Consider the following 57,671-nt stretch of genomic DNA (forward strand, 5'->3'; position numbering starts at 1 on the left):
AACTGCAGAGGCGAAGTCGGCCTGGCCTGGTCGAGGTTCAGCCGAATGACCAAGCATTGTGGCTAAGCGTTTTCGGGCAGCAGTAGGGTCAACAGGTTGGCTTCCCGGGTGAGGGCGCTGAGCTTTTTCTTCCCATTGAGGCAGACGTTTCCAAACTTTTAGGATGTCATAAGCGGTGCTTCTTTTGGGGGCTGCCGTTGCGAATGTGGATGATGTTTCATGTAAGAACTGTTCGAGAAAAGGAGCCCAACTCCATCCTGCTTGGCGCAAAGGGATAAGAAAAGCGTGCAAACGGGCTTTTATAGAAGGGGTCTGAGCGGCTTCCTGTAAATCTTGCACGAGCTTTTCACAAATTTGATAGAGTATATCAGCCGTTAAGATTGTTTCTTTAAGGGCTTCAGGTGTTAATAGACCGAGTTCTAGACCGATACCGCGTGCTGTAGGTGTCGCGCTCCGTGCAGGATGAACGAAGAGAAAAAGCTCCAACAAGTCGAACCAAGGGGCCGGTGGGGGTTCGGGGGGAAGACTTAAAATACGGAGTGTGGCGGGCCCGTGAATAAGAAGTGGAGGCGGCATCGTGCGAAGTTGTGCACGCAGCTCGTCCTTTCCGAGTTCCATGAGCTCTCCATCTGGAGTGAGCAGGGAAGAAAGCCCGTAAGATGCAATAAGAGCAGGCGCTTGGAAGGGAGAACGTATTGGGTCTGACATCACGTGATAGTGTATCGAGAAACGAGGTTTCTGCCGAGAGGTTTCTTAGATGTTTGAAGTGCTTGCTTGACCAAGAAGCTCAGGCTCCATAATTTCTCAATCCTTATGCAAAAAAAGACCTCTTCTATCTCATCTGATTCGTCATTCCCCAAATTGTGGCCGTTTGAGGAAGCTCGAAAAATTGTCGTACGTGTCGCCGATAGAGACCCGGCGAAGCCTGTATTGCTGGAAACAGGGTATGGCCCATCAGGTTTGCCCCATATTGGCACGTTTGGAGAGGTCGCTCGTACGAGCTGGGTGCGCCAAGCTTTTGAAGCCATGACCGGGCGTCCTACACGTTTGCTGACATTCTCTGATGATATGGATGCATTACGGAAAGTGCCCAGTAACGTGCCTCAGCAGGACATGCTGGAGAAGCATCTAGGCTTACCATTGTCACGTATTCCCGATCCATTTGGAGAATATGAGAGCTTTGCGGCGCATAATAATGCACGCTTGCGTCAATTTCTGGATAGTTTTGGTTTTCAATACGAATTTGCGTCCGCTACGGATTATTACACGCGGGGTGTATTTGACGCGGCTTTAAAGCGTGTTCTTGAAGAGCATGATAAAATTGTTGCGGTGATTGCTCCCACATTGGGCAAGGAGCGACGTGCAACCTATTCGCCCGTTCTGCCCATTCATCCAGAGACTGGGCGTGTCATGCAGGTGCCGATTGAGCAGGTAAACCCTGAGGTCGGCACTGTTGTTTGGAAAGATGAGGACGGGCGGCAGTTCGAGACATCTGTCTATGGTGGGCATGCCAAAATGCAGTGGAAGGCCGATTGGGCCATGCGTTGGTATGCTTTAGGTGTTGATTACGAAATGTCCGGTAAGGATTTGATTGATAGCGTTAAATTATCATCGAAAATCTGCCGTATTCTCGGGAAAACGCCACCTGTTGGGCTGACATATGAGCTCTTTTTAGATTCCCAAGGACAGAAGATCAGTAAATCTAAGGGGAATGGTCTCTCTGTTGAGGAGTGGCTTCGTTATGGGCCGGCGGAGAGCTTGGGGCATTATATGTTTCAGCAGCCGACACGGGCAAAGCGTCTTTATACGGACATGATTCCTCGGGCGACGGATGAATATTTGGCCCTCGTGCAAAAGGGAACAACACAAAATAAGGAAGAGTTTCTCGCTAACCCTGTATGGTTTATTCATGCGGGTCAGTTTCGCCCTCAGGATACAAGCCCCGTTTCTTTTACCGCATTGTTAAATCTTGCGAGCGTGGCGAATGCCAAAGAAGTGGCCACGTTGTGGAAGTTTTTACAGCGTTATGATGCTTCACTCTCTCCTGAGAGTCACCCTTATGTGGCGCGTTTGGTCGAGCATGCATTGGCTTATTTCAATGAGCGTGTTCGCCCCAATAAAGTATATCGCGCACCGAATGAGACGGAGCGTAAGGGGCTTGAAGATTTGGCCGAAGCTCTTAAGGCTGTTCCTGCAGGGGCCTCTCCGGATGATGTGCAAAATATCGTTTTTGAAGTTGGGAAACGATATTTTGAGAAATCCGAGTTACGTTCTTGGTTCGGATGCTTATATGAGGTCTTGTTAGGGCAAAGCGAAGGGCCACGATTTGGTATTTTTGCCTCTCTCTTTGGCTTGAAAGAAACGGTCGCCTTGATTGAAGAGGGGCTGAAGCGCTCTGACGTTTAAGAAACAGCGTCAAATATGGATGTTGTAAAATATTAAGCGCAGTAATGCATGCATCACGCTTATACCGGTTGATGTGCCAAGAAAGGAACGTTTTTTGCAGGTTTCAGCTCGTTATCAGCGCTTGATGATGAGAGCACCGGCCCTTTTTGGGGCGGTGCTTCTTGTGGTGGCTGTTGTCGTCATATGGCGTGAATTACGACATCTCTCCGTGCATGATATCGTTCTAGGATTGCATGCGATCCCCGTGCAGGCCTTGTGGAAAGGAGTTGGGGCGACATTTCTCGCTTATTTCATTCTTTCTTTTTATGATGGCTTGGCGTGCCGGCACGTTAATGCGGGCGTTTCTTGGGGGCGCTCTGCGTTCGTTGCCTTTTGCTCTTATGTGTTGTCGCACAACATTGGGTGTGCTGCTGTATCAGGCACAGCGGTAAGGTATCGTCTTTATCGCAGTTGGGGTGTGCCTAGCGGAAAAATTGCTTCCATCATTGCTTTTTGTTCGTTGACCTATTTGTTAGGGACAATTGGGTTGGTGGGGTTTGTCTTGCTGTGGCAACCTCAGGCTATTCCATTTTTGTCTCATGCGCCTTTATGGATTTCTCATTGTGCTGGAATAGGATGCTTTGGGGCGTTGCTCGCCTATGTTGGACTTTCGATATGGAAAAAGGAAATCAAGATCTATCGCTGGCGACTTGATCTGCCACGATGGGACATTAGCATTGCGCAGATTTTAATCAGTATGGCCGATATGTCGGTCACAGCATTGATTGCGTGGTGTGTGATCGGTCCACTACCCCCAGGGACGGGATTAAATTTTGGTGGGTTTCTTGCCATTTATATCGTGGCTTACACGGCTGGTCTTGTAGCAAGTGTTCCTGGAGGGTTAGGGGTTTTTGACAGCGCTATGTTGTTAGCATTGTCTCCTTGGCTTCCTCTCCCGCGTATTATGGGGGCTATCCTAGTTTTCCGTTTATTCTACTACATCATCCCGCTGATATTAGCGGGCGTGATGTTTGCTGGACATGAGCTATTATTGCGGGGAATGCCTTCTCTTTCTCAACGGCCAGGACAAGGTGGAATCCTGCATCCTAATCAGGTTGTGCGTGAGTCAGAGGCTGATTTTTCAGTCATTGTCGCGACAAGTGTTCAGGCTGTTTTAGGGATAGTGACGATCCTTTATGCGTTGCTTGCTCCCTTGCCAGTTTTTCATTCGGTCATTCATGCCACTATATTGCAGCTGTCAGCTTTTTTATTGTGGTTGTGTGGTGTCATCTTGTTTGGGCTGGCTGGAGGTCTGTCTCAACGTGTGGCCTTAGCATGGCGTTTATCTGTGTATGTGCTGTGTGCTACCTTGGTTGTATTAGGGTTAAGACAAGCTCATTGGGCCGTTTTCTTGTTTGTAGCAGCCGTCCTTGTGGTGCTTTTGCCTTTCAAAAAGGGATATTATCGGCAAGCCCATTGGCGTGTTGAACCTTTATCTCCGTCTATCTTAGCGCCTATCTCGTTGTGGGCGGTTGGCCTGGCCGGAGTAGGCTGGGTAGGGTTACAACGTCATCTTGGTCCTGTCTGGTGGCGGGCGATGATTTATGATGCGCATACCGCTATAGGCCGATGGTTCATGGGCATTTCTGCTCTGTGCTGTCTGTTTGCGTTGTGGCGGGCTGTTCGGCGGACGCGTCTTCATCCCTTGCCGTGGAATCTACAAAATGCTGCGAAATATGGATGTCTGGTGGATGCCGCAACGACGACACATATGTTGCGCGATGTGAAGATTATGCCTGATGGAATTATTCAGGATGAATCAGCAAAAGCAGCGCTAGCCTTTATCAAAAGGGATCCTTTTCTTGTATCGTTAGGGAGCCCTGTGGGGGTGAAAGCTTTCCATGCAGCGGCGATCTGGCGATTACGCGATTATGCTGTACAGGAAGGCTATGGGTTAGTGTTTCTTCAGGATGATACGACATTAAGAGATATATATGAGGATATAGGGCTGAACGGATTTGTTCTGAAAAAAGGTGGATATTGTTTTTGTAACATTAATCAATATCCCCTTGTGCAGTCTTATCTAGATCGGCTTGGCTTACGCTAAAATTCATCTGAAAAGAGAGATGGATCCATCCTTTGACCATAGCAGCTATAGGTTTCAAGGACCTGAAAGGGGAGAGTTTCATTGTAGCCAAATTGTTCAATGAGGCAGATATGATCCACTCTTATAGGTTGGCTGGAAAAAAGATTATGGCGTTGTATCCAGGGTATGACGTCATGATGGCGATCAGGCAACAGGTAGCCGAGCGTTAGTTCAGGCGAAAGCGTTTTGAGAGATGATGGCGGGCAATCAGCAGCTTTTAAGCGTGATGCGATGCGTTTTTGAAGGTGTGTTAAGTCGTCATTAGGCATGACTGGCGAGGTTAAGCGGTCTTTCTCATGCCCTTGGTGATGGAGAATTTGCTGTAGTTTTATAGTGAATGGAGACCATGTGATCGTCGATAACGCAAGACCGATATCCTCAATAAGGTGATAGCGATCCACCTGCCCGAGTGATTGCAGTAAGATGATTCCGTGCTTGTTGGATACCCAATGGACGTCATTAAGCGTGCCACGCAAAAGGGACAAGTCGTCATCAATGAGTGAGGCTGTTGGTAACCCAATAGCAAGTTTCATACAGATAACAATCCTAGAAGGGGGTGATTGTTTAATCTTGACTTAACCTAAAAACATTCCACATCCTAGGGTAGGAGCAGAGTGGGGGAGTAGTCTCCCGCTACTGTTAGTTTTTTTCTTTCGGAAAAAGGTATCATGGCTTTTAATTCCGACTTTCGTTCTGCGGAGTCTCAGCAGGGGCAGGTTGCTTTTGATGCAGGCTTGCGCGCTTATATGTTGCGTGTCTTCAATTGGATGGCTTTTGCGCTCGTTTTGACCGCTGTCTCTGCCTATGCGGTGGTGCATACGTCTTTAAGGGGGATTTTCTTCCGGGCACATGGGCTGGCTAACGGGCAAATAGTGATGGGCCCGAGCATCATAGGTATGGTGGCGATTTTTCTGCCACTGGTATTTGTGATGGTGTTGTCCTTTGGGGTTAACCGTCTGTCGCGAAGTGCCGCTCAGGGAATCTTCATCCTTTATAGTGTTGCGATGGGGATTAGTCTGTCCAGTATTCTTCTGGCCTATACAGGAGCTTCAGTTGTCAGAACCTTTTTGATTGCAGCGAGTCTGTATTCAGCAGTGGCATTGTGGGGGTATGTGACAAATCGTTCTCTGTCTGGCTTTGGAATGTTTCTCTTCATGGGGTTGGTTGGGCTCATGATTGCTGGATTAGTGAACATGTTCATCCCGACGTCTTTCATGACGACGGCAATTTCTTTCGTCGGTGTATTGTTGTTCTCAGGCTATACGGCTTACGATACACAGCGCATTAAGATGTCATATCTCCAATATATGGGAGCCTATTCGGCTGATGATATTGGAAAATTAAGCATCTATGATGCTCTTTCAATGTACTTGAACTTTGTGAACTTGTTTCAGTCTCTGCTTCAATTTGTCGGCGTTCGGAGCGACGATCGCGGATAATGGATTTTAGATGTGGCGTAGGAGAGGAGTCTCTTTTGCGTCACATTTTAATGTTTCGCGAAGCACACATGGCCTTAGAAATGAAGAATATCTTGTGTGCGGTGTAAATTTTATAAAAAACCTCTATCCCGCAGAGAAAAGCCATTTTTCCATAGTGGACTTAATTAGTTCGTTTATTTTATGTCAATTTTCTCTTGTATTACGCGCTATTCAGGCGGAATAGGGTGGGTGGCACCGGGAGCATCTTCCCGATTTTTGAGAACTCAGAAGGGGCATCCCCTTCTTTGTCAGGATACGAACGAGGAAAGGCATTGAAAAATGACAGCAACGTTCGGTGGCGTTGAGGCGATCCTGGCTTGTGTGTCACAAAGTGTTTTGGCCTTTGAGGGCCAGAGCGACAGATAGAGGCAGGACCCATGAAAAGACTCTGGCGACTTTTTCCTGCGTTGCCTGCGTTGATGCTGTCGGGCTGTACGGTTGATTTGCTTCAACCAGACGGTCCGATTGGCGAGGGCAATCGCGACATGATGGTGCTTGAGTTCGCCATTATGATGTGTGTTGTCGTACCAACGTGCATTGCGACGCTGTTCTTCGCCTGGAAGTATAGAGCATCAAATACCAAGGCAGAATATAGACCTAATTGGTCGCACTCGAATGCGGTTGAGGTTTTTATTTGGGGTATGCCAATAGCTATTATCGCTGTTTTGAGCGGCTTTAACTATTGGAGTACGCATTATTACGACCCATACCGATCTCTTCCGAAAGATATGTTGGTTCGTGAACATGCAGAAAATACAAAACCATTGACCATTGAAGTTGTTGCGATTGATTGGAAGTGGTTGTTTATCTACCCAGAGCAGGGGATTGCGACGATAAATGAGCTTGATGTTCCGACAAAAACACCGCTGAATCTCCATATTACGTCCGATAGTGTGATGACGTCGTTCTTTATTCCGCAGCTTGGATCACAGATCTACAGCATGGCGGGAATGGAGACACAGTTGCACCTTCTAGCACGTAACCCTGGTGTTCTTCGTGGTGAGGCTGCGCAGTATAGTGGTCCTGGTTTTTCCGACATGAAGTTCAAGACAATTGCGTTACCACAAGAGCAATTCCAGTCTTGGGTGGAGAATGTTCGCAATGGTAGCAGCCAGTTTGCGTCGCATGAGCCGCTGAATCTTCAGACTTATCCGAAATATGCGAAACCGCCCGTGGTTCGTGAGAGCGTTGCTCCAACGCCATCTCCTGTGATCTATTTCGGCGAAGCACAGTCTGATCTCTTCCAGCACATTATTGCTAAATACAATAATGGTATGGTTCGCAGTATCAATAATGGCAAAATCATGCGTATGGATATGCACGCTGCCTCCAACGGCGCAGCATCATCTTCCGACACCGGCATGTAAGGAATTACCTAAAGATGCTCGGAAAACTAACACTTTCATCCATACCATATGATGTGCCGATTTTGGTCGGTACATTCATTGGTGTGGCCGTTATTGGGATTGCTGTTCTCGCAGCAATTACCTATTTTCGTAAATGGGGCTATTTGTGGCGTGAATGGTTGACGACAGTCGATCATAAAAAGCTTGGCGTCATGTATATCGTATTGGCGATTGTCATGCTGTTGCGTGGCTTTGCTGATGCGTTCATGATGCGTACCCAGCTCGCATTGTCATATGCGGGTAATCCAGGTTATTTGCCCCCTCACCATTATGACCAAGTCTTCTCGGCTCATGGCACGATCATGATTTTCTTCATGGCCATGGCGTTTATGACAGGGTTGTTTAACTTCGTTATTCCGCTCCAGATCGGTGCGCGTGACGTGGCTTTCCCGTTCTTGAACTCCGTCAGTTTCTACATGACATTGGTCGGTGCTGTACTGATCAACGTGTCATTGTTTATTGGTGAGTTCTCGAACGTTGGTTGGTTGGGTTATCCTCCAATTTCGGAGCTGCAATTTAACCCAGGCGTAGGTGTTGATTACTACATTTGGGCTGTGCAGATTTCTGGTGTTGGGACCTTGCTGACCGGGGTGAACTTCTTCACGACTATTGTGAAGATGCGCGCACCGGGCATGAAGTGGATGCAGATGCCGGTTTTCACATGGACGTCTTTTTACGCCATTGTGATGATCCTGCTGACCTTCCCTGTTTTGACGGTTACGATTGCTCTGTTGAGCCTTGATCGTTATCTGGGAATGCACTTCTTTACCAATGATGGTGGCGGAAGCGTGATGCTTTACCTGAACCTGATTTGGTCTTGGGGACATCCGGAAGTTTACATTCTCATCCTCCCAGCATTTGGTGTTTTCTCCGAAATTGCAGCAACATTTTCAGGTAAGCCGCTCTTCGGTTACAAGACCATGGTCTATGCGAGTGGTGTGATCACCTTATTGGGGTGCCTTGTTTGGGTTCACCACTTCTTCACGATGGGTGCAGGTGCAGATGTTAATACCTTCTTCGGAATCATGACGATGTTTATCGCTGTTCCGACGGGTGTGAAAATCTTTAACTGGCTCTTCACGATGTATAAGGGGCGTGTGCGTTTTGAAGGTCCAATGAACTGGATTGTTGGCTTCATGATTACCTTCTCTATCGGTGGTATGACCGGTGTGATGATGGCGATGCCTGCAGCTGACTGGGTACTTCATAATTCTCTCTTCTTGGTCGCGCACTTTCATAACGTGATTATTGGCGGTGTGTTCTTCGGTTACATCGCTGGTATGAACTACTGGTTCCCCAAAGTGTTTGGTTACAAGCTGCGTGACAGCTGGGGTAAATGGGCTTTCCGTTGTTGGTTCGTCGGTTTCTACCTTTCCTTTATTCCGCTCTACATTGTCGGTTTAGAGGGTATGACACGTCGTTTGAACCACTATGACAATCCAAATTGGCATCCTTGGTTGCTGGTAGCCTGTGTTGGTGTGTTCGTCCTTGCTGTTGGTGTGGCATGTCAGGTTGGGCAGTTGATCTGCGCGATTATTGATGCTGTTCACCAGAAGCGCGATGCACTGGATGCGACAGGTGATAACTGGGGTTCAGGTCGTACGTTGGAATGGTCTATCCCTTCCCCTGTTCCGCACTACAACTTTGCGCGTCTTCCAACAGTACGTGGGCTCGATACATTCCATATCGAGAAAGAGTTGGGCCGTCCGACACCAGTGGAAAGCCTGAAACCAATTCATATGCCGAAATATTCGGTCTTGGGGCCAGTGATTGGTGTGTTCACCTTCCTGTTTGGCTTCGCGATGGTCTGGCACATTTGGTGGATGGCGATCATAGGTTTGCTTGGCGTATTTGCTGCTATGGTAATACGTAGTGCTGACCTTGATATTGACTTTTATGTCCCTGTGGAAGAAGTCCGCGCGGATGAAGAGGCCTTTGCTAAGCGGATTTCCGCTGCGCAGGCAGCAGAATAAGGGAGGCGATGATTACTATGTCTCACGACACAACTCACGCGCCCGAAGCTCAGCACGGAGAGCACGAGCATCACGAGACACCCGTGGTGTTCGGCTTCTGGGTCTATCTGATGACAGACTGCATCCTATTCGGGACGTTGTTCGTCGTTTTCGCTGTCATGTGTCACCAGTTTGCTGGTGGCCCAACAGGGAAAGAGCTATTCGATATCACCAATGTTGAGATCGAAACGGCAATCTTGCTCTTCTCTTCCATCACCTATGGGTTTGCGTCTATCGCAGCCCATGCACGGAAGAAGTCGGCGGTACTAGCGTGGCTATTAGTTACATTCGTATTAGGTGTTTCCTTCGTTGGGTTAGAGATACACGAGTTTGCTGATCTTGTTGAGCGGGGCGCAGGTCCTGATCGTTCAGCATTTTTGTCGTCTTTCTTCACCTTGGTGGGGACGCATGGTCTGCACGTGACTATTGGTCTTATTTGGATGTTCATTCTGTTCTTCCAAATTCTGGGCCGTCAGGGGCTCAGTGACCGGATGCAATCCAAGCTGACGTGCCTTAGCCTTTTTTGGCACTTCCTTGATATTGTGTGGATTTGCGTCTTTACCTTCGTTTACCTGGGGAGTGTGATGTAATGAGCCAGGCCCATACAACTTCACATGAAGGGGAGAGCCACGGTTCTGTTGGCTCTTATATCACTGGCTTCGTTCTAGCTGTGATTTTGACAGTGGCATCTTTTGCCACTGTTCTAACCCACGCGTTCTCCTTCTGGACGACGCTTGTGGTCATGAGTATTCTGGCCGTTGTGCAGATTTTTGTTCATTTGGTCTTTTTCTTACATATGAACACAAGTTCTAAACAACGTTGGAATTTGATGACCTTTGCCGTGACAGCGCTTACCGTGCTTATCCTGGTATGCGGGTCTCTGTTTGTTCTGTGGAACACACAGATGCATATGATGGCACGTTAAGTTTTAATGTGTTTTCAATAAAAAGAGCCGGAGGGGATTCTTCCGGCTCTTTTTTTATGCCTTTTTGGACAGGGTATAAAAAAACCCTGGGTTTAATCCCAGGGTTTTAGTTGGTGCTTTCGAGAGGAGGGCTATCTAGCCTTCGTGGGGTTTTTCGGAAAGCATCTCGCGCTTCCCAGGTTTCCCATTCCACTCTTCGCTATCGGCAGGTGGTGTGCCCTTCTGGCTCATATTGGGCCAGATAGCCGCATATTTAGCGTTGATTTCCATCCATGAGGCGGCACGCTCATCGCTGTCAGGGAAGATGGCTTCCGCAGGACATTCAGGTTCACATACGCCGCAATCAATGCATTCGTCTGGATTGATAACGAGGAAATTTTCACCAGCGTAGAAGCAGTCAACAGGGCAGACCTCTACACAATCCATAAACTTGCAACGAACGCAGTTTTCGGTGACCACATAGGTCATTATGGCTGTCTCCGGTTTTGATTTTATGACAGGCCTGCCAAACGGGCCTTATACGAGATTTCAGCACTGATATGCCGAAGATGAGGGGGGTGTGGCAAGTCTATTGTCATTTCTTTCCACGATTGTTTCATAAAGATAGGCTGCTTCTGAGGCGGGGCCGCGGCGTTCTCCCAATTTTTTTATGCGCCAAACATAGACTTCGTGAGGCTTGTGGGGTGGAACAAACGTGAGAATATCGCCAGTACGAATGCGTGCATGTGCTTTGTCTGTACGCTGTCCATTAATGCGGACATGCCCAAGTTGGATGAAGCGCGAGCAAAGACTCCGTGTCTTCGCAAGCCGTGCATAATAGAGCCATAGATCTAATCGCTGAGCATCAGGTGTAGGCATATAGAAGACGCAGCACTCTCTTTATGATGATGTCCATTTGGCTAAAGCGGCAAAGGGTGAGTTAAGCAGCCGCTCTGGTTTCTTTGCCGAGATCCTATTGTTTTTGCGGCGAGAAGATGCAGCGTGTTTTTTGCGTGAACGTGATTGTCCAAGAATAAGCAGAGGAGAAGGAGGGCCGTACTGGTTGTGAGGGAGAGATGAAGGGGGGCGGTGTGGAACTTTAAGATGTTTTAGAAGTTCTGCGAGCATAGATTTCTTGATGCCAAGCGAGGAGGCAAGATCTGCTGGTGCTGGATAACTTCTACGTGGGGGGTGACCATGAGGCATTAACCGGTTTAAGAAGCGTTCCATCATATCAATACGGATGATCATAGAGCCAGCAGGAGCCCAACCTGGTGGTGTTATGGTGTGTCGCTGGGGGAGGAGAAGCTCTCCGGCAGATGGCGCTGTACATGAGGCATTATGCCAGAGATTATACAGCAAAGTGAGTGTCGGAAGCGTATCGGGCTTGAGGAGAGAAGGGTAAAATATGAAACGCTGTCCTACAGTGATTCCTAATTTGTGAAGGCGCTTCTTCGTTACGTGCGGGAGAGCACTGTCATTAGCGAGTGTTGGGGTAATCCCACCATCTTCAATTAATCGATGAAAAAGGCCTCGCAGGTTTGGGTCTTCGCGCCATTTTTGGCGTGTCTCAAAGAGAATATGAAAGTGCTTTTTGATCTGAAGCGTTGTCATATGTGTGAGATGTTGGCTGACACGTTGGCTTTGCGTCATATCCTGAAATTCACCTGGGAGTAGACGAATAGACGGTTCGAAAAAGCTGTTTCCCTTCGTTAGTCGAGCGATTTCCGTGCCCTCCCATAGAATCTTTCCCGTTTCTTTGAGGACGAGCTTATCTTCTTTTTCCTTGAGAAAGTTCTGGATACGGTTTGGCATGGCGTGGCGAAGGGCGCGGCGTCCTGCACGGAGAAGAAGAGCTCCTTCCGAACTGTCTGTGGGGGCATCAATCTCTAAAGAAAAGCCCGCGATGCGTCCGATGTCATGCCCCTCCACAATAAGCCGATTATGGGATGTGATGGCGGAGAGATAGTCAGGGGCTTCTCCTGGGGATGAACGCCGTAATAAGGCAGTGGCACGTTTATTAATAAATCGTGCGGCAAGACGCTCATGGAGTGTATCGGAGAGACGATCTTCAACATCACGGCTTTTTTCTTGCCAGCGTGTGCTGTTACGTAGCCAGCCAGACCGAGCTGCAATATAAGCGCAGACACGAACCCCAGAGAGACGGTGCATAAGGGTATCAATATCACCATCCGTACGATCGAGCCCACGTAATTGCCCTTCGATCCAGTTAGGGGGAATATGCCCATGATGTAACCGGTCCAAAAAGAGGCGACCACATAAACGAGCGTGGCTTCCATCCCCGATTTTGCGGAAATCTGGAATTTGGCACGCTTCCCACAAAAGTTGGGTTGCTTTGTGCCCGCGGGCTGCTTGGCGAATTTCTGGAAGTGAGATGAGGGTCGTTAGGACATCTAAGTCTGAAGCAATACGCCCTGTGATAAGCCCAGGATGAGGCGGTTTGTTCATGAGGCTTGTGAGAAGAGCTTCTGGACTTTTGTAATCAAGCTTTGTTTGGCGCCAATAGAGTTGGCGAATAGGATCAAAGCGGTGCTCTTCAATAGCATTCACCATATCGACCGGCATAGGAGAGCATGTGCCAGTAGTTGTGCCGAAAGTGCCATCTTTCATGCCGCGTCCTGCGCGTCCAGCAATTTGGGCAACTTCTTGTGGTGTGAGGGGACGAGAGACCGTTCCATCAAATTTTTTCAAAGAGGCGAGGGCGACATGGTTAACGTCCATATTTAGCCCCATGCCAATAGCATCGGTCGCGACGAGATAATCAACTTCACGGTTCTGATAGAGTTCAATTTGAGCGTTCCGTGTGCGTGGGCTTAAACGCCCCATAATGACTGCACAGCCCCCACGTTTTTGGCGTATGGCTTCAGCAATGGCGTAAACCTCATTGGCAGAGAAAGCGACAATTGCTGAACGTGGCGGAAGACGCGTAAGATTAATGGAGCCTGTATAAGTCAGTTGTGAGAGGCGGTTGCGCGTTTCTATTTCGATCTCTGGGATCAATTTTTTCAATAAATTGCGTATCGTTTCGGCACCGAGAAAAAGGGTCTCATGTTCTCCTCGAGCATGGAGGAGGCGGTCAGTAAAGACATGTCCACGGTCAGGATCAGCGGCGAGTTGGATTTCATCAATGGCAATAAAATCAACCTTGCGGTCAAGCGGCATGGCTTCAACTGTGCATGAAAACCACCGTGCACGGGGCGGGATGATCTTTTCTTCTCCTGTAAGGAGAGCAACAGACTTTTCCCCTTTTAATTTGACGAGACGTTCATAATTCTCTCGTGCCAATAAACGGAGAGGAAAACCGATAATGCCACTCTGATGGGCGATCATACGGGATAGGGCATAATGCGTTTTTCCCGTATTAGTAGGGCCTAGCATAGCGTGAATTGTCGCTGGCATGGCCGAGAAGTGCTTTGAAGCTTTGTATGCATGTCCCATCATGATCAGAATGGTTGGGGAGAGTATGTGGCAAAAGCAAGATTGTTTTTAGGATGATGTGAAGGTTTTTTATAATGTCTGAAAATTCTCTACCTTTAGTGATTGCGAATGAGACGGTTCATTATACGCCACTTTATCTTGTAAAATCTCAGGATGAGGCTGTGTTGTCGGAGCTTTGTGGTGCTTATGGGGCTTTCCTCCGTAGCCAAGGGTTTAAAGGAAAAGAAGGCGATTTTACGCTTCTTCCTAATGATCAAGGGAGCGTCATCGGGGCTGTTTTTTGTGTGCCAGAAAAAAAAGGACCGCTGCCTTATGGAGCGTTAGCTACTCTTTTGCCGGAGGGGGTGTGGCGGCTAGAAAACAGAACCGGCAGTGAGCAATTCCTCAATGAGGCTGTGCTCGGGTTTTGTTTGGGACGCTATCACTATCGTTTAGGGCAAAAGGAAACGTCTCAATCGGTTAAGCTATGTGTGCCTGAGGCTGTTGATCCACAGGTCGTTAATCTTGCCAAGGCTGCGTGGTTGGGGCGTGACCTCATCAACACGCCCGCAAATCTTTTAGGGCCTCAGGAATTGGCTCATAGAGCACAACAGGAATTAGAAAGCCGTGGTGCTACTGTTGAGGTGATTAGAGGCGATAGCCTTACTCAGAATTATCCTTGTCTTGCTGCTGTTGGGGCTGGGTCAGACCGCTCTTCTGCCGTTGTTGTCGCCCGTTGGAAGGCACGGGAGGGCGCGCGCCGTCTGTCTTTAGTTGGGAAAGGGGTGTGTTTCGACACAGGAGGTTATGATCTCAAGCCGAGTGCTTCAATGTTGAAAATGAAGAAAGATATGGGTGGGGCAGCACTTATGTTGTCACTCACCTGTGCGTTGATTGATGCAAAAAGTGATGTGGATATTGAGTTACGCTTAGGGTGTGTCGAGAATAGTGTCTCTGGCCATGCGATGCGACCTGGTGATGTGTTGCCGACACGTAAAGGATTATATGTCGAAATAGGGAACACAGACGCAGAAGGACGTTTGGTGTTGTGTGACCTCTTGGCAGAAGCTTCAGAAAGTAAGCCAGATATTTTGCTTGATGCTGCGACGCTTACCGGTGCCGCACGTGTAGCGCTTGGTCCAGATCTTCCAGCTTTGTTTAGCAATGATGATGAGTTGGCCGATTCTCTTATTAAAGCGTCGGAAAAAGCACATGATCCTTTGTGGCGTTTACCACTCTGGCCTGACTATGATGCATGGCTTGAAAGCCCAATCGCGGATTGTAACAATGTTTCGTCTCGGCCTATGGCTGGTGCAATTACGGCTGCTTTATATCTCCAGCGGTTCATTCCAGAAAAGCAAAAATGGGCGCATATTGATACATATGGCTGGAATGACGTAGGTAAAATGGGGCGTCCAGCCGGTGGGGAGACATTAATGTTGAGGGGACTATTTGAGGCGTTTAAATAGAATTGTCTCGGTTTAGTCATAATCTCATGACATATCAGATTAGATCTGTTTGCAACGACGGGTCTTATTTGATTTTGACGATACTTGCGCATCCGTTCCAAAAGCCCCAGATAAGGTCGCATGGAGATGGAGCTTCATAAGCCGTCTAAAGGGAACAGAGTTTTGGTAGCGTTTTGTTAGAGAGAAAGAAGGAGATACCCCATGAACCGCAACACAGATGATCAAATGCTCGATTTATTGCGTGACACGATCGTTGCGACAGTTCGGGGTGAAGGTCCTGATCTGTCTGCACGTCAGCTTGCTGTGTTTTTAGTCTGTTACCTGGAAAAGGGGGCTCACACAGTGCGTGGTTTGGCCCAGCTTTTGAATGTTTCGAAGCCGGCTATTACGCGTGCGCTAGATCGTCTCAGTGAGTTAGATCTTGCACGTAGAAAGGTGGATCCTTTGGACCGTCGTTCTGTGCTTGTGCAGCGTACCCTGAAAGGGTCTGCTTATCTCAATGAGTTGCGTCGCGTGATGGATGATGCAGGACATGGCGAGAAGTTGGTTTCTACGCAGAAGCCACGTGCACAAGTTACATCATTCCGCTCGCGCCGCGTCGGCTAAGGGGCTCTCGTTACGGGTCTGCTCTCTTGTCACCATTTCTCTGTAAGGTGACGGCGGGCGCGGTGAGTGACGGTGAGAGTCCACATGATTTGTGGTAGGCTGAGTGCAATGAGGCATTCTGGCATAGAGGGGAGGCAGAAACTGATGCCTCCCCAAATTGTGAATCCCCAATGGATAAGAGTGACGGCAGGTGCTGGTATGTTCGTGCGAACAGCCAACTGGTAGAGATGGCCCCGGTGGGCTTGTGCTAAGGACTCTTTTGCGCGTGTTCGTCGGGCCAATGTAAAAAAAACGTCCCAAAGCATGCCATTTAAAAGACATGGAAGAAGCCAAAATTCCCCGGCTATATATGGAAAGTGGGGAATGGGCTGGAAAACTGTCATGCCAACACCACTCAAGATGAAAGCACAGGGTTGGCTTCCTGCATCTCCCATAAAAATACGCGCGTTAGGGAAGTTAAAAGGAAGAAAGCCGACGAGGCTGACTCCGAGTAGGAGGAGGTCGAATGGAACGATATTCATCCCTGCCATAAAGAATGATGTTAGAGCGATGACACCTGCTGCGAGCCCGTTAAGGCCATCCATGAAATTGATGGTGTTGGTAAGGATAATGGTTGTGGCGACCATAGGGATAAGAAACAGAGAAGATGAAGGGTGGCAGCCAAGAGCGATGATGATGCCGGCGAGGGCTTGAGCGCTCAGTTTGTAGCGCGCCGCAAAGGGGCGGATATCATCCAGCCATGAGACGACACAGAGTAGTAATGTGCCGATGACGAGACATAGTTGAAATAATGTGAATGGCGTATGCTGTAGAACCGAATGAAAAGCCATTCCCCCTAAAAAAGCGGTTATAATGGCGATACCCCCCCCTTTGGGGATAGGGGTATGGTGGGCGCTGCGTTGCACTGGGGTATCCATAATGCCCAGTCGGATCAGCGCAGGGATTATGAAGATGCAGAGCAAGAGGGCAACCAGGTCGCTGAGATCTAGCGTATGAAGAAGAGGACTATAAGAAAACACGTCAGCTACCTTAACTTGCTGTAAGACTCTCTAGTTTATGGGATAGGCGATTGTCGGTTCTTCAGCTAGAGACAGGAAAGCATGGTGGGGGGATAAAAATATTTCTGTGCAGTCCGGGATAAGGAGTTGGGTGCAGGCACGGAAACGCATCGCCGCGAATATCTTGTTGGATGGTGCTGTATCTGCGCTTATGACGCCGTTAGCGCGGTGGTTGGCTGACCCTAGTGGGGGGATTTTTCACCCATTATGGTTCGTAGCGGGTGGAGCGATTACTTTACTGGCAAGTGGGGTGTTATTCCGCGTTCCGCAGCAATATTGGCGTTATAGCGGGGTTGTTGACCTGCGTAATATTATTGCTGCGGCTGTTGTGAGCGCGACGCTTTTCTCTTGTTTATTGTGGGTTACGGGCTATGGCCTTCCTACACCGGCCTTTCCGTTTATTGATGCCTTAATGCTCATTATGGGGTTAGGAGGCATTCGTTTAGGTGCTCGCCTTGTTAAAATAAGACAAAAGAAGAGTGCACAACAGATACAAGGGGAGAAAGTCTTACTTGTCGGAACGGAAGAGCATTTAGATTTTTTAATTCGCCTCATACAAAAGGGAATATTACGCCGTCGGATATTAGGGTTGGTCGTGACTGAAGGTTTATCGCGAGGGCAACGTATCCATGGCTACAGCATATTAGGTGTTACAGACTCAATTAGAGCGTTAATAGCTCGGATGATAGAAGAAGGTAATCGCCCTTCTCAGGTTATTTTAGCCGACCCTGAGTTACGAGGGGCGGATTTGATGGCTTTATTATCAGCAATCGGTGATTACGATATTCCCGTTCTGCGTATGCCTTTTCTGGATCACTTTCATCCAGCAGAACATATTGAATTACAACCAGTTGTTTTAGAAGATTTATTAAATCGCGCACCTATTCGTGTTCCTGACTCGATGAGAACGCACATTACACAGCTCATTGAGGGGAAAGTTGTTCTCGTTACAGGGGCAGGGGGGAGTATTGGTACAGAATTAGTCCAGCAAATTGCGCATCACCGCCCTGCACATCTCGTTTTACTGGAACGTAGTGAATATGCCCTATGGAAGATAGGTCTCACATTATCGGAGCAGTTTTCAGATATTCAGTATGATTCCGTAATAGGAGATGTTCAAAATCGTGAAAAAATGGCGGAACTTTTCGCACGCTATCGTCCTGAACTCGTTTTTCATGCGGCTGCTCTAAAACATGTTCCTCTGGTTGAGCAGAATCCTTGTGAGGCTATTCTGACAAATGTTGTGGGAACACGGATTATTGCGGATTGTGCGCATACCTATAAAGCTCATGCCCTTGTTGTGATTTCAACGGATAAAGCGGTTCATCCCTCAAGTGTCATGGGGGTAACAAAGCGATGTGCAGAAATTTATACACAGGCGCTCGATTATGTGATGCACGAGCAGGGCAGTAGGACATCGTGTCTGACGGTTCGGTTTGGTAATGTTTTGGGGTCTACGGGGTCTGTGGTTCCGTTGTTCCAGCATCAATTAGCCAATGGTGGCCCACTGACCGTCACAGACCCAGAAATGACTCGTTATTTTATGACGATTTCTGAAGCGGTTGGGCTCGTGCTTCAGGCTATGCAGCGGCGCCTTACTGTCTCAACAGCAGGAAGTCTCTTTGTTCTGGATATGGGGAAACCTGTGCGAATTATGGAACTGGCGCGGCAGATGATTCGCTTGGCGGGCTTACAGCCGGATCGTGATATGGCCATTGCCATAACAGGAAGGCGAGAAGGCGAGAAATTGGAAGAGACGTTGTTTTATGAACAAGAATATTCTCAGAGAATAGATCGCAATGGTTTATGGGAAGTCGTGCCCTCTATGTCGTTACGCCTGAGTGAGGTGGCCGAGTATTTTGAACAGCTTGAGGCGGCTTGTCATGGTGGGGATACAGAGAAAGCCTTTGACATTCTCCATGAGATTGTTCCTGAATTTTTACCGGTAAAGATGGAAGAAAAACACGTCTATCACTCTGAGTATGTTTCTTAAAAAAGAGGGCGGTCCGATGGTTAAGCCTATTACCTTTCTTGATTTGCCAGCGCAGCAGAAACGTCTTGGGCAGCGTGTGCAAAAGCGTGTAGAACATGTTTTCCAGCATTGCCGTTTTGTAATGGGTCCAGAAGTCACCGAGCTGGAAGAGCGTTTGGCGTCATATGGCGGGGCGCGGCATGCCATCGGTGTGTCATCCGGCACAGATGCATTGTTGATGGTTCTGATGGCGGAGGGGATCGGGCCGGGAATGGCGGTGTTTTTGCCCGCTTTTACCTACACGGCGACCGCAGAGGTTGTTTTGCTCTTGGGGGCTTTTCCTGTTTTCGTCGATGTTGATGAAGGTAGTTTTCAAATTAGTATAGCGTCTTTGACGCAACGTTTGTCAGATGTTCAGCAACAAGGGCAGTATCAACCGCGTGCCATTATTGGGGTTGATCTTTTTGGGCAGCCTGCACCGTGGGAAGAGTTGAGAGCATTTGCACAAAAGCACGACCTCCTTTTATTTGCGGATTGTGCACAATCTTTTGGTGCGTCTTACCAAGGGCATAAGCTAGGTCATGAGGCGCTTGCCACAACGCTGTCTTTTTTCCCTTCTAAGCCTCTCGGTGCTTACGGTGATGGCGGAGCAGTTTTGACTGATGATGATGACCGAGCTGCCTTATATCGGTCGTTGCGTAGTCATGGTGAAGGTAAGCAGCGTTATGACGTACAGCGTATTGGGCTTAATGCCCGGTTGGATACGCTTCAAGCGGCTATTCTCTTAGCAAAAATGGAGATTTTTGAAGAAGAGTTGGTGCGTCGCGCAAAAATAGCGGATCTCTACGATGCGGGGTTACCAACAGGGATTAAGGTGCCTCAGCGTGTGCCAGATAGCCAGAGTGCGTGGGCTATATATTGCATTACCCTTCCTACGTCGCAACAGAGGGATTCATTGCAAAGCTATCTGCGTGAACATGCCGTGCCGACGGCGATTTATTATCCTAAACCACTTCATTATCAGCCTGCTTATCAGGCTCAACATGATGGAGTATCTCTGCCTGTTTCGGAATCTCTTGGTGAGTGCGTTCTCGCATTACCGATACATCCTGATATTTCAGATGAGCAGGGTGAGCAGCTGTTAGAAATTATTCAACAATGGGCAGAAAATAACCAATTATGACACGAAACAACCGTCTATTATTGAGCTTTGTTATCATCGTTCTCGTACCTGTGATCATCGTATGGTATACTGTGTGGCCTATTTTGAGAGGGATAGACTTTCCCAATATTGTGTCTGGCGAGGAATTATCTCCAGTCGAGCACGTGCTTACATCTTCTGAAGCAACGATGTGGGACACATGGCTGCATGCTCATCGTTCGGGATGGGGGGCAAAGGGAGAGACACCTCCTACCCAAACAGCGGGGCGTATTATGATGTTTAAGGGCCCTAAAGGTGAAGAAGTGATACTCTCCCTATGGCATTTTCGGCATCATGATGATGTTGCGGGGCTTCAATTCTTGCGAAATGGTCCTTACCGTATGCGGTCATTTGGTGAGGGAGGACTCTTGCCGCTGATACAAGGAAAATAAGTCAGGAAGATATTAGAAAGATCAGCACGTAATGGTTTGCGTGAGGCTGAACCATTACGTGCTTTCATTTATTGAGATTATTTATCGTTTTTAGGAGCTTCTGCTTCCGCTTCTTTCTTTTGGGCGGCGAGTTCTTCGTCGTTAAGTTCATCTACAGCAAGTTGTGTATGTTCGGCATTTTCCAATGGTGGCATAGCACGATCAAAAACGGCCAGTAGGGCTGCCGTAATGGGAGAGGCGAGTACGAGCCCAGGAGCCCCTAGGATAGAACCAAAGACGGTCTGGGATAGAATAGCCAGTGCCGGTGGCATGTGAACTGCACGACGCTGAATGAGCGGTGCGAGAATGTTCCCTTCACAGAATTGAATAACGCTATAGAGGATCGCAACAAATAAGGCCTCACGCGTGCCAAGGGAAAGGCTAATGAGCAAGGCAGGGATAGCGCCCAGAATGGCACCGATATAGGGAATAAAATTACAAAGCCCCGCGACGACCCCAAGTGCGAGTGCGAGTGGTACGCCAATGATGTACAGCCCAAGGCCGGAGAGAAGTCCAACAACGAGCATGTCAAGGGCCTGTCCAGCCGTCCATGCCCATAATGTATTGCCGGCAGCGAACAGAAGTGAGCGTGCGGTATCTCTATGAGGTGGCGGAATAAGGCGTAAGAAGCCGTTAATGTAAAGTGATGGTGAAACAGCAAAATAGAACGCGGCCATGAGGACAACAAAGATCGTGCCGAGGAGACCAAAGGCGCTTCCTAAAAGACCTGTGACCGATCCGGCCAATCCAAATCCTAAGCTACCGAGAGGGTTGGTTTTGTCATTCCCACCAACAGACGCCGGAAGATGATCAAGAATAATTTTCCCGAAGTTACTATGCGAAAGATGTTCCTTGATGTCTCCAGATTGGGTGACAAGGGCTGATTTCAGGCTTAAGAACTGCTCTCCGATAGCGGGGCCACTGCTCCAGATTAATGCTGTTAGAAGCCCCAAAATGGTAGCGGCGACGATGGCGACTGCAATCGTGTAGGGAATGAAACGAAGGCGCCGACGTATGATGCGTGCCAGGCCGTGTAAGACGATTGCCATGAGAGCCGCAGCAAAAACGACCGCTAAAACGTCCCCAATCAGCCATATGGCGATCATCATTAATGCAATGACAAAGGCTGCGCGGATGAGAACAAAGATGCGATTGATCGATGTCGTAGGCGTAGCCTGCGACTCCGGAGCTGGTGGGTGAGAGAAGAACAGAGCCATGAAAGGAAAAACCTAACAATAATAATGAAAACAAGAAAAGAAAACGTCAGGTAGTTAAGCTGTTTTCCAGTTTGTCTTGTAAGTCAAGCCAAAGTGTTTCTATCACCTGTTGTTCGTGCGTAATAGAAGCGAGCTGTGTGTTTAATGCCGCGATATCATCAGCTTTGTTTGCCTGATAAAGCAAGGGATCAGCCAATTTATCTTCTAAACGTTGCTTGGTGTGTGTGAGTTTCTCCAATTGTGTTTCCAGTTGGCGAATCTCGCGGCGAAGGGGAGCTAATTGTCGAGTTTGTTCCTTACGTTGGGCGCGTTGTTGGGCTTTTGCAGGGGCTTTCTCAGTGCGCGATGGCGCGCTTTGTTCAAGCTGAGCCTGTTTTGCGCGTTCATCAAGCCAATTTTTGTAGTCATTCATGTCACCATGGAAAGGGGAAATTGTGCCCTTTTCAGCAATCCAGAGGCGGTCTGCGACGGATTCAACGAGGTAGCTATCATGGCTGATGAGAATGACGGCTCCTTCGAAGTCGCATAAAGCGCGGATAAGGGCATCACGTGCATCAAGATCTAAGTGGTTGGTTGGTTCATCTAAAATGAGAAGATGGGGCGCATGACGTGTGGCGATTGCCATAAGCAGTCGTGCTTTTTCTCCACCTGAAAGATTTTTAACGGGAGTTTCTGCACGGTCAGCATCAAGGCCAAAGCGCGCTAATTGCGCGCGCACTTGAGGGGGGGTGGCCTGAGGGAGTGTACGCGCCATATGATCGACTGGGCTTTCATCAAGGACCAGTTCATCACTTTGGTGCTGAGCAAAATATCCAACGCGAAGTTTGTTCGCTGGGCTATAGTCGCCTGACATCGGTTCAAGCTGACCAGCCAAAAGTTTGGCAAAAGTAGATTTACCGTGCCCATTACGCCCTAAGAGGGCAATGCGGTCTTCCATATCAAAACGCAGTGAAAGATTTTGGAGCACGACGCGGTCGCCATAACCGAGAGAGACATCGTTCAGTTTGATCATGGGTGGGGGCAAAGCCCCAGGTTCAGGGAATGAAAAATGCGTCGCTGTTTCTTCAACGACGCTTTCAATTTGAGGAAGACGTTCTAGAGCTTTTAGGCGTGCTTGGGCTTGTCGTGCTTTCGTTGCTTTTGCGCGAAAGCGGGCAACGAAAGCTTCCATTTTTGCACGTTGGTCTGCGACGCGTTCTGCCGCTCTGTTTTGTTGCAGTGCTTGCTCTGTACGAATTTGAACAAAGCGATCATACCCACCTGGAGTGAGCGAAAGGCGGCCATTTTCTAAGTGAGCAATGGCTTGAACGGTATGATCAAGTAGGGAGCGGTCATGACTGACCACGAGGACAGCGCCAGAGAAGCGGGCGAGCCATCCTTCTAGCCACAATGTTGCTTCGATATCGAGATGGTTGGTAGGCTCGTCAAGTAAAAGAAGGTCGGGCGAGAGGAAAAGGGCGCTCGCTAAAGCGACACGCATCCGCCAGCCACCTGAAAAATCCCGCACGGGACGTTGTTGTGCCTCTTGGTCAAACCCCAATCCGGCCAGGATAGTGCTCGCACGTGCAGGAGCGCTGTGCGCATCAATGGCTAAAAGACGTTCATGAATATCGGAAATTTTGGCTGGGTCTTCGGTATGTTCAGCCTCATGGAGTAAACGAGCGCGTTCTTCATGGCTGGCTAGAACAGTGTCAATGAGTGACAAATCACCAGAAGGTGTTTCTTGTTTGACACGTCCCATCGTTGCGCGACGAGAAAAGGTGATTGTTCCACTATCGGGGGGAATATCGCCCGCAATGGCGGCAAGTAAGGTGGATTTGCCCGTACCGTTACGACCAATCAAACCGATACGACGTCCTGGCTCGATAGTCAGGGAGGCTCCATCTAAAATAGGGCGTCCGGCGATGCGCAGGGTTAAGTCAGTAATTGTGAGTAAACTCAAAGCCGAGCCCCTATTGCTGCGTAAAAATTCGAAAAGCTGCTATATGTCTTATCAGAGCGGTTTTCTTTCCTCTAGAGGAGCCGTATCATTGAGCACCGTACTTTTAAGGAGTGAGTTATGGCAGTAGAACGTACATTGTCCATTATTAAGCCAGATGCGACGCGTCGCAATTTGACAGGTAAAGTGAACACAGTTTTTGAAGATGCGGGGCTAAAAATTGTTGCTCAGAAGCGCATTTTCCTTACAGAACGCCAGGCTTCTGCCTTCTATATTGAACATAAAGACCGTCCATTTTACGGGGCGTTGGTCGAGTATATGACATCCGCTCCGGTTGTGGTTCAGGTGCTTGAAGGCGACAATGCGATTGCACGGAACCGTGAGCTTATGGGTAAAACAAACCCTGCAGAAGCGGCAGAAGGAACAATCCGGCGTCTCTATGCTCAGAGCCTGCAGGAGAACTCCGTACATGGATCAGACAGCGCTGAAAGTGCTGCACGTGAGGTTGCCTTTTTCTTCGCAGAAACAGAAATTCTTCCTTAATTAAGGAAGAGACGTTTCTTTTTGAGAAAAAGAGATGTCGGCGGAAGGGGAGGTCTTATAGTGGCCTCCCCTTCGTTCGTTTATGCGAGGTTTAATTTAGTGATATAGTCAGCGAGAACGCGTGGGTAGAGCTGGTGTTCTTGTTCCAGCACGCGGGCGGCGAGGCGCTCTGCTGTATCATCTGGGAGAACAGGCACGGAGGCCTGTGCGAGAATAGGGCCTTCATCAACACCATCAGTGACGAGATGGATCGTGCAACCATGTCGTTGGACGCCTGCTTTTAAGGCTGCTTCGTGTGTATGGAGCCCGGGGAAAGCTGGAAGAAGGCTTGGGTGGATATTCAGCATTTTCCCTTGCCATTGTTGGACAAGAAAAGGCGTTAAAACGCGCATATATCCCGCAAGGCATACAAGCTGTGCCCCAGATTGGCGAATGGCTTCATCAACAGCCTTCTCGTGAGATCTGCGATCTTTCCCATACTGCTTATGGTCGATACAGAGTGTCGGCAATCCGGCGTCATGCGCGGTCTTTAACCCAATGGCGTCAGGACGATTACTGAGAACGAGACTGATACGGGCTGGATAATCAGGGCGAGAACACGCCTCCATCAAGGCAGTCATGTTACTGCCTCGTCCGCTGATCAAAACAGCGATGGGGGTTTTCTGTGGCATAAGGCGCTCTCTGTTCATTAAAGAGTGAGAGGAGCTGTTAAGGTGAAAGGAACGTCACTGCGCACGACTTTCCCAATTGGAAGTGCTTCTTCATCCATAGCGGAAAGTTCGGCCAATACGTCTTCTGGTTTATCGGTGATAAGAACCATGCCGATACCACAATTGAACACTTTTAGCATTTCATCATGCTCAACGGGTCCTTGCTCGGCAAGCCATGAGAATACCCCTGGGATAGGCCAGCTTTGTCCATCAATTTGAACACCAAGTCCTTCTGGTAACACACGAGGTAAGTTTCCAGGCAAACCGCCGCCGGTAATATGGGCACATCCGTGGAGAAGATTCTTTTGGTGCAGCACCTGGACGGTGCGCACATAAAGCCGTGTAGGGGTTAAGAAGGCTTCAGCAAGCGTTTGTTTGGGAGAGAAAGGAGCCGGATCGTTCCATGAGAGCCCCGTATTCTCGACAATGCGTCGTACGAGGGAAAAACCGTTAGAATGGACGCCCGATGATGGAAGGGCAATGAGGCTATCACCTTCACGAATTCCCGCAGGGAGCAAGTGGGCACGCTCTGCTGCGCCGATGCTAAAGCCAGCAAGGTCGTAATGGCCTTTTCCATAAAGCCCGGGCATTTCTGCTGTTTCCCCACCAACAAGAGCGCAATCACTTTCCTTGCAGGCATGGGCAATACCGCGAATGATGCGCTCAGCGACAGGGACGGAGAGAGCCCCTGTTGCTAAATAGTCAAGGAAGAAAAGAGGGCGTGCGCCTTGGACAATGAGATCATTGACGCACATAGCTACAAGATCGATACCGATTTCGTCATGGAGCCCGCTCTCAATGGCTAAAAGAAGCTTCGTGCCAACGCCGTCTGTGCAACTGACCAAGACAGGATCCTGGAAGCCGGCAGCTTTGAGGTCGAAGAGAGCACCAAAGCCACCAATATTTCCCATAACACCAGGTTGATGTGTTTCTTTAGCGGCAGGTTTAATGGCTTCGACCAGGGCATCTCCTGCTGTAATATCAACACCTGACTCGGCGTAGCTTGTTCCTTTAGAGGAGGTGGATGTCTTGGTCATGAATGCGGGCCCCATTTCCTTCTAGTTGATGCTCGTACTATTCTAGAGCATCCTGTGTATGTACGGAATGGATAGCCTTAACGTAAATGCATATCTAGGGAGGGGCGAAGGAAAATATGGCAAAATACCAAGCCCAGTTGGCATTAGATTTGCAGAGGGAGAGCCGTTTCTCGGCATCACACTTTATCCCAGGGGGGTCCAACGCTGCGGCGCGTCATTGGTTGTCGCGTGATGCCTGGCCGGAGGGGCGTCTGTGGATTTGGGGGAGTGCAGGCACGGGGAAGACCCATTTATTACGGGCATGGGCAGCCCGGCATCAGGCGCTTGTCGTCGAGGCCGATACCTTATTGTGTGATGAGCAAGGAGAAATCTTCGCACAAGGGCTTCCTTTCCATCCGATAAAGGGAGCTGTGGTGCTCGATCATTTAGACCGTTTAAAAAATGAAGTGGCTTTGTTGCATATTTTAAATCGGTCACAAGCTGAAGGTGTGCGTGTGTTGATGGCAGCGCGTTTCCCACCAGCACGGCATCATTTTGCGTTACCAGATTTAGCATCACGTTTGAGAGCCACACTGACGGCAGTTATTGACGAACCTGAAGATGATTTGCGTGCAACATTGATCCTGTCCTTGCTTGCGGAGCGTCAATTGGTGGTGGCGCAACCAGTGACGGAATGGCTATGGCGCCATTTACCACGAACGGGGGAAGCTCTTGTGGAAGCGGTGAAACGATTAGATGCGGCTGCCTTAGAGCGAGGAGGGCCTATTACGCGGCAGTTGGCGCAAGAGGTGTTGAGCGATATGTTGAGTTCAGCAAGTATTTAAATCGACTAATATTTGACAGCGTGTTGGAAACTCAACATTCTGCAGTTTGCGACAGTCTGGCTCGGGGTATTATGGTGACTGAAAAACGTGATGTGTTTCCCTCTCCCGCTTTAGAAGAGTTGAGACATTCCCCTGCGCGTTTTATCAACCGTGAGTTGTCGTGGCTTGATTTTAATCGGCGGGTGATTGAGGAAGCAGAAAATCTGCGGAATCCTCTTTTAGAGCGTGTCAGATTCCTCTCAATTAGTGCCAGCAATCTGGATGAATTTTATTCTGTGCGTGTGGCTGGTTTAGTGGGGCAAGTGCGTGAGGGGACGTCTGTTCTGAGCCCAGATGGGGTGACCCCCTCTCAGCAATTGGATGCTGTGCGCCAAAAAGCGAGAAGCTTGAAACTTGATCAGCAGCGTGTTTGGCAAAAATTACGCCAAGAGCTTGTCAAACAAGGTATTACCATTTCATCAGGGGATGATTTTGGTCAAGAAGATCAAAAATGGCTATCTGACTTTTTTAATGAGCAAGTTTTCCCCGTTTTAACGCCATTAGCTGTCGACCCCTCCCATCCATTGCCGTTTATTCCCAATAAAGGTTTGGGACTGATCCTATGTTTGAATGATCCGGCAAGCGGACAGCGCGTGATGGATGGTATTGTTTTGCTGCCGGTCCAGATCCCGCGTTTTTTACGTCTGCCAGGGCGTGGGAAAAAGATTCGCTTTATCCTATTGGAAGATCTGATCACGCGTTTTGCGGAGCGTCTTTTCCCCAATTTAACGATAACGAGTGCGGGTGTTTTGCGTATTATTCGCGATACGGACGTGGAGTTTGAAGATGAGGCAGAAGATTTAGTTCGATCCTATGAAACCGCCTTAAAACGTCGCCGTCGAGGTGTGGGGATTCATCTCGAGCTTGAAGGCAGTCTTCCTGATCGATTAGGGCGTGAGATTGGGGAGGAGCTTGGCGTTAATCATGGGGACTCAATCATTCTACCAGAATTTGTTGGAATGGCTGACCTCAATCAGCTCGTCGTGAGTGATCGACCAGACCTTATCTTCCCTCCCTATACGCCGCGTTTCCCGCAACGTGTTTCTGATTATGATGGGGATTGCTTTGCGGCCATTCGGTCTAAGGATCTTGTCGTTCATCATCCGTTCGAGAGCTTTGATGTTGTTGTTCAATTTCTACAGCAAGCGGCGCGTGATCCGAATGTCTTAGCGATTAAACAGACATTGTACCGTACATCACGTGATAGCCCTATTGTGCAGGCTCTTATTAAAGCATCTGAAGCAGGGAAGTCTGTCACAGCTGTGGTTGAATTACGGGCACGTTTTGATGAAGAGGCCAATATTCATCTTTCTCGTGCTTTAGAGGCGGCTGGGGTTCAAGTCGTTTTTGGGCTTTCGCACTATAAAACGCATGCCAAGATGAGCCTTGTTGTCAGGCGAGAAGGGCGGAAGTTACGGTCTTATGCCCATTTCGGGACGGGGAATTATCACCCCGTGACGGCGAGGATTTATACCGATTTATCCTTCTTTACGTGTGATCCTGTTTTAGTGTCCGATGCCGCTAAGCTTTTTAATTATGTGACGGGTTGTGCGGTGCCGGATGTGAAAGAAGTGAGTTTTTCGCCTGTCACCATCCGAAAAAATCTAGAACAGCTCATTCAGAATGAGATTGCCCATGTCCAAGCGGGCAAGCCGGGGCATATCTGGATAAAGGTTAATAGCCTCATAGATCCAAAATTGATTGATTTGCTCTATGAAGCCTCTCAGGCTGGGGTAAAGATTGTGGCGATTGTACGTGGGATGTGTAGTTTACGCCCAGGTGTTCCAGGATTATCCGAGCGCATTCAGGTCAGATCGATCGTTGGCCGCTTTTTGGAACATTCGCGCATTTTCGTTTTTGGCAATGGCCGTCATCTTCCGTCACGCCAAGCAAAGGTGTTCATCTCCTCAGCAGATTGGATGCAGCGGAATATGGATCGGCGCGTTGAAGCTATGGTGCCGATCGTGAATCCAACAGTGCATGCGCAAATTTTAGGTCAGATCATGACGGCCAATTTGCGTGATACGTTACAGAGTTGGAAAATGATGCCGGATGGGAGTTGGCAAAGAGTAAAAGCACGGCAACGTCAGTTTTCGGCACATGAGTATTTTATGCATAACCCTTCACTTTCAGGAAGTGGTTCAGCACGGAAATTAAGTACGATGCTGGAGCCATATGCCGGAGTTGATACAGGTCGGGAGAATTAATGCTGTGACATCCCATGCTTTAACACCAGAAAGCCAACAACGGGCTGCTGTCGTGGATCTTGGTTCTAATTCAGTAAGAATGGTTGTTTTTGAGGGTGTAGCACGCAATCCCGTCCCGATTTTCAATGAAAAATCGACCTTGCGTTTGGGTAAGGGGCTTGAGGCGACAGGGCGGCTGAGTGAGGAAGGCATCAGCAAGGCCATGGAAGTACTGAGCCGGTATGGGACAATTGCTCAGGCTATGGGGGCGACGCCCTTTGATGTTCTGGCGACGGCCGCGGTGCGGGATGCCCATAATGGAATGGACTTTATCGAGGCCGCACAAAAGCGTGTACCGAATGCACATTTCCGTATTTTAAAAGGAACAGAAGAGGCTGATTACTCGGCTTGTGGTGTTCTTTGTGCAGTGCCTGATGCTGATGGTCTTGTTGCCGATATTGGGGGGGGCTCTCTTGAATTAATTCGGGTGCAAGATGGACATTATTCAGATGCGGACTCGACCCCGCTGGGCGTAATACGTTTGCGTGAACGTTCTGATGGGGATCTTGCTACAGCGCAAAATTTGGCAAAACATGCTTTTGCCAATGTTAAATGGTTACCGGAAGCGCGTAAGCGCCCGCTCTATCTTGTAGGGGGTGCTTTCCGTGCTTTGGCTCGGCTGCATATCGCACGGATGCAATATCCTCTCAACATGGTTCACCTGTATCATTTGTCCTATGAAGAGGCCTATGAGATGGCGTCTTGGACGGTTTCGGCGTCGCGTAAGCAGATCGAAAAAATTGGCAATGTGCCGCGTAAACGTTTGGTTGATGCGCCATTTGCCGCAGCTGCTTTACTGAGGCTTTTAAAACATGTTCAGCCCTCTGACGTGTGGTTTAGTGCAGAGGGGCTGCGTGAGGGGTGGTATATGGGGACGGTTGCTTCCTCTGTGAAGCAGCAAGACCCGATGGAAGCCTTAGCGAGTGAAATGGCAAGCCGATTGGGGCGAAATGCGTCTTTGCCTGAAGCTCTGATTAGTTGGACAGCTCCACTTTTTCTTGAGCATGAAGAATGGTCGAAAAGTGAAAATGAAGTTTCCTTACATCGTTTAGCCTGCATGGTGTCGGACATTGGGTCTTATGACCATCCTCAATATCGTGCAGAGCAAACATATCGTCGGCTTCTTTATTCTCACGGAGTAGGGTTTGACCATAAATCACGTGCCTTTTCAGCGTTAGTTATTGCGGTGCGTTATGAAATAGACCTTGAACATCCAGTCTTAGAGCCATCACGCGTTTTATTAAGCAAGTCATGGTTTTCAAAAGCGGTGCAGCTGGGGATGGCCTTGCGTCTTGCCTACACTTTATGTGCAGGGACGGACATTTTGTTGAAGTCATGTCAGTTACGTGTTGAGGGTGAAACACTCATTTTAGACATGGGGGCAGGGAGCCTTCGTGCTGCGGGGAGTGCGGTAAAACGGCGGTTTGAACGTTTGGCGGATGCTTTGAACATGACACCACATGTTAAAGGTGGATAGCTGTGGCACGACGGAGCAAACGTATAGGGATCATCACTCTAGGAACGTTTGCCATTATTGTGGGGGGAGGAGCTTTATGGTGGTATTATGTGCGTGATGCCGATGCTCTTTGGAAGATTGTGCATGAGCGATGTGCCTTAAGTCCTCACCATACTCCTTGTGCCATTTATTCTCCCAGTAGAGGGATGGTCCTGCTAAAGGACCAGCGTGGGCGTGGGCAATATCTTCTTATTCCTCTTCAGCGTGTTTCTGGGATTGAATCGGAAATTTTGCTAAAACCAGATACTCCCAATTATCTTGAAGATGCTTGGGAAGAGCGTCATTTTGTGTCGGATGCTTATGGCCGTTTTATTGCGGATGATCGGCTCTCCCTGGCGATTAATTCGGCTGATACGCGAAGCCAGAATCAGTTGCATATTCACATAGACTGTCTCCGCCAGGATGTCGCGCAAGCACTGGAAGCCTACGCACCTTCTACGAAGAGTGGAGACATATCCCTTCGTGGGATGACCTATCGGACGTTGTTTTTACCGAGTTTAGAACCATCGCCTTTTTATCAGTTGCGGCAGGAGCTTTTTGCTTCTGAGGATGAGAAAGAGCGTGGACAACACGGAATTCTCGTTGCATCTCTTAAAGTGGGTGGGTTTATTTTGCTTGAAGAGCAAGCGACGCATGGGTTTCGCTTTGGTGGGATTGAGCGATTGCAGGACCATCAATGTCGTATAACTCAGCCTTAACGGATCTAATGAGCAAGGATCACGCATGAAACGGTTTTTTCGTTTTTCGCTCACTCTATTCTTCTTAGAAGTTGGAACTCTCTCCCACGCTGTGGCTGAAGCCCCAGCCAATGTCGGGAAAGCCATTATTGCGGCTGAGGCGTATCACGATAGCGGTGACTATCAAAGAGATTTTGATGCTATCATTGCGCAGGCTCGTAGCGTTTTAGACAAAGAAGCACCTAGGTTGAAAAAGCCAGCAATTATTTTGGATATTGATGAAACAACTCTTTCTAATTGGCCAGCAATGCGGGCTGATCGTTTGGGTGATATTGATGGCCCATGTGATCAGTTACCTAAAGGGCCTTGTGGGATGAATGCGTGGATTCAGCGTGGAGAAGGGCCCGTTTTTGAGGCGACGCGTGCGCTCTATCAAGATGCCCAAGCACATCATCTAGCGGTGTTTTTTGTGACAGGGCGTTCAGAGGATGAGCGGGGGGTAACAGAACGGAATTTGACACGAGCCGGTCTCTCAAGTTGGAAGAGGCTCTATATGCGCCCAGTGGGGGACCATCGTCGTGCGGAAGATTACAAAACGCCGATACGGTCCGCGATCGAGAAGCAAGGATATACTATTCTTCTCAATATAGGGGATCAGGAAAGTGACTTAATGGGTGGGCATTCTTTGCACGCCTATCAAGTGCCTAATCCATTTTATTATATTCCATAAGGATTTTTGAGAGAAGAAAGGTTTCTGCCAAAGAGAAATCTTTCTTCTTTATAAATTAATAATGAACTAGAGTACGTTGGCTGAATTAATGATGGGGCCGTGTTATTTATTATTAATTATTCTCGCTATAAAATTTCTGATCAGTTGTGAAGTATCTTCTATTTTTTCGTCTAATGCAAAGTGACCTGTGTCGAGGATGTGTAGTTCTGCTGTTGGTACGTCACGTTTGTTTGTAGCCCTTGTGCTCTCGGAACGATGAATGAAGGGTCGTAGCGGCCTAACCTAACGGCCTGCAACAGGGCCGGTAAAGATTGGATGATGGTGTGAGGCTAATTAGATGCATAATTTCAAAGGGAGGTATTGAAAAAAAACCGGGGTTGTGCCGTTTAAAAGCTAATCCAAATTGGACAGTTATTATATCGTATTCTATGAAATTGATGATATTACTAAGACTCTAAATAATCTGTGCTGCTGGCGTACGATTGTGGGATCAACCTTAAATTTTGGAAGTTCCTCTATGAAAGATAGTGTTGAATTTCTTTTTTCTTATGGAACCCTTCAACTGGAAAGCGTGCAATTAGCTTCTTTTGGCAGGAAACTAAAAGGAGGAAGGGACGCCATGATTGGTTTCAAAAAAGATCTTATCGAAATAACGGATGAAGATGTTATAAAGAAGAGTGGAGAAAGATTTCATCCTGTAGTTTCAGAAACCAATATTCCTTCTGATGAAGTGGAAGGTGTTGTTTTTGACATTACAAAAAAGGAACTATTATCAGCGGATCAATACGAGGTGTCTGATTATAAAAGAGTAAGTACACGTTTGAAGTCAGGAAAAGTGTCTTGGGTATACGTTAAATCATCTTGAATACTGTGATTGTTTTATTGGAACACTAGAATGAGTGCGCTGTCATATCTGGCCTTTTTTTCTATCATACGTGATAGCCTTTGAGACTGAGTCTTTTTGGTGCTGCTCTTGCCTGCGTTTTACACAGATTCGGAGACATCGGCTTGAGACTATTGTTGGGTGATAGTGTGAAGTTGGTCAGATGAGTGATTGTTATCTGTTTTCGACCTGTATTATTATTGTCAAAGCGACTAAACGTTCCCTAGGTAAGGTGGGAATAGTCCGAAAGGCAGGGAAGATTAAGACAGATAGGCGGTGTGATAAGAGGGCTCAAACAGCCGACCAGACCAAGCAATTCTCAGGCTTAAGAAAGCTGCTTACGTTACCATAAAAAGTTTTGAGGTCATGTTGCCCCAAAAAGGGGCAAACAAAACTCCTTCGGTATCAGGACCGGGCATCGAGGGCGGAGAGTGTCCTGTCCGAAAGCAACTCGGGGCGTATATCGCTCACAAGGTCAACACACTTTGCAGCAGCACCAAATTTTTACGTTAACCTACGTTATTAGCGCTATCACCACCAGTTACGGAGAAGCACCCTCCACTGATCATACGTGCTGCATCAGAGGCAAGAAAGGCAACCATTGGTGCTACGTCTTCGGGTTCAATCCATGGGACGCCGAGTGGTGATTTGCCTGCCAGGCCAGCACGGGCCGTTGCTTCGTCTTTGGCCACTTGTCCGGTTGGTGTCTTCCCTGCGACTTCGATGGCTTGTGCATAACGCTGTTCATGGCGGGTGAGCGGTGTGTCGATCAGGCCGGGAATGAGTGCATTAACAGTGATATGATGTGGCCCCAGCTCGAGTGCGGCTGATTTCATCAGGCCGATGATACCCCATTTTGAGGCGGAATAGGCCGAACCATTGAGCGTTCCATGCTGCCCTTGCGTTGACGACGTTACGATAATCCGACCGCCGCCGCGAGCGACAATATGCGGCGCGAAAGCGCGGATGGCATTGGCAGTACCATTGAGATTAACGTCGATCTGGTCATGCCAGTCTGGGTCATTCATCTCTAAAAGTGATTTGAAGGCTTGAATACCCGCATTGGCAAAAAGGATATCAATGCCACCGAATGTGGCGACAGCGCGTTCAGCTGCCGTACGAAGCAGGTGAATTTTCCGTTGGTCCGCGACAATAGCTAACCAGCGACCACCTAGCGCTTCAATGCGTCGCCCTGTCTCGGCTAAGTCAGCAGGCGTAGCGGGGGTCACCTCCAGCGTGTTACTGACCGGCCCTGCAATATCAATGCCGACCACATTGGCGCCTTGGCGGGCGAGTTCAATAGCTGTTGCTCTTCCAATCCCTCGGGCTGCACCAGTCACGATAGCTGTTTTGCCTGCGAGGGTATTCGTCGTGGTTAGTTTATTTCGTTCTTGTGCGTATGCTTCTGTCATGTTCCATGCTCCAAAATGAGCTTGTGTAGCGGCTGCTAAAGCACAGGCGGGCACGCCTCCAAGAAGGAGGCGTCGGGAAATGTCTTTCATGGCCATCCCTCCAAGATATTAGCGTGTCAATGTTGGCCTCAACCTGCGAGACGTCAAGGTTTTGTTCTCATTTATCTGAGAGGTCGGAAGGCTTGTTGGTTTACTGATTGTCATGAAGTGGCGCGAGGAGGCGATTGAGATAATCGAGCTCACTTTGCGGACGTGTCCGGTCTGAGGCACGGCGTTGCAGTTCGCGTTCAATCGCGCGTCTTTGGTTATTATCCTGGCTAGGGATATGTGCATCAGATGTGGGGCCGTCATCAAGTTTCCGGCCTAGCGGGTCCTGTTGCTTTGGCGAACTATCATCGTCGTGGTTCTCATTTTGGTCGTCTGAATCTTCGTCTTGATCTGGGTCAGTTAAGTCACTGCCCAGATCATTTTGTTTTTGACCGGCACCGTTTTGCGGGCTTTGGCTTTGTTCACCTTGGGACGGAGGAGGGATAAAGCCGAGATGCCCTTTTTGTGATGATTTCTGGCTTTGTTGCATCTCTTTACGCGCTTGAGAGAGGTCATCAAGCACCTTTTGTTCCGAGATTACAGCATGATCGTCACGTTGTTGTGCGAGGTCATGCAGGGCCGTACTCATATCGTGGTCTGCTTTTTTAAGGCCTTTGAAATTTTGATGAATTTGTTCCTGGCTGCGGCGCAGAAGAATACGATCCAAGGTTTGTAGGGCTCGTTGAATGGCATGGTCATGCCGCCGTTCAGGCGATTGCTGCCAGAGGATTGTGTGATCCAACTCCTGGGAGGAGGTGCTGTCCTGTGTGTTGGCTGGAGGGTTCATCCCCAATTGGCGGAGGAGATCAGCCGTTGACATATGGCTGATATCTTCATGCTCAAGATTACCATTCTTTTGGGCAGCGGTGAGGCGCGCTTGGGTGCGATTCAGCAATTGAGTTTCTTGTTTGATGAGATCACGAAGGGCTCTTTTTTGAGCACGAATTTCTGCTTGAGCTTTCATTTGTTGCGCAAGCGATTGCATATCGCCCATCGTTGCTTGGCGCATACGTTCAGCCATATCAACGAGCTGCCGTAATGACGCGAGAGCCTGGTCTGTTTGATTATGCAGGGCGTCTCTCTGAATGGTTTGAGAAAGTTTATTCCATGGAGCACCTTTCCCATTAGGTAACGGCATGACGATGCCGCTTTGGTTGGCCTTTTGCACCATGAGCGTCATACGGGTATTGAGTGCTTTTTGAAGGCGATCAAGCCGTTGATGTAATTCCGTTTGCTGGGCTGTTGTTGGCGGGTGTGCTGCAGCCATGTGTTCAAGTTGTAAGGCAACATCCTGTTGTGCTGCGCGAAGTTCCGCCATGGAAGCCGCCATGACAAGACCATTTTGTTGGCGATCCTCAGCATATAAAGCAAGGAACCAGAGCTTTTCTTGCAAGGTATCAAGTGCGGTTGTGGAATGAAGTTGCGTGATGATCATCCAGAGAGGGGTGAGGATATCACGCGGGAGGGGAAGCTCTCCTAAAAGGGTGAGATCGCGCTTGGCTTCCGTTAAGTTCTCGTCGCCTAAAGCTAATTGTTGTCTTAGTGTAATAAGGGCTCGTGCCAAAGGATCTGTAAACGGGCGTGCGCCTAAGCGGAAATGAACGGAAGTGCTTGTGCTTTCCAGGCCAGATACCCCGCGTGCGTGAAGGCGTGCATTAACGATCATTCCCGCAAAAGGGTCATCTGAAAGATCAAGCGTCGTTTGTGCATGAGCGTCGCGAGGGTGTCCCGTGAGAGGAATGGGAATGTGTGCAACACGGTGGCGACGATTTTGATGGGGATGGGGCGGAAGGCTTAACTCAATCTCCAAAGACGCAATGCCGTGATTTTGTTGCGCTTTCCAGGGGAAGGTTGTGTGCCAATCATCGGGTTGAGTGCTTGGTTTCCCTGTCCATTGTACGACGGGTGGGAGATCCGGAGTAACGTTAAGGGGCCACGACGCTAGTGTACGTCCACGGACGCGTATTGTAATGGTCGCGCTTTCTGTTAACTGTCCCTCAACCTGCCAGCTTTTCTCGGATAATTGTCGATAGTGAAGGGAGTGGACGCCACTCAGAGAAGGAGCCGTGGCGCTCCCGGTGACGATGAGATGGAAAATAGCCCCCTGCGCTAAAGGCGTTGAAGAAGGGGGGGGATTGGCGTTTAAAAAAAGCGGTGGAGCTGGTGCATAAGAAGGGTTATCGATCCAAGCCTGAAATTGAGGGAGCGCAACACTATCATCATCAGTGCCGGGAAGAAGACCAGCGCGAATACGGGTCAATGTATAGGGATTGCTGATGTAAAAAGCACCTCCCATCCCAAGAATGACTAAGAGGGCAATGACTTTATCACGCGGCTTGGGGAAAAGCCTCGGCGCATGGACGCGAAGATTCTGGGCTCGTTCAAGAATACGGCTTTGGTGTTGAGCCCAGACGAACTGTATGCCGTCATCCGCTGATGAAACAGCGTCTGTGGTGATAGGACGAGCCGGCACATCGGACAGCACCATGAGCGGTTGAAAGGACGTGCGTGAATCACGTTCAATCCGCGTATCAATTTGTTGTGAGGTAAGGGGGGGAAGGCGTTTAAGAGCGTGGATAATACCCCATAAAACACCTCCGAAAAGAGGCACCTCAATCAGCCAATGGAGACTATCTGGGAGGGACTGAGGGAAATGGAAAAGCGAGCTTCCAACCCATAGAATAGGGACGACCAACCAAAGACGCAGGGCCCGCCAGAGTTGCTCTATGCGTAACACAAGGCGTGCTTTTTGGCGTGTCGTATCAATCCTGTGCGTGAAGCTCGCTTTCATAAGTGGGCCTTATGATTCCGTTTGAGAGAGCCATTGAGGCAATCGCTCATGAGCCATGAGCTCTTCTAGGCTTTGGCGTTGGCGGATGATCTCCCATTTCCCCTCATGAATCATAACCTGAGCTGCAAAAGGGCGCGAGTTATAGGTAGAACTCATGACGGAGCCATAAGCGCCAGCATCTAAAAAAGCGAGGATATCATGACGTTTGAGAGAGGGAAGGGCACGTTGGCGTGCGAATGTGTCACTGGATTCACAAACAGGCCCGACGACATCGACACGTTCTATCGGGGTTGAGGGGCTTGTGGGGCCGACAGGAAGAATACCGTGCCATGAATCATACATCGCTGGGCGCACGAGGTCATTCATACCGGCATCAACAATAGCGAATTTACGCACACCTTCTTTCGTATCAATGACCTGCGTTAAGAGCACACCAGCAGGTGCTGCGAGCCAACGTCCTGGCTCAATGCGAAGATGGACGTCCATATCACCAAAAATATCGTTGATGACATGGGCGAGCATGGAAGGTGGTGGGGCTATTTCATCGCGGTAAGTGATTCCCAAACCACCCCCACAGTCAATTTCTTCTACGGTGAGACCCTCATGCCGCAAAGAACGGATGAGCTCTGCGATTTTGGTATAACCTTGTCTGAAGGGAGCTTCAGTTGAGATCTGGCTTCCAAGATGGACAGCTAGCCCCACGAGATGAATACCGGACATTTCGCGTTGAGCATGACGATAAAGAGCGTGGATCTCATTATAAGCGATACCGAATTTGTCTTCAGCGCGGCCCGTTGTGATTTTATCATGCGTTTGCGCATCGACATCAGGATTAACGCGAAGGGAAATGCGCGCGCGTTTTTTCATAGTGCTGGCAAGAGCATTAAGACGGTAGAGCTCTTCACGGCTTTCAACATTTATTTGAGCAATATCATGTGTAATAGCGAGCTTGAGCTCATCATCTGTTTTGCCGATTCCAGAGAAGACAATACGCTCTGCGGGGATATTGGCGGCAAGAGCACGTTGTAATTCCCCACCGCTGACAACATCAGCTCCCCAACCTTGCTGGGCAAGAAGTGACAGACAAGCACGGTGGTCTTGTGACTTAACGGCGAAATGGTAGTCAATGGGTAAGCTATATGCTTCGAAAGCAGTTTGCATGTCCTGGGCGCGTTGGCGGAGTGTTCCGGCATCAATGATCCAGCATGGCGTGCCGACAGCCTGTGCAATATCGCGCAGAGCAACCCCGCCCATAACCAACCCGCGTTGTAGATCCTTCTTAAGGGTCGGATGGTTGTGTAGTAGGGTGTCTAAGGTGGGGTCAGGATGTGAAGTAGTCATTCCCTTAGGTTACCGTTCCTCGTGCAGGTTGGAAAGGCTCACTGCGTGGAATGAAGGCAGAGAAATGCCTAACTAAGGAGAAGAAAAATAAATACAATTTTTGGTAAGGGATACATGGTGCACCCGAGAGGACTCGAACCTCTAACCCCCAGATTCGTAGTCTGGTGCTCTATCCAGTTGAGCTACGGGTGCATGCGAGAACGCATTATGTATTATGGTGCACTCGAGAGGACTCGAACCTCTAACCCCCAGATTCGTAGTCTGGTGCTCTATCCAGTTGAGCTACGAGTGCGCTGTGGGGCGGTTTCTATCGGTTCCTGCTGTGGGGCGCAACCCCCCAGCAGGCGTTTTTTTTATTTTTCTTACAAAGTCGCGACGGGGCTTAACGTCTTACCAAAGTAACGTGAGCGCGGCAGCGTGGGCTGCGATAGGTCCCCCCGATTGCGCGTCCAACAGGATAGCCATCAAATGTCTGGCGGTAGGGGGTATTGTTCATCCCTTTATCGACCAATTCAGCGTGATAATTTTGTTGGCCCTCATGATAGGAGCCGTGCAAAACGGAAGAATTCAGCCCTGGATTAAAAACGAGACTGTTCCCACGTAAGCGAAGGGCTGAGAGCTCTTCTGTTGGGCATTGGCCTTCGTCTGTAATGAGTTTGCCAACCCAGGTGCCATAGGGATCAGAGTCAGCATTAGGGGAGCTGCATGAAGCCAAAAGTGCCAGGCTTATGAGAGGGAAAAACAGAGTTAGGCGCATGATTGTCCCTGAGTGAAGGCGGGTGAAGACAAAAAGAAGTGTAGAACTCATTCGTTAAGGATGACGTCGCTGGTCTGTCGTCCTATAGAGACTATCACGATATATAGTATGTTACATAGTTAGAGGCGAGGTCAGAGTCTTGACGCAGCATAATGCGAATTCCCTTCAGAATCTTGAAGCCACCCTTCATGAGGATAAAATTCTTATCCTCGATTTCGGGAGCCAAGTAACGCAGCTTATCGCTCGTCGCGTGCGCGAGAGTGGTGTTTACTGCGAAATCTGGCCATTTACTGCAACAAGTGAGCAAATCAAGAAGTTTAGTCCACGAGGGATTATTCTTTCTGGAAGCCCAGCCAGTGTTCATGACACTAATGCCCCTAAAGTGCCAGAGGGTGTCTTTACAATGGGGCTGCCCGTGTTGGGGATTTGTTACGGTCAGCAGGCCATGTGCCATAATTTGGGCGGGCGTGTCGAAACACACAATCATCGTGAATTTGGCCGTGCCTATATTGATATTGCTGAGGAATGCTCACTTTTTCATGGCGTATGGGCGCAGGGAGGGCGTGAACAGGTGTGGATGAGCCATGGCGACCGTGTCACAGCTCTTCCGCCAGGCTTTAAAGCGGTAGCCTATTCTGAAGGGGCGCCTTTTGCGATTATCGCGAATGAGGAACGTCACCTTTATGGTGTTCAGTTCCATCCTGAGGTTGTGCATACACCTCATGGTGCAGCTTTGTTGCGTAATTTTACCCATGATGTTGCAGGTTGCAGCGGCAGCTGGACGATGGCGGGTTTCCGTGACCTAGAAATTGAACGTATTCGCCACCAGGTTGGTGATGGTAAGGTCATTTGCGGTTTGTCTGGTGGGGTGGATAGCTCTGTTGCCGCTAAACTGATCCATGATGCGATTGGAGACCAACTGACCTGTATCTTTGTTGATCCGGGAATTCTGCGCGCTGGAGAAGCGGATGAAGTGGTCACCACATTTCGGGATCGCTTCAACATTAAGCTGGTCCATCGTGACGCCTCAGACCTTTTCCTTGGCGCGCTGGAAGGGGTTAGCGACCCAGAAGTAAAGCGTAAAACCATTGGCCGCCTTTTTATTGAAGTGTTTGAGCAAGAAGCTGAAAAATTGGGTGGCGCGCAGTTCCTCGCTCAGGGGACGCTTTACCCTGATGTGATTGAAAGTGTGAGCTTTAACGGCGGCCCCTCTGTGACGATCAAGTCACACCATAATGTGGGTGGTTTGCCAGAGCGGATGAATATGGAGCTGGTTGAGCCATTGCGTGAGCTCTTCAAGGATGAAGTACGCGCTTTAGGGCGTGAGCTGGGCGTGCCAGAACATATTGTGGGGCGGCATCCTTTCCCAGGGCCAGGATTAGCGATTCGTATTCCTGGCGCGATTGACCGCGAGAAGCTTGATCTTTTGCGTAAGGTCGATGCGATCTATTTGGAAGAAATTCGTAAAGCTGGGTTGTATGATGAGATTTGGCAGGCTTTTGCGGTCCTGCTTCCAGTTAAGACGGTGGGTGTCATGGGTGATGGCCGCACCTATGACCAAGCCTGTGCCCTTCGCGCTGTCACCAGCCGAGATGGCATGACGGCTGAGGTCTATCCGTTCTCGTTCGAGTTCCTTGGCCGTGTCTCTGGGCGCATTGTAAATGAGGTTCGCGGCGTTAACCGCGTAACCTATGACATTACGTCCAAGCCACCAGGAACGATTGAATGGGAATAATCCCGCGTCTAATATAAGTAGATATCAGACAGCATGAGAATGCCATTAAGCCCGCGGAGATGCGGGCTTTTTGCGCTAGCGTGGAATTTCTTGTTATCAGACTGTCAATGTCATAGCAAACAGAATGCATACTAAAATTAAAGTTTGTTCTTGCGGATAGAAAGGTGAACTGTATTTGAGTTTATGGTTCTTATTTACATACAAGAGGTCAACATCTAAGGGGCGACGAAATCCGACTAAATACTACAGTCCTAGAGTGCCGATAGATATTGGAAGAAGGTTGGTGTAGTAATTTGGTGCGAACCGAGAGGCGGTATGTATGACGATGGAAGCGGAGGCCTTAGCCAATATTCTGAAGTGGTCCGTTGATAGTCCTGGTTGGCAACGTGATGCGTTGCGTAGACTTGTGGAACAAGAAATTCTGGATCAAACGAAGATTGATGAATTGGTTTCCATTTGTAAGGGTGATAGCCTAGCTGTTCCACTGAACGAGGGACATCTTCGTAACCCGAATCTCGACCCGCGAGCAGTTAACCTGCGACAGGTGAGTGGTGTTCGGCATGTTAATGCTCTGGCTCAGGATCAACGGTTGACGTTTTCCCGTGATGGTTTGACCGTCATATATGGTGATAATGGATCAGGGAAATCTGGCTACGCGCGTATTCTCAAGAAGGTGTGCCGCGCACGAATGGCTGGGAGGATCGAGGAAATTGTCCCTGATGTGTATGAGGTTGAACCAGGAGGTGTGCCAAGCGCTACAATCGAATATGTAATTGGTGGTCAGAAACGTAATTGTGTTTGGGAGCTTGGACACACTGCTGATACAGCGCTTTCAAGCATCAGTGTGTTTGATTCCCGTACCGCTAATGTCCATGTCGATGCTGAGAATGATGTGGCCTATACGCCGTTTCCACTCAAGTTGTTAGGTGAACTTTCGCAGTTGTGTGCGTCGGTCAAAAACAAATTGGCAGAGGAAATTGCGCATATAAAGAAGCAAACACCTGAAGCGATCAAGGTGCCGGCATTTAGTAGAGACACAGCGGTTAGTAGGCTTATGAATCAACTTGCTGCTGATACTGAACCGGAGACGGTTGAGGCATTGGCTGCGTTGACGCAATTAGAGCAAGACAGGCTGTTACAGCTTACAGAAGATTTAGCTGGTGATCCAGTCCGCAAGATGCGTCAACTTGATGGGGTAAAAGCCAAAGTTGAAAAATATATTATACGTCTCGATCAATTGTTTTCTTCGATCAGTGATGAGAACACTAAGAAGCTACATTGTTATGCTATTGATAGTGATGTTGCTCGTCGAGCTGCAGAAGCTGCTTCTAGTAAGCTTTTCCGTATCGAACCTTTACCGCATATCGGGTCAGAGATTTGGAGGGCGTTGTGGGAAAGTGCCCGAGCATTCTCGGATACTGAGGCTTATCCCAAACGGTGCTTTCCCGTCACAGACTCCGGTAGCGTATGTGTGCTTTGCCAACAAGAATTAACGCCCGTTGCTGTTGATCGTCTGAATCGTTTTGAGGCTTTCATACGCAATGATAGTCAAGCGCGTGCTGAGGCTGCACGGCTTGCATATGATCGGGAGCTCGCAACGTTCAAGGAGAAGGCTATCTCGTTGGGTGAGCTGACGGATATAATAGAGACTATTCGTAATGAACTTGGTCTGGATGGCTTGGCACTAGAGTTTAGATCTGCGATTGTAAGTGCTTTGTGGCGTCATCGTCAAGTTCGACTACGCCATGTAAATCAAATCGTTTCTATTGATGTCACGGTTGCTAAATATCCTCGTCAGGCATTGGTCGAGCAAGTAAAGGATATTCAGAAGCGGATGGACGCTCTTGTGGTGGATGCTAGCTCTCCAGTTCGTAATGCCTTGATAGCTGAGAAGGCTGAGCTTGCGGACAGACAATTTCTTGGTGGTATTAAGGCGGATGTCCTTAAAGAAATTGAACGCCGGAAACAGATTGCGTTGCTAGAGGTCGCTCAACGGGACACAGCGACCAATCGTATTACTCTCAAGAGTACGGAGCTTGCTCGAACTTTAGTGACTGATACGCTGCGTGCTCGGTTTGCCCATGAAGTAGCAAGTTTTGGAATTGCTGACCTTGCTGTAGAGCTTCGTCAGGGCAGAAGCTCGCATGGTAGTCCTCGCTTCAAGGTATCACTTATACGGAAGCCAGACGCTTCGGTTGGGCAGGTGTTGAGTGAGGGAGAGTATCGATGTGTTGCCTTAGCAGCATTTATGGCTGAACTGGCCACTGCAGAAAATAAGTCCGGCATCGTTTTTGATGATCCTGTTTCCTCACTTGATCACATGCATAGGGAGGCCGTAGCCAAGCGCTTGGTGGCAGAGGCTGCGCATCGCCAAGTTATAGTTTTCACTCATGATCTTGCGTTTTTGTTTGAGTTGAATCAAGCCGCGGGCAAGCAGTCGGTATTAATTGGCTCTATCAGCCGAGGGGCCGACAAGGTCGGTTTTTGTCGCAATGAGTCGCCATTCAAAGCGCGTCGAGTGAATGAAATCGTGGTTAAGTTAAAAAAACAAGTTGAAAATAAAAGGTATCATTTTGAGACGGGTAATTTGGATGAATGGCGTAAGTCCGTTAAATATATTGCTGCGACGTTACGTGATACTTGGGAAATTGCAGTTGAAGAAGTTGTCAGTTATGTCATCCAACGATTATCTAACAAAGTGAAGACGCCTGGCCTGGTCAAGTTGACTGTAATTACAGTTGCTGATTGCAAAGTTATGCGGAGCGGGTTCGATTGCTGTTCTGAGTTGCTGCATAGTGCAGCTCCTGAATTGAATCGTCCTCTGCCGAAGCCAGAAATACTGATCGCTGAGATTGATAAGTTAGGAAGGTGGGTGGCGATCTTCAACAGCGTCAGAATGCTGCGAAGTTATCATAAGTGTTCAATGTGTTATCTAAATACCCTGTAGTTTGGAGGGATAACCGCACGGTGTTTACAGCTCAGCCATTCTATTACGTCATTCCGTGAAACAACACCTCCATGTAAGAGAAGCTCTCTTTTTCCGCCAACATGGTGCGGCATGATCATGAGAGGGGTGTTTTCGTCCATGAAATGAACACGGAGTTGTTCCCAGCGGGGAGCGATGAATTTTTGAAAGGCTTGGACGAGAGCGCATTGGTCAATGCACCAATTAGTTACGTTTTGGGGGCTATAGGCTCGTTGGATGTAGTTGTGTAAAAAGGTAGCGATGGACGGAAGAAGAGATTTTTCCCCAAAATAGGAAATTCCAGCGCCAAATCCCCAAGGTTCACCATGAGTCTGCTTGCCGGTTTTGTCATAGGCATAAAGCCGGAATCCATAATCGGACGATTCACGTAGATTTTCCCATAATTCTATAAAGTTGGTGGGGAAATATCCATCGCAGTCTGCAGTAATGATGGGGCACGAGTAAGTGTTTGCGATGCGTGGCAATATTAAATAGCGAATGGCGGTAAAGGCCGCGCCATCGGCGTGCGCTAAGGTGCCTGTAAGGAAAGTTATATCGATTCCAAAATCAGTTTCTGAAAGGGCTTTTTGAATGTGATGAAGAAACGTGACGTGCTTTGGTGTGGGGTCATGAATGCCTAGGCATAAGCGAATTCGACCGCATTGCTTTCCTTGTTTTGCTTTAAGAAGATTTAACAGTAATTTGGGAATGAAGTCGAAATACCCAGAATTACAACCAAAAACGATACCTAATTCGGGCTCTTTATGAGCTTGGCCGGAGGGGTAATGGCTTTCATGCCAGGACCAAGAAGAGATGCCGAATATGTCGTCTATGTGTTGTGTATCGAGGTCATGTGATGTTTTTTCACTAAGCCAGGAGAAGATACCGCTATTATAGTGCACCGGAGAGATCGCGTCGCGTAGAGCAAAGTTTTTTGCGTTTTCATAATGTATGTCCGCAGCTGCCCTATGGCCTGATAGCCAGGCGTTATGTCCTTTGTTGATTTCAGTCCAATAAGAGGCACCGTTATAGAGCACGTCACGATTTACATAATCTTCCTTTTGAGAGGGAAGAAGATTTTTTATTACATATTCGAAATAATTACTATAAAGGGCACGGTCTTTCTGAGGGATCTCAGCAGGAAGTGGCATCGGGACTAAAAATTCATCAAAAAAATTGCCGAAATACGGTTTATGTGCAGCGTCGCAGAGGTGACGTAATTCAAAATAAGCAGGTTGGCCTTTTTGTATTTTTTCACACATATCAGAAATAGTTTCGGTAAGGAATTCATCTGATCGATCAAAGGCTTTTTTGAGGAAGTGAGCAGCCTGGGAGAAGTGTTTTTGTTTAAAAGAACAAATCGATAGATAATAAAAGCAATCTAACCGTGGCTCTCTTGTCGTGCAATAGAGCAGGAGCTCTTGCGCGAGGTCCCACATCTCACAGAGCGCACAGGCATGCGCTAGTTCAATATGATGTGCTATGTCGTAGGGCTGAAGGCGAACGCGCAGAAGGGATAGATTGACCCTTCTTTCCCTATCAGGAAATTTCACACTAGCGGATGATAGTCGCTTTTGGGCGGTATTTATAAGATCATAAATGATCGCCGGGGGCGATATTGATAATGTTGTAATGGCATGTTGATGAGGAGAGGAAAGAAACAGCGTGTCTCCAGTATGTTGTATCTGGAGGCCATTAATTTTCCAGCGATGCGCGTGTAAGGAAATTTGATGCTCTGCGATGTTGAAGAATGCAGGGGCTTCATGGCCGATGCGTAACGCGTATGACCGAGCCTTATGCACCATAAGGAGTTGATTGAAGCTTATAGGGAGAAAATATTCCCATTCTTTAGCATTGGGCACGAGCTGCAGTTCAGCTTCATTACGGCTTGAGAGAAAAAATCCATCAATGGAGAGGGTACAAACGGTGCCGCTTGAAGGAAATTCCAGAAAATTTTGTGTGATATGATACGCCACTGATGTGTGAAGTTCTTCAGATAAGAGCGGCTGTGATGATCCAGATATAATATTTTCGATGGGGGCTTGGGTAAGAAAAGGGCCATCAATGGTAAGGATTGAACCATGCCATGAAAGAAAGAGTGTTTTCATGTCATCACGTTAAGAAGAGAAGGGTCGTATGGCAAGGTTGCTCATTTTTCGATGAGGTTCGTTAATCAATAACGATTGATAGAATAATGTATTTTCTTATGCGTCTATTGGCGAGTTTATTTAAAAATTTCTTTATTAAAAGATGTTAGTTAATGAATAAAAATCATGTTTTTGAGGTAAGGTAACGATGCTTATCGTTGTAAGAGGTCAGCGCTTGAGAAGATCAAGGGCATAGTGGGTTCTTTGTCAATGATGTGCATTTAAAGACAAGTGGGATAATTGCCATGAAAAAAGAACCTTCAACCGGACAAGATAGATCCTCCTCTTCATATACAAAAAAGTTATTTTCCCCTCATTTGAAGAAACGAGGCCATCAACGCAGCATGACCATGGAGGAGTATAGAGCGCTCTGTGCCCATGCTCAGGATCATGCGGTAGAATTCTGGGGTGAATTAGCGCAGCGTAACCTTGAATGGGAACGTCCTTTCACACGTGTTTTCAATGATCAGCGCCCCCCGTTTTACCGCTGGTTTGAGGATGGTGTGTTGAATGCCAGCGTCAATTGCTTGGACTGTCATATAGGGACGGACATTGAGCATAAAGTGGCCTTTCATTTTGAAGCAGAGGATGGGGCGCCGGGCCAAGTAACCTATCGAGAGTTGTTGGATCGTGTCTGCCGTGTTGCTAATGCGCTGAAGGCCTTGGGCGTTAAAAAGGGTGACAGGGTCGTTATTTATCTTCCCATGGGGGTAGAAGGTGTGGTGGCGATGCTGGCTTGTGCCCGTATTGGTGCCATTCATGTTGTTGTTTTCGCTGGTTTTTCTGCTAAGGCGTTGCATGAACGTATAAGGGATACAGAAGCTGTTATGGTCATAACAGCGAATGTACAATGCCGAGCCGGGCGGCAGCTCCCGCTTAAGGCAATCGTTGATGGTGCGCTCGACATGGGCGGGTGTGATCATGTGGCGCATGTTTTAGTCCATGAACGGACATCAGAGCCTTGGAACTCTGTTGATGGGCGTGATGGCTCCTATAAGGAGTATGTTGATGGGCAGTCTTCATTCTGTGCACCAGAAATGGTGGAGGCAGAGCATCCACTTTTTATTCTGTATACTTCGGGCTCAACTGGGCAGCCGAAGGGTTTGGTACACGCGACAGCAGGGTACTTATTGTGGGCGAAACAGACCATGCAATGGTCGTATGACATTCATCCTGATGATGTCTTTTGGTGTACGGCGGATATTGGTTGGGTCACAGGGCACACCTATGTGACCTATGGGCCCTTAGCGGCTGGCGCAACACAGGTCATCTTGGAGGGAACACCGCTCTATCCCAATGCTGGGCGTGTTTGGCAGGTAATACAAAAATATGCCGTAAGCATTTTCTATACGGCACCAACATTGATCAGAGCCCTGATTAAAGCAGCAGGGCAGGATAAAGATTATGCGCCCGAGGGATATGACCTGTCATCGCTTCGGATATTAAGCAGCGTTGGAGAGCCCATTGATCCGACGTCATGGATGTGGTTCTACCAAAAAGTCGGCCATGAGAACTGTCCCTATATTGATACGTTTTTTCAATCGGAGACGGGGGGTCATATGATCGCGCCCATCCCTGGTGTAACGCCGTTACTTCCTGGTTCGTGCACCTTACCTCTTCCTGGGATTGCCGCGGCTATTGTAGATGAAAGCGCTGAAGAGCTCCCCAATGGGAAAGGCGGGATGTTGGTTATTAAACGACCCTGGCCCGCATTAGCTCGGACTATTTGGGGCGATGACCAAAGATATCGGGAAAGTTATTTTCCAGAAGAACTGGGTGGGACGCTCTATTTAGCGGGTGATGGGGCCATCCGTGATGAGGAAACCGGGTATTTTCATATCACAGGGCGTATTGATGATGTTCTGAATGTTTCGGGACATCGCTTGGGAACAGTGGAAATTGAAACAGCGTTGATAGGTTGGGAGGAGATGGTTGCTGAGGCCGCTGTTATCGGCCGACCTGATGAAAACACGGGGGAGGCGGTGTGTGCGTTTGTCGTGTTAAAGCACCCTATCCCGACACGAGAAGAGGCTGAGAAAATCGCTCATGTTTTGAGACAGCGCGTTGCACGTGACATTAGCCCAATTGCGAAACCAAAAGATATTCGTTTTGGGCAAGGCCTTCCGAAGACGCGCAGTGGTAAGGTGATGCGTCGCCTGTTACGTTCGATTGTGCGGGGGGAGGCTCTTACTCAAGATATGAGCACGTTGGAGGACCCTTCGATTCTTGAACAATTCATGACGACTCTTTAGCGGGTTATCGAGAAGAGGTTGGTAAAAATTGTCGAAACTGTCCTATCAAGGCATTATTTGGGGCTTCTGAAGTTTTTTTTATATTCACCGGAGTTGAGCTTTCTTAATGCGAGTTAATCAACAAGACACGCTTTGTTACGCTTTTCCTGAAGGGCAGGGTTGCTCTCTTTTGGTGGAGTTTTCCACTGATAATGCAGAAGGGTGGCTTGCCCAAAACGTCATCCCTTGGCAGGGATAAGGACATGAGACCGCCTGTTTCCTTTTGCCGTCTTGCATCAGTGGGTATTCCGCTGCTGCTCGCAGCTGATCTATTGATTGATGCTTCTCCTGCTAAGGGGGAAGAGCAGGTGGCGCCTCATAAATCTGCGCATCATAGTCATCATCACAAGAAAGCAAGTTCAGCGCATCACCATGAAGATGGGGGTGATACTGCGCTGGAGGAGCGGCATGCTCATCGGCATCATGGAGCACACAAAGGTGAGCATCATGGTGAGAGTGGGCATCACGCTGAGACACCACAGAAGGATGCGACTGCGGGATCAACAGCACCCGTGACAGCGCCGACGCCGGTACCGGCACAACAAGCAGCCGATAAAGGATCAGAGACGGGATTACCGTTGCCCCGTTTTGCCGCTTTGCGTGCTGACCGCGTTTATATGCGGCGTGGTCCTGGGGAACGTTACCCGATTGAATGGGTTTATCGTCGTCGCAATTATCCTGTGATGATTGAACGAGAGTTTGGTCTCTGGCGTCTTGTTGAAGACGTAGACGGCCAGAAAGGTTGGGTACATCAGGTGACACTACGTGGTGGTCGATCCTTTGTTATACCTGGTCCTTCAGCATCAAATGGAGATGCTACAAAGCTTCCGACTACGCAACATGCGGATCCGCGTATTATCGCTTATGTGCGCGCGCAGGATCCCTCGGTGCTTGGTCAGAATCGTGATGTACCGTTGATGAGTTCAGAGGGGGCAGATCGTAAGGTCATTGCTGTGCTGCAACCCGGCACAGTGGGCACGATCAAAGCCTGCCCTCAGGGGTCATCATGGTGTCATGTCACAGTCAGGGGCTACGATGGGTGGCTTGAGCGCCAACTATTGTGGGGGGTACAACCCGGTGAAATCATTCAGCCTGACTGAAACAGAAAGTCGAGGAATGTTATGACAGCCAACATCCATAATCGCCGCACACGGATTGTTGCGACCCTAGGGCCTGCTTCATCAACACCGGAGCAGGTTCTTAATCTAGCTGAGACGGGTGTAAACGTTTTTCGTTTGAATTTCTCTCATGGTTCACACGAGGAGCATGCTGCGCGTCACAAAGCCGTTCGTGCGGCAGAGGCTAAGCTTGGTCGTCCACTTGCTGTTCTAGCTGATTTCCAGGGACCTAAATTGCGTGTTGGCGTGTTTAAAAACGGGCCAATTATGCTTAAAGTAGGGGCACATTTCCGCCTAGACCTTGATAAGGCTCCAGGTGATGAGAAACGTGTTAACCTTCCACATCCAGAAATCATTTCAGTCATTGACGTTGGTCATCGTCTGTTGCTTGATGATGGTAAGCTTGCTCTTAAAGTAATCTCTAAGACAAAAGATGCCCTTGAGACAGAAGTTTTGGTTGGCGGAAAATTGTCTGAGCGTAAAGGGGTGAACGTCCCTGATGTGGCTCTGCCAATCCCAGCTTTGACGGAAAAAGATCGTAAAGATTTTGATTTCGCTCTGTCTCTTGGTGTTGATATCGTTGCCCTTTCCTTCGTGCAGAAGCCAGAGGATGTTCAGGAAGCACGCGATATCGCTAAAGGTCGTGCTTGGATTGTTACGAAGCTTGAGAAGCCACAGGCTGTTGATAAGCTTGAGGAAATCATTCGTCTTTCTGATGCATTGATGGTTGCTCGTGGTGACCTCGGTGTTGAATTGCCAGCGGAAGAAGTTCCTGTTGTGCAAAAGCGCGCAATTAAAGAGGCACGCCGTCAGGGACGTCCAGTTATTGTGGCAACACAGATGCTGGAAAGCATGATCGAAAGTCCAGCACCAACACGTGCTGAAGTTTCCGATGTTGCGAACGCTGTTTATGACGGTGCAGATGCCGTCATGCTTTCTGCTGAAAGTGCCGCTGGTAGCTTCGGCCTAGAAGCGGTGAGTGTTATGGTTCGCACGGTGTCTCGTGTCGAACGTGATGCTGACTGGCGTGCTCGTATGGACAATATGCGTCCAGCCGCTGAGTCTACCATTCAGGGAGCTCAGGCAAAATCAGCTGGTGATGTTGCCCGTGCAGCAAAGGCTGAGGCTCTCGCTGTCCAGACAGAAGATGGCCGCACCGCTGTTCTTATCTCTCGTGAGCGCCCACATCAGCCGATCGTTGCGCTGACAAATGAGACAACAGCACGTCGTCTCTGTGTGGCATGGGGTGTTTTCCCGAAAGCTGTAAGCGATAAAAATGATATCGCAGGGGCTGCTGGATCCTTGGTGAAAAAGGGTGACCATGTTGTATTGCTCGATAGCTCTAAGGCATTGAGTGTTGTAAAGGTTTAATAACTTTTACGGATTCCCCACCGTTTTTATAGACGGTGGGTATAAAAACCGCCTGGAGCTTGTTCTCCAGGCGGTTTTTTGTATCTGATGTAGAAACGTCTATTAGTTTTGCTGATTAGCGATAAGACCTTGCCGGATATGGCGGCCTCGCTTGATACGATCAATAATTTCCTCGGTATTATTCGTACGAATGGCTTCAGCCATTTTATTGGTTTCGTTTTGGAAACGTTCTAGTGTCTGTAAGAGAATATCTTGGTTAGCGAGGAAGATATCACGCCACATGATGGGGTCGGATGCCGCTATACGGGTAAAGTCACGAAACCCAGAAGCGGCATATTCGAGGACATCAGAACGCAAGTCAGAAGATAAACGGTCTGCCGTGTCACAAATAGTGAAGGCAAGAAGGTGGGGTAGGTGACTGACCATCGCGCAAATTTGGTCATGATACTGCTCATCAACTTGTCGTGTTTTGGCGCCGCATTGCTGCCAAAACTGTTCTACCCGTGTGATGGCTGCTGGTTGTGTCCCTTCTGGTGGAATAAGCAAGCACCAGCGATTTTCGAATAATGTACTGAAACCCGCGTCAGGACCAGAATATTCTGTGCCCGCCATAGGGTGAGCGGGCACGAAAGAAATATCTCGGGAAAGGTGCGGGACAATCTGTTGCGCGAGCGAATGGCGGACTGAAGCAACATCGCTTAGTATACTGCTAGCTTTCATATGGGGAATAATATGTTTGGCAACAGAAGCGACAGCCCCTGTGGGAATGCATAAAATAACGAAATCAGCTTCTTTAACCCCATTGATAAGAGATGAGGTTGCATGGTCTGCGATGCCTAAGTGACGTACGCGTTCGATGACATTGGGAGAGTGATCAATGGCGATGAGGCGGCGGGCTAATGTTTGTGTTTGCTGGGCTCTCCGTAGAATAGAGGAGCCAATGAGCCCAGGGCCTATGACCGCCAACGTATTAAAAAGAGGGGCATCATGCATGATCAAACGCTCGCTCATAGGAGTCATGAAGAAGAGTGGGAGTTGCTATGACGTAGGCGGCGAAGCTCATAGAACTGCCACAGAAGAAGGACAGGCACGCCAATAATAATGTCACGTCCACGACGGAGTAAGGAAATACTGAGAGAAATATCTGCAGGCAGACCAAAAATAAGACCTAAGGTAACATAGGCCCCCTCTTGAATGCCAAGCGCCCCAGGAACAAGGAATCCTACAGACATAATGGCGCATACGACACCTTCAATCGCAACGGCATTGAGAAAAAAGAGCGTTGTGGCTCCTAATAGATGAGCAGAAAACCATGTTATGCCAGCGCTTGCGAGCCAGCAAATGAAATGAAGGAATGCACCACAGAGCATACGGAGTGGGCGATTCCATGAAGCTTCCATATAAGCCTGGAAATCATCAGAGCCGCCCGTGAGGGAAGCATGTCGTTCCGCGCTGAGCTGTCCAGCCATAAATTGGATGATTCGCTTGAGGATATTACCGCCACGTTGTTGGGTCCAAATGAAGCCAATAGCAGCGATAGTAAGCACGATGATCCCGATTATGACGGGCCAAATAAAACGATCAGCGTCCTGGTAGCCGATGAGGCACAGAAGGGACAGGAAAATAAAGGCGACTTGCCCGAGAAGCTCCGTCGTTACATCAATAACGTTCGCAGCAACGCCTTCTGGCCACCCCAGAGGAGAGCCATTTGTTGTGCGCCGTGGGTGACCAGCGACAAGAGACCGGATCCCAATAAAGATCCCTCCAAGTTGAGAGAAGGGTAAGCAGCTATTCGCAGCATCACGGACGGCGCGTGATGCTGTAAGGCGAGAGAGGCTGATATCGGCAATACTGGCTTTCCAAGCGAGGCCGAGTACTAAATTGACAATAAGTTGGCACAGGATCAGCGCGACAAAACCGCCAATTCCCACTTTGGCGAGGGAAAGGAGAATCGAATGAAGGCCCGTCCGTAATGTTAGAAAACAAAAAAGAACAATACCGATAAATGTTAAGATGAAGGGAATGGTTTTCTTCAAGAGTGACCGCCATATGCAGCAAAAAAGAGAGTGGGTCCTTTTAGGCTACTCCCAGCGTGTCGTCCAATAGGGGTACTTTCCCATTCGAAAGAGGCTCATTATACCGTTAGCAGAGTTTGGATCTATGGAAGGAAATAACGTTGTGGCAGCAGAGATAACCCTGATTACGGGTGCTACGGGTTTCGTTGGATCTTCTGTGGCCCGTGTACTGCTGGCACGTGGGCATCGTTTGCGCGTACTTGTGCGTCCAACATCTGATCGAAGTAATTTGGAGGGGCTTCCTGTCGAATTTGTCGAAGGAGATCTTTCAGACCCGCAGACACTCAAAAATATTTTTGAAAATGTGAAGTATCTTTTTCATGTCGCGGCGGATTATCGTTTGTGGGTGCCAGACCCTGAGACCATGATGCAAGCCAATGTTGAAGGAACACGCCATCTGATGGTGTCAGCCCAACAGGCTGGGGTTGAGAAGATTGTTTATTGCTCATCCGTAGCCGCACTGGCCACGGCGCATCATGGTGTGCCTGCAACAGAAGATGATCCTATTACGGAAGATCAAATTGTTGGGGTGTATAAACGGTCGAAATATCGAGCTGAACAAGAGGTGCTGCGTCTTGTAAGGGAGAACCAACTTCCAGCCGTTATTGTGAATCCCTCAACGCCGATTGGGCCCCGTGATATTAAGCCAACGCCAACAGGGCAAGTTATTCTTGATTGCGTTAAGGGGCGTATGCCAGCCTATGTTGATACAGGGCTCAATCTTGTTCATGTTGATGATGTCGCAGAGGGGCATGCTTTAGCTCTCGAGAAAGGCGTGATTGGAGAGAAATATATTCTTGGTGGTGAGAATATGATGCTTGAGGATATGTTTAGGCTTGTCGCGCATATTTCAGGCAGGAAGGCTCCGACAATCAAATTAAAGCAGTCATGGCTCTATCCTGTTGCGGTTATCTCTGAGCTTTTAGCTCAGAGATGGGGGATCGAACCGCGCGTTACGCGTGAAATGCTTGCTATGTCTAAAAAGCTTATGTTTTTCTCTTCGGCTAAGGCTGAGAGGGAGTTGGGATACACCCCGCGTCCAGCGGTGCAGGCTTTAGAAGACGCTGTGATGTGGTTCAAATACAATAAACGCTTTGCATGATGTGACGGGAGATCGGCATAAGGCATGCTTAGCGGGTTGGAGATAGTACTCTGACTTTTATGGATATGAATCTATGTCATGGCCAGCTGGGATGATTCCTCGTGATGGTGGGCATGCAGACGTTATATTGAGGGCAAAGAATGGCATCGGAGAAACAGGTCATACATGATGACAGCGTATGGGGCGTGACGGACGTTACGTCTTCCAAAGGTAAAGACAATGAAAATTTTCCAGTTGGTTCTTTGCTAATCGCACAATCTCTGCGGCCTGTTGTCCATGCCTATTACCAGTTTGCGCGCACGGCAGATGATATGGTGGATAACCCATTTCTTTCATCTGAGCAGAAAATTGCACGATTACAGGCATTGCGCGAAGTACTACACGGAGAGCGGAAAGCCCCTAATCGTGAAGATGCTCAAACGGCGGTTCGTTTACGTGCGCTTTTGCTCGAGCGTGAGATCCCGCTGGAAACAGCGTCTGATTTGATTGTCGCTTTTTGTTGGGATGCAGAGAAAAATCGTTATCAAAGCTGGGAAGAGTTGCTTAAATACTGCCGTTATTCCGCTAATCCAGTAGGACGATTTTTGTTAGCATTGCATCATGAGACAGAGGAAAGCTGGAAAGCGTCTGATGCATTATGTACTGCGTTGCAGGTTGTTAATCATCTGCAAGATGTCAGCGCTGATCTAAGAACGTTAGACCGTTGCTACGTGCCGATGCCTTGGTTGGAAGAGGCGGGTGTTCGCATTGAGGATTTGGCACTTGGTCGGAGTAAGCCAGGCGTGAGGCGTGTCTTTGATCGTATATTAACCGAAGTGGAAAAACTGAACGATCAGGCAGCGCTTTTACCGTCTTTCATTCGTGATCGTCGGATGCGGTTGGAAGCGGTCGTCATTGTTCAGCTGTGCCACCGATTAACGGAACGGCTGCGCTATCAAGATCCTATCGCTGAGCGTGTTGCATTGAGCAAGGCTGATGGTATGAGAGCTCTTCTCCATGCATCACGTTTTGTTTTTTAAGGGATTTTCCTGAGATCATTTTGTCATAAAACATGCAGCCCTAGCAGGGCAGGCTTTTAATCTATAGGGCTTAGCCGGTAAGAGAGGTATATTATGGGATTGAATAACAAGTCGCTGGGGTTGGTATGTGCTCCGTCAGATCTTCGTTATGTTGAAGAGATTGTAGCACGTTCTGGGACATCATTTGGACGTGGAATGAAGATTTTGCCGCAGGCCCGTCGTGAAGGGATGTATGCGGTCTATGCTTTTTGCCGTGTCGTTGATGATATTGCTGACGGCGATACATCGCATGCTGATCCGTTGAAAGCCCTTAAGGAATGGCGGGAGCGTGTAGCGGGCCTTTATGAAGGAAAGACATCAGACGCATTAGACCGTGCCCTTTTGGCGACGATTGAGCGCTATCACCTTCGGCGTGATGACTTCTATGCTATTATTGATGGGATGGCTATGGATTGTGAAGCGCCGATTGTGGCTCCAGATGAAAATACGCTTGATATTTATTGTGATCGAGTAGCCTCGGCGGTTGGTCGTTTATCTGCCCGTATTTTTGGTATGCCCTTAGATAAGGGGGATAGGCTCGCTTACCATTTAGGACGGGCTCTACAGTTGACGAATATTTTGCGTGATGTTGCTGAAGATGCCCATCGTGGGCGGATCTATTTGCCTAAAGAGTTACTTGAGCGCTTTTCGGTTCCTGAAGACCCTAAAGAGATCCTTTATGCGCGTGGACTAGATGGGCTTGGGCGTGTTTTGGCGGCGAGAGCACAAGACCATTTTCGGCGTGCGGAAAAGATTATGAAGCAATGTCCGAAAGAAACCGTACGGCCTGCGCGTATTATGGCGGCGGCTTATAAGGTGACGTTAGCGGCTTTGCAAAAGCGTGGCTGGCAGCATCCAGAGACGCCTCTTCGTGTGTGTCAAGTTCGCAAAAAGGGGAAAATGCTTCTGGCTAGTCTTGGGGTATCTCTGTGAGTCGTGTCCATGTAATTGGTGGTGGATTGGCGGGTCTGTCTGCGGCTGTTGAATTAGCTCCGCAGGCTTCTGTGACGCTTTATGAAGCAGGGCCAGTATGTGGCGGACGGGCACGCTCTTTCTACGACAAAGCATTGGATACAGAAATTGATAATGGCAACCATATGCTGTTATCCGCCAATCCTTATACGTTTCGCTATTTAGACCTTCTGGGGGCACGCTCTACGCTAAAAGGGCCGGGTGGGCCGCTTTTCCCTTGGTTTGACTTGGTCGACAATAAGGCATGGAGCTTACGGCTTTCTCCTGGCCGTATTCCTTTTTGGCTGTTGAACACGCAGCGACGCGTCCCAGGGATGACCTTAAAAGAGGTGTGGGCACTGCAACGCCTTATGAAAGCAGATGATGATGCTACCGTGGCAGAGTGTTTGTCTGGTGGGGCATTCTCTCGGCGTCTTTTAGAGCCTCTGGCCGTGTCAGCGCTTAATACAGATGTCGCACATGGCAGTGCTCATCTTTTGGGTAATGTGGTACGGCGTACATTGGCTCAAGGTGGGCGTGCATGCTGCCCTTGGATGGCAGCCCACGGTCTTTCAGAAAGTTTTGTGGCACCGGCGCTGCGTTTTCTGGAGATGTATCATGCGTCTATTCGAACGGGGACACGTGTCTCAGCTTTGAAGCAAGAGGCAGGACGCGTGGTTGGAATTGAGACATCCTCCGGCGCTGTTGAATTAGGGCGTGAGGATTTTGTTATTCTTGCCGTTCCCGCTCCGGTAGCGGCCTCTCTTTTGCCAGGCCTTGAGACGCCAGACCAATTTGAGAGCATTGCTAATGCTCATTATCGTGTAACATCCGGCATCAAGCCTCGTGGTGTAGTGGCCGAAGCGGGATTTGTTGGTCTTGTTGGTGGTGTGGCGGAGTGGGTTTTTCTCCATGATACAGTGTTATCGGTTACCGTGAGTGCGGCTAATCGCTATAACGAGCGATCACAAGAGGAGATGCTGGCAACAATTTGGGGTGAGGTCCGCCGTGCTTTGGACCCTATTTTAGAGGTTCCATTGCCGAAAGAAATGCCCCCGGCACGTTTGATTAGAGAAAAAAGAGCCACATTTGCGGCAACACCTGAACAAAATCGTAAGCGCCCGGGGGCTGCGACATCGTGTATTAATCTTGCACTTTCAGGAGATTGGACAGATACAGGATTGCCTGCAACGATTGAGGGCGCCATTCAGTCCGGTTTGACGGCTGTGTCAGCGTTAGGGTTTCGTTCTGCTGTTGCAGAGAGCGTATAAGCACCAACAGTTATTCCTCTTATGTAAAGAGGCTTATTGGTAAAGCATGACAGGGAAAAGGAGAGTCTAGTGAGTGAGACAACGTTTCATCAAAGAAAGATGATGGGGGCTGCCGTTGTCGAGCAGGCGATCACAGGGGCTCACGCTGCACTTGACAAGTTACAAAAGGACGATGGGCATTGGGTTTTCGAATTAGAAGCTGATGCAACCATCCCGGCAGAATATATTATCCTCGAACATTTCCTTGACCGGATTAACCCAACCGTCCAGCAGAAAATGGCGGTATATCTAAGACGTATCCAAGGGGATCATGGTGGGTGGCCGCTCTACCA

The 57,671-nt window shown here is 48.8% G+C and carries 47 protein-coding genes and 2 tRNA genes (2 of these 49 cut by a window edge); 30 read left to right on the forward strand and 19 right to left on the reverse strand.

The window, feature by feature from the left end:
- A protein-coding gene (locus GS501_RS03730) for an ATP-dependent DNA helicase (protein WP_160830498.1) crosses the window boundary here: on the reverse strand, window positions 1–708 show its 5' end (the start). Its footprint begins 2,244 nt before the window's first position; the window shows 708 of its 2,952 coding nt (coding positions 1–708); the start codon lies at window positions 706–708; its stop codon lies off the left edge, out of view.
- A 105-nt stretch (window positions 709–813) separates the two neighbouring features.
- On the opposite strand from GS501_RS03730, the gene GS501_RS03735 reads away from it, so the two are divergent.
- Both GS501_RS03735 and GS501_RS03740 read left to right on the forward strand, forming a co-directional pair.
- Window positions 814–2,406 carry a lysine--tRNA ligase gene (locus GS501_RS03735; RefSeq protein WP_160830499.1) on the forward strand — a complete coding sequence of 531 codons (1,593 nt, stop codon included), beginning with the start codon at window positions 814–816 and terminating at the stop codon, window positions 2,404–2,406.
- A gap of 94 nt (window positions 2,407–2,500) precedes the next feature.
- Window positions 2,501–4,492, forward strand: coding sequence for a lysylphosphatidylglycerol synthase domain-containing protein (locus tag GS501_RS03740; protein WP_237442382.1), 1,992 nt, complete (start codon window positions 2,501–2,503; stop codon window positions 4,490–4,492).
- Here the strand turns inward: GS501_RS03740 and GS501_RS03745 are convergent.
- Entirely contained in the window at window positions 4,489–5,064 is a 576-nt protein-coding gene (locus GS501_RS03745; RefSeq protein WP_160830500.1) for a 2'-5' RNA ligase family protein, read from the reverse strand. The genes GS501_RS03740 and GS501_RS03745 overlap by 4 nt on opposite strands.
- Window positions 5,065–5,199: 135 nt before the next feature.
- Here GS501_RS03745 and GS501_RS03750 point away from each other — a divergent pair, with 135 nt between their 5' ends.
- From GS501_RS03750 to cyoD, 5 genes are all read left to right on the forward strand, one after another.
- On the forward strand, window positions 5,200–5,970 hold the full coding sequence (locus GS501_RS03750; protein WP_160830501.1) for a Bax inhibitor-1/YccA family protein: 771 nt from the start codon (window positions 5,200–5,202) through the stop codon (window positions 5,968–5,970).
- 416 nt (window positions 5,971–6,386) lie between these two features.
- A complete protein-coding gene (cyoA, locus tag GS501_RS03755; protein WP_237442383.1) occupies window positions 6,387–7,376 on the forward strand; it encodes a ubiquinol oxidase subunit II in 990 nt (329 codons plus the stop codon).
- Window positions 7,377–7,390: 14 nt separating this feature from the next.
- Window positions 7,391–9,388 (forward strand): cytochrome o ubiquinol oxidase subunit I, encoded by a 1,998-nt coding sequence (gene cyoB, locus GS501_RS03760; RefSeq protein WP_160830502.1) that lies wholly within the window; start codon window positions 7,391–7,393, stop codon window positions 9,386–9,388.
- 17 nt (window positions 9,389–9,405) lie between these two features.
- A complete protein-coding gene (gene cyoC, locus GS501_RS03765) occupies window positions 9,406–10,017 on the forward strand; it encodes a cytochrome o ubiquinol oxidase subunit III (RefSeq protein ID WP_160830503.1) in 612 nt (203 codons plus the stop codon).
- Window positions 10,017–10,352, forward strand: coding sequence for a cytochrome o ubiquinol oxidase subunit IV (cyoD, locus tag GS501_RS03770; RefSeq protein WP_160830504.1), 336 nt, complete (start codon window positions 10,017–10,019; stop codon window positions 10,350–10,352). The genes cyoC and cyoD overlap by 1 nt, the downstream gene beginning before the upstream one ends.
- 135 nt (window positions 10,353–10,487) lie before the next feature.
- Here the strand turns inward: cyoD and fdxA are convergent, their stop codons facing one another.
- Genes fdxA through GS501_RS03785 form a run of 3 tightly spaced genes read right to left on the reverse strand, consistent with a single transcriptional unit; the run spans window position 10,488 to window position 13,751 of the window.
- Entirely contained in the window at window positions 10,488–10,820 is a 333-nt protein-coding gene (fdxA, locus tag GS501_RS03775) for a ferredoxin FdxA (protein ID WP_160830505.1), read from the reverse strand.
- Between the two features lie 60 nt (window positions 10,821–10,880).
- Window positions 10,881–11,210, reverse strand: a complete 330-nt coding sequence (locus GS501_RS03780; RefSeq protein WP_160830506.1) for an RNA-binding S4 domain-containing protein — start codon at window positions 11,208–11,210, stop codon at window positions 10,881–10,883.
- 21 nt (window positions 11,211–11,231) lie between these two features.
- Window positions 11,232–13,751 carry a helicase-related protein gene (locus GS501_RS03785; protein ID WP_237442384.1) on the reverse strand — a complete coding sequence of 840 codons (2,520 nt, stop codon included), beginning with the start codon at window positions 13,749–13,751 and terminating at the stop codon, window positions 11,232–11,234.
- Window positions 13,752–13,864: 113 nt separating this feature from the next.
- On the opposite strand from GS501_RS03785, the gene GS501_RS03790 reads away from it, so the two are divergent.
- Together GS501_RS03790 and GS501_RS03795 are read left to right on the forward strand one after the other, a co-directional pair.
- Window positions 13,865–15,238, forward strand: coding sequence for a M17 family metallopeptidase (locus GS501_RS03790; protein ID WP_160830507.1), 1,374 nt, complete (start codon window positions 13,865–13,867; stop codon window positions 15,236–15,238).
- A gap of 201 nt (window positions 15,239–15,439) precedes the next feature.
- Window positions 15,440–15,844, forward strand: a complete 405-nt coding sequence (locus GS501_RS03795; RefSeq protein ID WP_160830508.1) for a MarR family transcriptional regulator — start codon at window positions 15,440–15,442, stop codon at window positions 15,842–15,844.
- Between the two features lie 29 nt (window positions 15,845–15,873).
- Here the strand turns inward: GS501_RS03795 and GS501_RS03800 are convergent, their stop codons facing one another.
- Window positions 15,874–16,863 (reverse strand): glycosyltransferase family 4 protein, encoded by a 990-nt coding sequence (locus tag GS501_RS03800; RefSeq protein WP_370517926.1) that lies wholly within the window; start codon window positions 16,861–16,863, stop codon window positions 15,874–15,876.
- A gap of 130 nt (window positions 16,864–16,993) precedes the next feature.
- Between GS501_RS03800 and GS501_RS03805 the strand changes: the two genes are divergently transcribed.
- Genes GS501_RS03805 through GS501_RS03815 form a run of 3 tightly spaced genes read left to right on the forward strand, consistent with a single transcriptional unit; the run spans window position 16,994 to window position 20,467 of the window.
- A complete protein-coding gene (locus GS501_RS03805; RefSeq protein WP_370517927.1) occupies window positions 16,994–18,895 on the forward strand; it encodes a polysaccharide biosynthesis protein in 1,902 nt (633 codons plus the stop codon).
- A 16-nt stretch (window positions 18,896–18,911) separates the two neighbouring features.
- Window positions 18,912–20,057 carry a DegT/DnrJ/EryC1/StrS aminotransferase family protein gene (locus GS501_RS03810; protein WP_160830697.1) on the forward strand — a complete coding sequence of 382 codons (1,146 nt, stop codon included), beginning with the start codon at window positions 18,912–18,914 and terminating at the stop codon, window positions 20,055–20,057.
- Entirely contained in the window at window positions 20,054–20,467 is a 414-nt protein-coding gene (locus tag GS501_RS03815; RefSeq protein WP_160830509.1) for a hypothetical protein, read from the forward strand. The genes GS501_RS03810 and GS501_RS03815 overlap by 4 nt, the downstream gene beginning before the upstream one ends.
- 77 nt (window positions 20,468–20,544) lie before the next feature.
- Here the strand turns inward: GS501_RS03815 and GS501_RS03820 are convergent, their stop codons facing one another.
- Window positions 20,545–21,723 (reverse strand): AI-2E family transporter, encoded by a 1,179-nt coding sequence (locus tag GS501_RS03820; RefSeq protein WP_160830510.1) that lies wholly within the window; start codon window positions 21,721–21,723, stop codon window positions 20,545–20,547.
- 46 nt (window positions 21,724–21,769) lie between these two features.
- The gene (locus GS501_RS03825) at window positions 21,770–23,665 is read right to left on the reverse strand and encodes an ABC-F family ATP-binding cassette domain-containing protein (protein ID WP_160830511.1); all 1,896 of its coding nucleotides are present in this window, start codon (window positions 23,663–23,665) and stop codon (window positions 21,770–21,772) included.
- 117 nt (window positions 23,666–23,782) lie between these two features.
- Here GS501_RS03825 and ndk point away from each other — a divergent pair, with 117 nt between their 5' ends.
- A complete protein-coding gene (gene ndk / locus GS501_RS03830; protein WP_160830512.1) occupies window positions 23,783–24,205 on the forward strand; it encodes a nucleoside-diphosphate kinase in 423 nt (140 codons plus the stop codon).
- A gap of 80 nt (window positions 24,206–24,285) precedes the next feature.
- Here the strand turns inward: ndk and purN are convergent, their stop codons facing one another.
- Window positions 24,286–24,876 (reverse strand): phosphoribosylglycinamide formyltransferase, encoded by a 591-nt coding sequence (gene purN / locus GS501_RS03835; protein WP_160830513.1) that lies wholly within the window; start codon window positions 24,874–24,876, stop codon window positions 24,286–24,288.
- A 17-nt stretch (window positions 24,877–24,893) separates the two neighbouring features.
- Window positions 24,894–25,952: a phosphoribosylformylglycinamidine cyclo-ligase gene (purM, locus tag GS501_RS03840; protein WP_160830514.1), complete on the reverse strand. Its 1,059-nt coding sequence runs from the start codon at window positions 25,950–25,952 to the stop codon at window positions 24,894–24,896.
- 116 nt (window positions 25,953–26,068) lie between these two features.
- On the opposite strand from purM, the gene GS501_RS03845 reads away from it, so the two are divergent.
- From GS501_RS03845 to GS501_RS03870, 6 genes are all read left to right on the forward strand, one after another.
- Entirely contained in the window at window positions 26,069–26,776 is a 708-nt protein-coding gene (locus tag GS501_RS03845; protein WP_237442385.1) for a chromosomal replication initiator DnaA, read from the forward strand.
- Between the two features lie 71 nt (window positions 26,777–26,847).
- Window positions 26,848–29,022, forward strand: a complete 2,175-nt coding sequence (locus tag GS501_RS03850) for an RNA degradosome polyphosphate kinase (RefSeq protein ID WP_160830515.1) — start codon at window positions 26,848–26,850, stop codon at window positions 29,020–29,022.
- 79 nt (window positions 29,023–29,101) lie between these two features.
- On the forward strand, window positions 29,102–30,538 hold the full coding sequence (locus tag GS501_RS03855; protein WP_237442430.1) for a Ppx/GppA family phosphatase: 1,437 nt from the start codon (window positions 29,102–29,104) through the stop codon (window positions 30,536–30,538).
- A 2-nt stretch (window positions 30,539–30,540) separates the two neighbouring features.
- Complete coding sequence (locus GS501_RS03860) at window positions 30,541–31,275, forward strand: CDP-diacylglycerol diphosphatase (protein WP_160830517.1); 735 nt, start codon at window positions 30,541–30,543, stop codon at window positions 31,273–31,275.
- Window positions 31,276–31,300: 25 nt separating this feature from the next.
- Complete coding sequence (locus GS501_RS03865; protein WP_160830518.1) at window positions 31,301–31,984, forward strand: HAD family acid phosphatase; 684 nt, start codon at window positions 31,301–31,303, stop codon at window positions 31,982–31,984.
- Window positions 31,985–32,501: 517 nt separating this feature from the next.
- On the forward strand, window positions 32,502–32,849 hold the full coding sequence (locus GS501_RS03870; RefSeq protein ID WP_160830519.1) for a gamma-glutamylcyclotransferase family protein: 348 nt from the start codon (window positions 32,502–32,504) through the stop codon (window positions 32,847–32,849).
- Between the two features lie 527 nt (window positions 32,850–33,376).
- Here the strand turns inward: GS501_RS03870 and GS501_RS03875 are convergent.
- The 6 genes from GS501_RS03875 to GS501_RS03900 all read right to left on the reverse strand — a co-directional run bounded on the left by GS501_RS03875 (window position 33,377) and on the right by GS501_RS03900 (window position 39,306).
- Entirely contained in the window at window positions 33,377–34,369 is a 993-nt protein-coding gene (locus GS501_RS03875; protein ID WP_202405285.1) for an SDR family NAD(P)-dependent oxidoreductase, read from the reverse strand.
- Window positions 34,370–34,469: 100 nt separating this feature from the next.
- Window positions 34,470–37,157 carry a DUF4175 family protein gene (locus tag GS501_RS03880; RefSeq protein ID WP_160830520.1) on the reverse strand — a complete coding sequence of 896 codons (2,688 nt, stop codon included), beginning with the start codon at window positions 37,155–37,157 and terminating at the stop codon, window positions 34,470–34,472.
- A 9-nt stretch (window positions 37,158–37,166) separates the two neighbouring features.
- Window positions 37,167–38,498 carry a diaminopimelate decarboxylase gene (lysA, locus tag GS501_RS03885; RefSeq protein ID WP_160830521.1) on the reverse strand — a complete coding sequence of 444 codons (1,332 nt, stop codon included), beginning with the start codon at window positions 38,496–38,498 and terminating at the stop codon, window positions 37,167–37,169.
- A 115-nt stretch (window positions 38,499–38,613) separates the two neighbouring features.
- Window positions 38,614–38,690: transfer RNA gene (locus GS501_RS03890), tRNA-Arg, on the reverse strand.
- Window positions 38,691–38,713: 23 nt separating this feature from the next.
- Window positions 38,714–38,790, reverse strand: a tRNA-Arg gene (locus tag GS501_RS03895).
- 90 nt (window positions 38,791–38,880) lie between these two features.
- On the reverse strand, window positions 38,881–39,306 hold the full coding sequence (locus GS501_RS03900; protein WP_237442386.1) for a hypothetical protein: 426 nt from the start codon (window positions 39,304–39,306) through the stop codon (window positions 38,881–38,883).
- 88 nt (window positions 39,307–39,394) lie between these two features.
- On the opposite strand from GS501_RS03900, the gene guaA reads away from it, so the two are divergent.
- Window positions 39,395–40,990: a glutamine-hydrolyzing GMP synthase gene (gene guaA, locus GS501_RS03905; RefSeq protein ID WP_160830522.1), complete on the forward strand. Its 1,596-nt coding sequence runs from the start codon at window positions 39,395–39,397 to the stop codon at window positions 40,988–40,990.
- A 319-nt stretch (window positions 40,991–41,309) separates the two neighbouring features.
- Window positions 41,310–43,937, forward strand: a complete 2,628-nt coding sequence (locus GS501_RS03910) for an AAA family ATPase (protein ID WP_237442387.1) — start codon at window positions 41,310–41,312, stop codon at window positions 43,935–43,937.
- Here GS501_RS03910 and GS501_RS03915 read toward each other — a convergent pair.
- A complete protein-coding gene (locus tag GS501_RS03915; RefSeq protein WP_160830523.1) occupies window positions 43,919–46,063 on the reverse strand; it encodes a hypothetical protein in 2,145 nt (714 codons plus the stop codon). The two genes, GS501_RS03910 and GS501_RS03915, sit on opposite strands and share 19 nt — an antisense overlap.
- 284 nt (window positions 46,064–46,347) lie before the next feature.
- Here GS501_RS03915 and acs point away from each other — a divergent pair, with 284 nt between their 5' ends.
- The 4 genes from acs (at window position 46,348) to pyk (ending at window position 50,882) form a co-directional block, all read left to right on the forward strand.
- Complete coding sequence (acs, locus tag GS501_RS03920; protein WP_160830524.1) at window positions 46,348–48,354, forward strand: acetate--CoA ligase; 2,007 nt, start codon at window positions 46,348–46,350, stop codon at window positions 48,352–48,354.
- A 106-nt stretch (window positions 48,355–48,460) separates the two neighbouring features.
- Complete coding sequence (locus GS501_RS10050) at window positions 48,461–48,592, forward strand: hypothetical protein (protein WP_255429067.1); 132 nt, start codon at window positions 48,461–48,463, stop codon at window positions 48,590–48,592.
- 4 nt (window positions 48,593–48,596) lie between these two features.
- Complete coding sequence (locus GS501_RS03925; protein ID WP_202405286.1) at window positions 48,597–49,493, forward strand: SH3 domain-containing protein; 897 nt, start codon at window positions 48,597–48,599, stop codon at window positions 49,491–49,493.
- A gap of 21 nt (window positions 49,494–49,514) precedes the next feature.
- Entirely contained in the window at window positions 49,515–50,882 is a 1,368-nt protein-coding gene (pyk, locus tag GS501_RS03930) for a pyruvate kinase (protein ID WP_160830526.1), read from the forward strand.
- A gap of 102 nt (window positions 50,883–50,984) precedes the next feature.
- Here pyk and GS501_RS03935 read toward each other — a convergent pair whose 3' ends face one another.
- Together GS501_RS03935 and GS501_RS03940 are read right to left on the reverse strand one after the other, a co-directional pair.
- Window positions 50,985–51,902 carry a prephenate dehydrogenase/arogenate dehydrogenase family protein gene (locus GS501_RS03935; protein ID WP_160830527.1) on the reverse strand — a complete coding sequence of 306 codons (918 nt, stop codon included), beginning with the start codon at window positions 51,900–51,902 and terminating at the stop codon, window positions 50,985–50,987.
- Window positions 51,899–52,918: a lysylphosphatidylglycerol synthase domain-containing protein gene (locus GS501_RS03940; protein WP_202405287.1), complete on the reverse strand. Its 1,020-nt coding sequence runs from the start codon at window positions 52,916–52,918 to the stop codon at window positions 51,899–51,901. The genes GS501_RS03935 and GS501_RS03940 overlap by 4 nt, the downstream gene beginning before the upstream one ends.
- A 124-nt stretch (window positions 52,919–53,042) precedes the next feature.
- Here GS501_RS03940 and hpnA point away from each other — a divergent pair, with 124 nt between their 5' ends.
- From hpnA to shc, 5 genes are all read left to right on the forward strand, one after another.
- Complete coding sequence (gene hpnA, locus GS501_RS03945; RefSeq protein WP_160830528.1) at window positions 53,043–54,059, forward strand: hopanoid-associated sugar epimerase; 1,017 nt, start codon at window positions 53,043–53,045, stop codon at window positions 54,057–54,059.
- 140 nt (window positions 54,060–54,199) lie between these two features.
- Window positions 54,200–55,078 (forward strand): squalene synthase HpnC, encoded by an 879-nt coding sequence (gene hpnC / locus GS501_RS03950; RefSeq protein WP_160830529.1) that lies wholly within the window; start codon window positions 54,200–54,202, stop codon window positions 55,076–55,078.
- Window positions 55,079–55,171: 93 nt separating this feature from the next.
- Window positions 55,172–56,050, forward strand: a complete 879-nt coding sequence (gene hpnD / locus GS501_RS03955; protein WP_160830530.1) for a presqualene diphosphate synthase HpnD — start codon at window positions 55,172–55,174, stop codon at window positions 56,048–56,050.
- A complete protein-coding gene (hpnE, locus tag GS501_RS03960) occupies window positions 56,047–57,339 on the forward strand; it encodes a hydroxysqualene dehydroxylase HpnE (RefSeq protein ID WP_160830531.1) in 1,293 nt (430 codons plus the stop codon). The genes hpnD and hpnE overlap by 4 nt, the downstream gene beginning before the upstream one ends.
- Window positions 57,340–57,438: 99 nt before the next feature.
- Window positions 57,439–57,671, forward strand: the 5' portion of a protein-coding gene (shc, locus tag GS501_RS03965) for a squalene--hopene cyclase (RefSeq protein ID WP_160830702.1). 1,699 nt of this gene lie beyond the right edge of the window; 233 of the gene's 1,932 nt are visible here — the first part of the coding sequence; it begins with the start codon at window positions 57,439–57,441; its stop codon lies off the right edge, out of view.

The organism is Saccharibacter sp. 17.LH.SD (genome assembly GCF_009834805.1).
Classification (GTDB): Bacteria; Pseudomonadota; Alphaproteobacteria; order Acetobacterales; family Acetobacteraceae; genus Saccharibacter.

What these genes read in the sequence shown, in the direction of transcription:
- GS501_RS03735 (WP_160830499.1), top strand. Translation starts at nt 814, where the DNA reads ATGCAAAAAAAGACCTCTTCTATCTCATCTGATTCGTCATTCCCCAAA.
- GS501_RS03745 (WP_160830500.1), bottom strand. Translation starts at nt 5,064, where the DNA reads ATGAAACTTGCTATTGGGTTACCAACAGCCTCACTCATTGATGACGAC.
- GS501_RS03750 (WP_160830501.1), top strand. Translation starts at nt 5,200, where the DNA reads ATGGCTTTTAATTCCGACTTTCGTTCTGCGGAGTCTCAGCAGGGGCAG.
- cyoA (WP_237442383.1), top strand. Translation starts at nt 6,387, where the DNA reads ATGAAAAGACTCTGGCGACTTTTTCCTGCGTTGCCTGCGTTGATGCTG.
- cyoB (WP_160830502.1), top strand. Translation starts at nt 7,391, where the DNA reads ATGCTCGGAAAACTAACACTTTCATCCATACCATATGATGTGCCGATT.
- cyoC (WP_160830503.1), top strand. Translation starts at nt 9,406, where the DNA reads ATGTCTCACGACACAACTCACGCGCCCGAAGCTCAGCACGGAGAGCAC.
- cyoD (WP_160830504.1), top strand. Translation starts at nt 10,017, where the DNA reads ATGAGCCAGGCCCATACAACTTCACATGAAGGGGAGAGCCACGGTTCT.
- fdxA (WP_160830505.1), bottom strand. Translation starts at nt 10,820, where the DNA reads ATGACCTATGTGGTCACCGAAAACTGCGTTCGTTGCAAGTTTATGGAT.
- GS501_RS03780 (WP_160830506.1), bottom strand. Translation starts at nt 11,210, where the DNA reads ATGCCTACACCTGATGCTCAGCGATTAGATCTATGGCTCTATTATGCA.
- GS501_RS03785 (WP_237442384.1), bottom strand. Translation starts at nt 13,751, where the DNA reads ATGCCAGCGACAATTCACGCTATGCTAGGCCCTACTAATACGGGAAAA.
- GS501_RS03790 (WP_160830507.1), top strand. Translation starts at nt 13,865, where the DNA reads ATGTCTGAAAATTCTCTACCTTTAGTGATTGCGAATGAGACGGTTCAT.
- GS501_RS03795 (WP_160830508.1), top strand. Translation starts at nt 15,440, where the DNA reads ATGAACCGCAACACAGATGATCAAATGCTCGATTTATTGCGTGACACG.
- GS501_RS03810 (WP_160830697.1), top strand. Translation starts at nt 18,912, where the DNA reads ATGGTTAAGCCTATTACCTTTCTTGATTTGCCAGCGCAGCAGAAACGT.
- GS501_RS03815 (WP_160830509.1), top strand. Translation starts at nt 20,054, where the DNA reads ATGACACGAAACAACCGTCTATTATTGAGCTTTGTTATCATCGTTCTC.
- GS501_RS03820 (WP_160830510.1), bottom strand. Translation starts at nt 21,723, where the DNA reads ATGGCTCTGTTCTTCTCTCACCCACCAGCTCCGGAGTCGCAGGCTACG.
- ndk (WP_160830512.1), top strand. Translation starts at nt 23,783, where the DNA reads ATGGCAGTAGAACGTACATTGTCCATTATTAAGCCAGATGCGACGCGT.
- purN (WP_160830513.1), bottom strand. Translation starts at nt 24,876, where the DNA reads ATGCCACAGAAAACCCCCATCGCTGTTTTGATCAGCGGACGAGGCAGT.
- purM (WP_160830514.1), bottom strand. Translation starts at nt 25,952, where the DNA reads ATGACCAAGACATCCACCTCCTCTAAAGGAACAAGCTACGCCGAGTCA.
- GS501_RS03845 (WP_237442385.1), top strand. Translation starts at nt 26,069, where the DNA reads ATGGCAAAATACCAAGCCCAGTTGGCATTAGATTTGCAGAGGGAGAGC.
- GS501_RS03850 (WP_160830515.1), top strand. Translation starts at nt 26,848, where the DNA reads ATGGTGACTGAAAAACGTGATGTGTTTCCCTCTCCCGCTTTAGAAGAG.
- GS501_RS03855 (WP_237442430.1), top strand. Translation starts at nt 29,102, where the DNA reads ATGGTTGTTTTTGAGGGTGTAGCACGCAATCCCGTCCCGATTTTCAAT.
- GS501_RS03865 (WP_160830518.1), top strand. Translation starts at nt 31,301, where the DNA reads ATGAAACGGTTTTTTCGTTTTTCGCTCACTCTATTCTTCTTAGAAGTT.
- GS501_RS03870 (WP_160830519.1), top strand. Translation starts at nt 32,502, where the DNA reads ATGAAAGATAGTGTTGAATTTCTTTTTTCTTATGGAACCCTTCAACTG.
- GS501_RS03875 (WP_202405285.1), bottom strand. Translation starts at nt 34,369, where the DNA reads ATGAAAGACATTTCCCGACGCCTCCTTCTTGGAGGCGTGCCCGCCTGT.
- GS501_RS03880 (WP_160830520.1), bottom strand. Translation starts at nt 37,157, where the DNA reads ATGAAAGCGAGCTTCACGCACAGGATTGATACGACACGCCAAAAAGCA.
- lysA (WP_160830521.1), bottom strand. Translation starts at nt 38,498, where the DNA reads ATGACTACTTCACATCCTGACCCCACCTTAGACACCCTACTACACAAC.
- GS501_RS03900 (WP_237442386.1), bottom strand. Translation starts at nt 39,306, where the DNA reads ATGAGTTCTACACTTCTTTTTGTCTTCACCCGCCTTCACTCAGGGACA.
- GS501_RS03910 (WP_237442387.1), top strand. Translation starts at nt 41,310, where the DNA reads ATGACGATGGAAGCGGAGGCCTTAGCCAATATTCTGAAGTGGTCCGTT.
- GS501_RS03915 (WP_160830523.1), bottom strand. Translation starts at nt 46,063, where the DNA reads ATGAAAACACTCTTTCTTTCATGGCATGGTTCAATCCTTACCATTGAT.
- acs (WP_160830524.1), top strand. Translation starts at nt 46,348, where the DNA reads ATGAAAAAAGAACCTTCAACCGGACAAGATAGATCCTCCTCTTCATAT.
- GS501_RS10050 (WP_255429067.1), top strand. Translation starts at nt 48,461, where the DNA reads ATGCGAGTTAATCAACAAGACACGCTTTGTTACGCTTTTCCTGAAGGG.
- GS501_RS03925 (WP_202405286.1), top strand. Translation starts at nt 48,597, where the DNA reads ATGAGACCGCCTGTTTCCTTTTGCCGTCTTGCATCAGTGGGTATTCCG.
- pyk (WP_160830526.1), top strand. Translation starts at nt 49,515, where the DNA reads ATGACAGCCAACATCCATAATCGCCGCACACGGATTGTTGCGACCCTA.
- GS501_RS03935 (WP_160830527.1), bottom strand. Translation starts at nt 51,902, where the DNA reads ATGACTCCTATGAGCGAGCGTTTGATCATGCATGATGCCCCTCTTTTT.
- hpnA (WP_160830528.1), top strand. Translation starts at nt 53,043, where the DNA reads ATGGAAGGAAATAACGTTGTGGCAGCAGAGATAACCCTGATTACGGGT.
- hpnC (WP_160830529.1), top strand. Translation starts at nt 54,200, where the DNA reads ATGGCATCGGAGAAACAGGTCATACATGATGACAGCGTATGGGGCGTG.
- hpnD (WP_160830530.1), top strand. Translation starts at nt 55,172, where the DNA reads ATGGGATTGAATAACAAGTCGCTGGGGTTGGTATGTGCTCCGTCAGAT.